Annotated in this window: 49 protein-coding genes, 4 tRNA genes, 2 pseudogenes and 1 other annotated feature; of the genes and pseudogenes, 9 read left to right on the plus strand and 46 right to left on the minus strand. The window is 52.4% G+C overall.

Translation table 11 applies throughout. From position 1 onward, the window contains the following. The 6 genes and pseudogenes from ACTUHY_RS05990 to gatC form a co-directional block, all read right to left on the minus strand. Positions 1-565 (minus strand): annotated as a pseudogene (locus ACTUHY_RS05990) (hypothetical protein); the annotation flags it as partial. 81 nt (positions 566-646) lie between these two features. After that, positions 647-2,011, minus strand: coding sequence for a sodium/glutamate symporter (locus ACTUHY_RS05995; protein ID WP_442826992.1), 1,365 nt, complete (start codon positions 2,009-2,011; stop codon positions 647-649). A gap of 232 nt (positions 2,012-2,243) precedes the next feature. Further along, entirely contained in the window at positions 2,244-3,407 is a 1,164-nt protein-coding gene (locus ACTUHY_RS06000; RefSeq protein ID WP_442826993.1) for an alanine dehydrogenase, read from the minus strand. A 270-nt stretch (positions 3,408-3,677) separates the two neighbouring features. Beyond that, entirely contained in the window at positions 3,678-5,126 is a 1,449-nt protein-coding gene (gene gatB / locus ACTUHY_RS06005; RefSeq protein ID WP_442826994.1) for an Asp-tRNA(Asn)/Glu-tRNA(Gln) amidotransferase subunit GatB, read from the minus strand. After that, positions 5,126-6,592, minus strand: a complete 1,467-nt coding sequence (gatA, locus tag ACTUHY_RS06010; protein ID WP_442826995.1) for an Asp-tRNA(Asn)/Glu-tRNA(Gln) amidotransferase subunit GatA — start codon at positions 6,590-6,592, stop codon at positions 5,126-5,128. The genes gatB and gatA overlap by 1 nt, the downstream gene beginning before the upstream one ends. Positions 6,593-6,606: 14 nt before the next feature. Then, positions 6,607-6,894 (minus strand): Asp-tRNA(Asn)/Glu-tRNA(Gln) amidotransferase subunit GatC, encoded by a 288-nt coding sequence (gatC, locus tag ACTUHY_RS06015; protein WP_075579648.1) that lies wholly within the window; start codon positions 6,892-6,894, stop codon positions 6,607-6,609. A gap of 232 nt (positions 6,895-7,126) precedes the next feature. Here gatC and ACTUHY_RS06020 point away from each other — a divergent pair, with 232 nt between their 5' ends. Continuing rightward, positions 7,127-8,266 (plus strand): trans-sulfuration enzyme family protein, encoded by a 1,140-nt coding sequence (locus tag ACTUHY_RS06020; protein ID WP_442826996.1) that lies wholly within the window; start codon positions 7,127-7,129, stop codon positions 8,264-8,266. A 40-nt stretch (positions 8,267-8,306) separates the two neighbouring features. On the opposite strand, the gene ACTUHY_RS06025 is transcribed toward ACTUHY_RS06020, so the two are convergent. Beyond that, complete coding sequence (locus ACTUHY_RS06025) at positions 8,307-9,377, minus strand: tartrate dehydrogenase (protein ID WP_442826997.1); 1,071 nt, start codon at positions 9,375-9,377, stop codon at positions 8,307-8,309. Positions 9,378-9,535: 158 nt separating this feature from the next. On the opposite strand from ACTUHY_RS06025, the gene ACTUHY_RS06030 reads away from it, so the two are divergent. Continuing rightward, entirely contained in the window at positions 9,536-10,462 is a 927-nt protein-coding gene (locus ACTUHY_RS06030) for a LysR family transcriptional regulator (RefSeq protein ID WP_442826998.1), read from the plus strand. Positions 10,463-10,520: 58 nt separating this feature from the next. On the opposite strand, the gene ACTUHY_RS06035 is transcribed toward ACTUHY_RS06030, so the two are convergent. From ACTUHY_RS06035 to ACTUHY_RS06100, 14 genes are all read right to left on the minus strand, one after another. Beyond that, positions 10,521-12,839 carry a YadA C-terminal domain-containing protein gene (locus ACTUHY_RS06035; RefSeq protein ID WP_442826999.1) on the minus strand — a complete coding sequence of 773 codons (2,319 nt, stop codon included), beginning with the start codon at positions 12,837-12,839 and terminating at the stop codon, positions 10,521-10,523. A gap of 401 nt (positions 12,840-13,240) precedes the next feature. Beyond that, positions 13,241-15,301, minus strand: a complete 2,061-nt coding sequence (gene glyS / locus ACTUHY_RS06040) for a glycine--tRNA ligase subunit beta (RefSeq protein WP_442827000.1) — start codon at positions 15,299-15,301, stop codon at positions 13,241-13,243. Positions 15,302-15,306: 5 nt separating this feature from the next. Then, positions 15,307-16,179 carry a glycine--tRNA ligase subunit alpha gene (gene glyQ / locus ACTUHY_RS06045; protein ID WP_022487639.1) on the minus strand — a complete coding sequence of 291 codons (873 nt, stop codon included), beginning with the start codon at positions 16,177-16,179 and terminating at the stop codon, positions 15,307-15,309. Between the two features lie 230 nt (positions 16,180-16,409). Then, positions 16,410-16,484, minus strand: a tRNA-Ile gene (locus ACTUHY_RS06050). A gap of 39 nt (positions 16,485-16,523) precedes the next feature. After that, positions 16,524-18,299 (minus strand): RNA polymerase sigma factor RpoD, encoded by a 1,776-nt coding sequence (gene rpoD, locus ACTUHY_RS06055; protein WP_442827001.1) that lies wholly within the window; start codon positions 18,297-18,299, stop codon positions 16,524-16,526. 51 nt (positions 18,300-18,350) lie between these two features. Beyond that, the gene (gene dnaG / locus ACTUHY_RS06060) at positions 18,351-20,150 is read right to left on the minus strand and encodes a DNA primase (protein WP_442827002.1); all 1,800 of its coding nucleotides are present in this window, start codon (positions 20,148-20,150) and stop codon (positions 18,351-18,353) included. Positions 20,151-20,256: 106 nt separating this feature from the next. Continuing rightward, entirely contained in the window at positions 20,257-21,078 is an 822-nt protein-coding gene (locus ACTUHY_RS06065; protein WP_075579638.1) for a pyruvate, phosphate dikinase/phosphoenolpyruvate synthase regulator, read from the minus strand. After that, positions 21,071-21,736 (minus strand): transcriptional regulator CcpN, encoded by a 666-nt coding sequence (locus tag ACTUHY_RS06070; RefSeq protein ID WP_075579637.1) that lies wholly within the window; start codon positions 21,734-21,736, stop codon positions 21,071-21,073. Before ACTUHY_RS06070 ends, ACTUHY_RS06065 begins: the two co-directional genes overlap by 8 nt. A 111-nt stretch (positions 21,737-21,847) precedes the next feature. Then, entirely contained in the window at positions 21,848-24,235 is a 2,388-nt protein-coding gene (ppsA, locus tag ACTUHY_RS06075) for a phosphoenolpyruvate synthase (protein ID WP_442827003.1), read from the minus strand. 159 nt (positions 24,236-24,394) lie between these two features. Next, positions 24,395-24,961 (minus strand): flavin reductase family protein, encoded by a 567-nt coding sequence (locus ACTUHY_RS06080; RefSeq protein ID WP_442827004.1) that lies wholly within the window; start codon positions 24,959-24,961, stop codon positions 24,395-24,397. 38 nt (positions 24,962-24,999) lie between these two features. After that, complete coding sequence (locus ACTUHY_RS06085) at positions 25,000-25,971, minus strand: FecCD family ABC transporter permease (RefSeq protein WP_349687945.1); 972 nt, start codon at positions 25,969-25,971, stop codon at positions 25,000-25,002. A gap of 127 nt (positions 25,972-26,098) precedes the next feature. After that, positions 26,099-26,173: transfer RNA gene (locus ACTUHY_RS06090), tRNA-Glu, on the minus strand. A 12-nt stretch (positions 26,174-26,185) separates the two neighbouring features. After that, positions 26,186-26,259: transfer RNA gene (locus ACTUHY_RS06095), tRNA-Gln, on the minus strand. Between the two features lie 112 nt (positions 26,260-26,371). Next, positions 26,372-26,445 (minus strand) — tRNA-Gln (locus ACTUHY_RS06100). A 162-nt stretch (positions 26,446-26,607) separates the two neighbouring features. Between ACTUHY_RS06100 and ACTUHY_RS06105 the strand changes: the two genes are divergently transcribed. Then, positions 26,608-27,579: a LysR family transcriptional regulator gene (locus ACTUHY_RS06105; RefSeq protein ID WP_442827005.1), complete on the plus strand. Its 972-nt coding sequence runs from the start codon at positions 26,608-26,610 to the stop codon at positions 27,577-27,579. Between the two features lie 89 nt (positions 27,580-27,668). On the opposite strand, the gene ACTUHY_RS06110 is transcribed toward ACTUHY_RS06105, so the two are convergent. The 10 genes and pseudogenes from ACTUHY_RS06110 to ACTUHY_RS06155 all read right to left on the minus strand — a co-directional run bounded on the left by ACTUHY_RS06110 (position 27,669) and on the right by ACTUHY_RS06155 (position 37,606). After that, complete coding sequence (locus ACTUHY_RS06110) at positions 27,669-28,976, minus strand: CitMHS family transporter (protein WP_442827006.1); 1,308 nt, start codon at positions 28,974-28,976, stop codon at positions 27,669-27,671. Between the two features lie 115 nt (positions 28,977-29,091). Beyond that, a pseudogene (locus ACTUHY_RS06115) lies at positions 29,092-30,045 on the minus strand (hydroxymethylglutaryl-CoA lyase). A gap of 23 nt (positions 30,046-30,068) precedes the next feature. After that, positions 30,069-31,262 (minus strand): CaiB/BaiF CoA transferase family protein, encoded by a 1,194-nt coding sequence (locus tag ACTUHY_RS06120; RefSeq protein WP_442827007.1) that lies wholly within the window; start codon positions 31,260-31,262, stop codon positions 30,069-30,071. Between the two features lie 246 nt (positions 31,263-31,508). Then, positions 31,509-32,255 carry a metallophosphoesterase gene (locus ACTUHY_RS06125; RefSeq protein WP_442827008.1) on the minus strand — a complete coding sequence of 249 codons (747 nt, stop codon included), beginning with the start codon at positions 32,253-32,255 and terminating at the stop codon, positions 31,509-31,511. A gap of 60 nt (positions 32,256-32,315) precedes the next feature. Continuing rightward, the gene (locus ACTUHY_RS06130) at positions 32,316-33,443 is read right to left on the minus strand and encodes a DUF362 domain-containing protein (RefSeq protein ID WP_442827009.1); all 1,128 of its coding nucleotides are present in this window, start codon (positions 33,441-33,443) and stop codon (positions 32,316-32,318) included. Positions 33,444-33,681: 238 nt separating this feature from the next. Next, positions 33,682-34,164 (minus strand): 23S rRNA (pseudouridine(1915)-N(3))-methyltransferase RlmH, encoded by a 483-nt coding sequence (rlmH, locus tag ACTUHY_RS06135; RefSeq protein ID WP_442827010.1) that lies wholly within the window; start codon positions 34,162-34,164, stop codon positions 33,682-33,684. Then, the gene (locus ACTUHY_RS06140; RefSeq protein ID WP_442827011.1) at positions 34,161-35,294 is read right to left on the minus strand and encodes a S1C family serine protease; all 1,134 of its coding nucleotides are present in this window, start codon (positions 35,292-35,294) and stop codon (positions 34,161-34,163) included. Before ACTUHY_RS06140 ends, rlmH begins: the two co-directional genes overlap by 4 nt. Positions 35,295-35,308: 14 nt before the next feature. Then, on the minus strand, positions 35,309-36,094 hold the full coding sequence (locus ACTUHY_RS06145) for an MBL fold metallo-hydrolase (protein WP_278674302.1): 786 nt from the start codon (positions 36,092-36,094) through the stop codon (positions 35,309-35,311). Positions 36,095-36,232: 138 nt separating this feature from the next. Then, positions 36,233-36,676 (minus strand): transcriptional regulator PerR, encoded by a 444-nt coding sequence (gene perR / locus ACTUHY_RS06150; protein WP_278674304.1) that lies wholly within the window; start codon positions 36,674-36,676, stop codon positions 36,233-36,235. A 189-nt stretch (positions 36,677-36,865) separates the two neighbouring features. Continuing rightward, positions 36,866-37,606 (minus strand): L,D-transpeptidase, encoded by a 741-nt coding sequence (locus tag ACTUHY_RS06155; RefSeq protein ID WP_442827012.1) that lies wholly within the window; start codon positions 37,604-37,606, stop codon positions 36,866-36,868. A 138-nt stretch (positions 37,607-37,744) separates the two neighbouring features. Further along, positions 37,745-37,963: a binding site (T-box leader), on the plus strand. Positions 37,964-38,006: 43 nt separating this feature from the next. Here ACTUHY_RS06155 and cysE point away from each other — a divergent pair. Next, on the plus strand, positions 38,007-38,705 hold the full coding sequence (cysE, locus tag ACTUHY_RS06160; protein ID WP_442827013.1) for a serine O-acetyltransferase: 699 nt from the start codon (positions 38,007-38,009) through the stop codon (positions 38,703-38,705). Positions 38,706-38,906: 201 nt separating this feature from the next. Next, positions 38,907-39,848 (plus strand): cysteine synthase A, encoded by a 942-nt coding sequence (gene cysK, locus ACTUHY_RS06165; protein ID WP_442827014.1) that lies wholly within the window; start codon positions 38,907-38,909, stop codon positions 39,846-39,848. A 47-nt stretch (positions 39,849-39,895) separates the two neighbouring features. Here the strand turns inward: cysK and ACTUHY_RS06170 are convergent, their stop codons facing one another. Together ACTUHY_RS06170 and ACTUHY_RS06175 are read right to left on the minus strand one after the other, a co-directional pair. Beyond that, positions 39,896-40,804: a protein-tyrosine phosphatase family protein gene (locus ACTUHY_RS06170; RefSeq protein ID WP_442827015.1), complete on the minus strand. Its 909-nt coding sequence runs from the start codon at positions 40,802-40,804 to the stop codon at positions 39,896-39,898. A 35-nt stretch (positions 40,805-40,839) separates the two neighbouring features. Then, complete coding sequence (locus ACTUHY_RS06175; RefSeq protein WP_442827016.1) at positions 40,840-41,607, minus strand: HAD family hydrolase; 768 nt, start codon at positions 41,605-41,607, stop codon at positions 40,840-40,842. A gap of 219 nt (positions 41,608-41,826) precedes the next feature. Between ACTUHY_RS06175 and ACTUHY_RS06180 the strand changes: the two genes are divergently transcribed. The 3 genes from ACTUHY_RS06180 (at position 41,827) to ACTUHY_RS06190 (ending at position 45,415) form a co-directional block, all read left to right on the plus strand. Then, the gene (locus ACTUHY_RS06180; RefSeq protein WP_442827017.1) at positions 41,827-42,216 is read left to right on the plus strand and encodes a hypothetical protein; all 390 of its coding nucleotides are present in this window, start codon (positions 41,827-41,829) and stop codon (positions 42,214-42,216) included. A gap of 97 nt (positions 42,217-42,313) precedes the next feature. Next, positions 42,314-43,789: a sodium-dependent transporter gene (locus ACTUHY_RS06185; protein WP_442827018.1), complete on the plus strand. Its 1,476-nt coding sequence runs from the start codon at positions 42,314-42,316 to the stop codon at positions 43,787-43,789. A 129-nt stretch (positions 43,790-43,918) separates the two neighbouring features. Further along, the gene (locus ACTUHY_RS06190) at positions 43,919-45,415 is read left to right on the plus strand and encodes a sodium-dependent transporter (RefSeq protein ID WP_442827019.1); all 1,497 of its coding nucleotides are present in this window, start codon (positions 43,919-43,921) and stop codon (positions 45,413-45,415) included. A gap of 104 nt (positions 45,416-45,519) precedes the next feature. Here ACTUHY_RS06190 and ACTUHY_RS06195 read toward each other — a convergent pair whose 3' ends face one another. From ACTUHY_RS06195 to ACTUHY_RS06220, 6 genes are all read right to left on the minus strand, one after another. Beyond that, entirely contained in the window at positions 45,520-46,821 is a 1,302-nt protein-coding gene (locus ACTUHY_RS06195) for an ATP-binding protein (RefSeq protein WP_442827020.1), read from the minus strand. Positions 46,822-46,969: 148 nt separating this feature from the next. Beyond that, on the minus strand, positions 46,970-47,215 hold the full coding sequence (locus ACTUHY_RS06200) for a hypothetical protein (protein WP_442827021.1): 246 nt from the start codon (positions 47,213-47,215) through the stop codon (positions 46,970-46,972). A 14-nt stretch (positions 47,216-47,229) separates the two neighbouring features. Further along, the gene (locus ACTUHY_RS06205) at positions 47,230-47,586 is read right to left on the minus strand and encodes a hypothetical protein (protein WP_442827049.1); all 357 of its coding nucleotides are present in this window, start codon (positions 47,584-47,586) and stop codon (positions 47,230-47,232) included. A gap of 18 nt (positions 47,587-47,604) precedes the next feature. Next, on the minus strand, positions 47,605-48,585 hold the full coding sequence (locus tag ACTUHY_RS06210) for a TRAP transporter large permease subunit (RefSeq protein ID WP_442827022.1): 981 nt from the start codon (positions 48,583-48,585) through the stop codon (positions 47,605-47,607). Next, the gene (locus ACTUHY_RS06215; RefSeq protein ID WP_442827023.1) at positions 48,582-49,340 is read right to left on the minus strand and encodes an HpcH/HpaI aldolase family protein; all 759 of its coding nucleotides are present in this window, start codon (positions 49,338-49,340) and stop codon (positions 48,582-48,584) included. Before ACTUHY_RS06215 ends, ACTUHY_RS06210 begins: the two co-directional genes overlap by 4 nt. Before the next feature lie 17 nt (positions 49,341-49,357). Next, positions 49,358-50,044, minus strand: coding sequence for an RraA family protein (locus tag ACTUHY_RS06220; protein WP_442827024.1), 687 nt, complete (start codon positions 50,042-50,044; stop codon positions 49,358-49,360). Between the two features lie 127 nt (positions 50,045-50,171). On the opposite strand from ACTUHY_RS06220, the gene ACTUHY_RS06225 reads away from it, so the two are divergent. After that, a complete protein-coding gene (locus ACTUHY_RS06225; RefSeq protein ID WP_442827025.1) occupies positions 50,172-51,209 on the plus strand; it encodes a LysR family transcriptional regulator in 1,038 nt (345 codons plus the stop codon). Here ACTUHY_RS06225 and ACTUHY_RS06230 read toward each other — a convergent pair. The 7 genes from ACTUHY_RS06230 to nrdD form a co-directional block, all read right to left on the minus strand. Continuing rightward, positions 51,130-51,882, minus strand: a complete 753-nt coding sequence (locus tag ACTUHY_RS06230; RefSeq protein ID WP_442827026.1) for an EFR1 family ferrodoxin — start codon at positions 51,880-51,882, stop codon at positions 51,130-51,132. The two genes, ACTUHY_RS06225 and ACTUHY_RS06230, sit on opposite strands and share 80 nt — an antisense overlap. 37 nt (positions 51,883-51,919) lie before the next feature. Continuing rightward, entirely contained in the window at positions 51,920-52,306 is a 387-nt protein-coding gene (locus tag ACTUHY_RS06235) for an acyl-CoA thioesterase (protein WP_270420922.1), read from the minus strand. Next, the gene (locus tag ACTUHY_RS06240) at positions 52,303-52,896 is read right to left on the minus strand and encodes a GDSL-type esterase/lipase family protein (RefSeq protein WP_442827027.1); all 594 of its coding nucleotides are present in this window, start codon (positions 52,894-52,896) and stop codon (positions 52,303-52,305) included. Before ACTUHY_RS06240 ends, ACTUHY_RS06235 begins: the two co-directional genes overlap by 4 nt. A gap of 12 nt (positions 52,897-52,908) precedes the next feature. Next, positions 52,909-54,117, minus strand: a complete 1,209-nt coding sequence (locus ACTUHY_RS06245; RefSeq protein WP_442827028.1) for a M20 metallopeptidase family protein — start codon at positions 54,115-54,117, stop codon at positions 52,909-52,911. A 144-nt stretch (positions 54,118-54,261) separates the two neighbouring features. Next, a complete protein-coding gene (locus ACTUHY_RS06250; protein ID WP_442827029.1) occupies positions 54,262-54,702 on the minus strand; it encodes a hypothetical protein in 441 nt (146 codons plus the stop codon). Between the two features lie 178 nt (positions 54,703-54,880). Continuing rightward, positions 54,881-55,414 carry an anaerobic ribonucleoside-triphosphate reductase activating protein gene (nrdG, locus tag ACTUHY_RS06255; protein WP_442827030.1) on the minus strand — a complete coding sequence of 178 codons (534 nt, stop codon included), beginning with the start codon at positions 55,412-55,414 and terminating at the stop codon, positions 54,881-54,883. Positions 55,415-55,426: 12 nt separating this feature from the next. Next, the gene (gene nrdD / locus ACTUHY_RS06260; RefSeq protein ID WP_442827031.1) at positions 55,427-57,553 is read right to left on the minus strand and encodes an anaerobic ribonucleoside-triphosphate reductase; all 2,127 of its coding nucleotides are present in this window, start codon (positions 57,551-57,553) and stop codon (positions 55,427-55,429) included. Positions 57,554-57,671: the final 118 nt, after the last annotated feature.

Below are 57,671 nucleotides of genomic sequence, written 5' to 3' on the forward strand. Positions count from 1 at the left end.
TTCCGTTCTCGGATTTTACTGCTTTCGATGGTGAAATTAAAATAAAAACAGACATGAGCAAAAATCGCTCACGTCCGTGTGTGGTAGATGAATTGGAGCTTACCCCAACATTTGACAAAGAACCAGAACTATCCACATGCAGTTTCGAGTTTCCACAGACAGGAAGGACTGCTGTTTTCAAATCCACCCGTTCAGATTCCTCAGCTGTTCCTTCTCTTTCCCCTTCCTGTGTTGATAAATCGATAGCCCCAACTATCCGATTTCCGTTCATAATGGGAATCGAAAGAGACGTGATATAGATTGTTTTCTGATTTCTCGCCTTTAAAGCCTGATGCTCTACATATACCGGCATCCCCAGTTCCATGGCCTTTATCGTTGTACTGGTCTCTGCCGACATATCTTCATAGATTTCATAAAAATTCTTTCCCACAAGATCATAATCAGATTCTGCTCCCGAGAGTTTTTTGTTCAATTTTGCAGAAAATAAGATTTCGCCATCCGAATTTATGATGGTTATCCCATCAACGTATCCTTTTCCCTTAAAAATTTGGCTCAAAATTTTCATGGCTTGTTCTCCTTATCGACTTTATCCCTATGAGTAAAAGTAACAGATATCTTCAGGAAAAACAAGCCATAGGAAAAGTCATCATTCATCACTGACTGCCGGTCTGTCCAGCGGTTCGTCTATCCACCACCAATGGAAGAGCCGGTTTACAATGACACATCCTGCTGTAATAAGCAAATAGATCCCGATGAAAGTCCAATGCTGTCCATTTAGCAGCATAATAGGGCCGGCTGACCAGGCAAATAATTCAAAAGGCGTCGTGAGAGGTCCTGCCAAAGCCGTATCATTTAAAGTCTTTGACAGATTTTCCGGATCGACAATCCGCAAAAGGATAAATCCGATAGCAAATACGCCTGTCGAGTAGCCAAATACAAAAATCGAACGTTCAAACCAGCTCCCTTTGTTCATGCCAGCGCCAAAATACATCAGCGTTGCAATAACAATCAGTTCCCCGAAAACCAACAGCATAAACAATGGTACTGCATATTTGACGATAATCGAGATTTTAATGGATGCAATGCCAAAGAACACCAGATAATCAGTTGCTGTCCCAGACAAGCGGCTCATGATGTTGTTATCGACATAATTGCTGACACCTGTCTTCTTGAAGAGAATAAAAAGCAGGAAGGAAAAAATAAAAGCCAGCAAATAAGAAGGCAATTCAATGTGGAAATTGGTCTCAATCAGCTTATTCAATACGATTCCAACCCCAGATGCAGTTAAAAGGATGGCCAAATGAAAGGCAATTGGATCAAGGACCATAGAAGAGATGGTTTCTTTTCCAATAGAATTCCGATGCGATTCTTCAATCAAACCGGTTTTCAAATCACCAGAAATAAAAGAGAAATTTTTAATATACTTTGTCCAACCCTTTTTAGTCCCTATATTGATAAAAGCCAAGCCACCAAAGATGCCAGAGAGGATTCCAACTGTTGCACACGTCATCGCAATATCAGTTCCGTCTACAAAGCCTAATTTAGCAAAAACCGACCCTACCGCAGCCGCAGTCCCGTGTCCGCCAGAAAAGCCCGCTGCCAGGCAGAGACCAAATCCATAACTGATTTCTGGAAAAAGTTTAGAAATCACCATAATAGAAAATAAAGGCCCCAAACAGAACTGGATTGCCTGTGCCAGCACTTTATAAGAAAAATAGGATCCCACTCGGTCGATTTCAGCTTTAAACCCTTTTTTCGAAAAGCTAAAACCGCTTATCCCCACAGATGCAAACACAATAATTATCAAAAGTCCTGAATAAGACCCAATAGACTTTGAAAAAGGCAATATGTCTAAGCCTTGGGACCCAAGTGCCAAAGCCAGGAAACCAGCAATCATACTTGCCGGGACAAAATATCTCTGGACAAATTTTACTTTGGAACGGATAAGCTGTCCTATCAAGATAAATACAGAAGCTATTGCAAAATCCATTAAAACGGCTGTCGTGTTCATCTTTTCACCTCTGTTCTTAGAACGTACCAATTTAAAACAGTGCTGAAATATACGATTATTCGTATTTAAGATTTAACAAACAGTGGCTGTTATCAAAAAGGCCAGGATAGATTCCTGTCCTGCTACCATAACAGAAGCAAGCAGGAATCTATACGCTCCACTAAATATATAGGTGGTTTTATGCTCTCCAAAAATAAAAGGAGCAAAGCCACTGTCTCTCAAGAAAGAATCATCAAAGTTTAATATAATTTTGGGAAACTGTTTTCGTAGCGTTTGGCGCTGGATCAAGTTTTCTGTCCGAAATCCCTAAAATTTCTTCCGGCCGGATCCAGGGAATATTTTGAAGAGCACTGGTTTCTTCATGTGTCAGATATCCTTTGTAAGTCGTCAAACTTCTTCTCAGATAGCCATCTCGGGCACAGGCTTCAGCCAGACCATTCTTAGCGATGTTCCTAAAATGCGGAAGAACGGATGCGGCATAGGCAATCGACGTGGATTGCGCAATCGCACCAGGGATATTGCTGACACAATAATGGACTACACCCTCTTCAATATAGCGGGGATTGGCATGGGTTGTCTCGTGGAACGTTTCAATACAGCCATAGTCATTGCTGATATCAACGATGACTGAACCTTTTTCCATAGAACGCACCATTTCCCGCGTAATCATAAAGTTTTTGGCATCTTTAGGCCATCTGACACAATTGTAGACTACATCAGTGTGAGGCAGGATTTTCGTTAAATTATATCGATTTGAGATCATCGTATCAATTTCTTCATTAAATTGTTTTCCCAAATCCCGTAAACATCCTATATTGATGTCCATGACAGTCACTTTTGCCCCCAGAGCATGAAGGACTCCAGCACAAGCTCGGCCTACCGTTCCCCCTCCCACAACAAGCGCCGTAACGCCGGGGGCACCTCCAAGGCCATTTACGAATTTGCCTTTTCCACCATTGATGGAAAGCAAAGATTCCAAGCCGAACAGTGCTCCCTGTTTCCCGGCTGCTTCACAGTTCGGAGAGCCATAGCGGTGAGAATCTTCTGCCGTAATGGAGATGCATTTACTTTTAAGCAAGGCTTGGACTTCTTCAGGATGAGCAGCCGGATGTATACAGGTAAACACCATTTGATTTTCTCGAAGTAAATCAAATTCACAAGGCTCCAATTCTTTGACTTTTGTCACAAAATCACACTTGGCATAAATTTCTTCTTTTGTATCATAGAATTTAGCTCCTTCTTGCGCATAAGCCTGATCCGGAAAGCCGGCTTTTTCACCTGCTCCACGTTGTACATACACTTCGTTCCCATCCTGGATCAGCATACTTACTTCAGCAGGAGTCGCAATGACACGAAATTCTCCATCTTTGATGTCCTTTAAAATACCAAATTTCATTTTCTTCGCCTCCAAAAATATGTAGTATCGCAACAGTTACTTACATACGTGCAAATAATATGCCAAATTGTTATATTCCTAAAAACGTGATTTTTCCTATGATTTTGAATAATATTCGGAAATTCATCGGACATAAAAAAGACCAAAAATGAGCATAATGCTCATTTTTGGTCTTTTTAAATGCCCATTTTTGGTCATATCAATAGGTATGACGGTAAAATGAAGAGGTCCTGGCATGTGTATGATTTTCACACATGCTGCAGCTCTTTGTTATTCTCCCTTGATGGTCTTGATGATCAGCTTGTTCACCATGCCCGGATTGGCTTTGCCCCGGGATTTCTTCATGATCTGACCCACCAGGAAGCCGATGGCTTTATCCTTGCCGGCCTTGTAGTCGGCTACGGATTGGGGATTGGCGGCGATGACTTCGTCCACCATGGCCTGGATGGCCCCTTCGTCGCTGACCTGTTCCAGTCCCAGCTTCTTCACCAGGTCTGCCGGTGCTTCGTCCTTCTTCAGCATTTCTGCAAAGACTTTCTTGGCCAGTTTGCTGGACAGCACGCCCTTTTTGATCAGAGCCACCATCTGTCCCAAGTGAGCCGGAGATACGGGGAAATCCCCGATGCCGCAGTTGTTGCTGTTCAGGTAAGCGGACACATCTCCCAGGATCCAGTTGGCCACCCCTTTGGCATCTTCCGTTTCCGCAGCAGCTGCATCGAAGTACTCAGCCATCTTCTTGTCGGCCACGATCAGTTCAGCGGAGTAGTCGTCCAGGCCCTTTTCGTCCATGAGACGGGCCTTCCGGGCATCCGGCAGTTCCGGCAGTTCGCTCTTGGCCTTTTCCACCCATTCTTTTTCGATGATGATGGGCGCCAGGTCCGGTTCCGGGAAATACCGGTAATCGTGGGCTTCTTCCTTGGACCGCATGGAGAAGGTCATGCCCTGGGCATCATCCCAGGTACGGGTTTCCTGGACCACATGGCCCCCGTCTTCCAGGATTTCCTTCTGCCGTTCCACTTCGTATTCAATGGCTCTTTCCAGGGCCTTGAAGGAGTTCAGGTTCTTGATTTCTGCACGGGTGCCGAATTCCTTGGCCCCTACGGGCATAATGGAAATGTTGGCATCGCAGCGCATGGAGCCTTCCTGCATCTTGCCGTCGCAGACCCCGGTGTACTGGAGGTAAGCCCGGAGTTTTTCCATATAGGCACGGGCTTCCGCCGCAGACCGCATATCCGGTTCGGATACGATTTCGATCAGAGGCACCCCGGCCCGGTTGTAGTCCACTGCAGAGAAATCAGAGGTGCTGATAGAAGCACCGGAATGGACCAATTTCCCGGCATCTTCTTCCATATGGATCCGGGTGATGCCGATCCGTTTGGTTTCCCCGTCCACATTCACGTCCAGGTGCCCGTTCAGGGCGATGGGCTGATAGAACTGAGAAATCTGGTAGGCTTTAGCCAGATCCGGATAATAGTAGTTTTTCCGGTCGAATTTGCTGTAGCGCTGGATTTCGCAGTTCACGGCCAGAGCAAAGCGCAGGGCAAATTCCACCATTTGTTTGTTGATGACGGGCAGAGCCCCGGGCATACCCAGGCAGACCGGGCAGACATGGGTATTGGGGGCACCGCCGAATTCCGTGGAGCAGGAGCAAAAAGCCTTGGTCTTGGTTTTCAGTTCCGCATGGACTTCCAGACCGATTACGGTAGTATATTCTGTCATTATTTCAAACCTCCCAGAGGTGCCACGGCTTTATGGAAATCCGTAGCCTGTTCAAAGGTATACGCTGCCCGCAGCAGGGTCTCTTCGCCCAGGGCCTTGCCGATGAGCTGGGCTCCAACCGGCATGTTGTCCACGAAGCCGCAGGGGATGGAAATACCCGGCAGCCCTGCCATGTTCACGGGGATGGTGGTCACGTCCAGCATATAGACAGTCAGAGGATCCATCTTAGCATCCAGAGGATAAGCCACCACCGGGGAGGTGGGAGTCAGCAGAAGGTCACATTTTTCAAAGGCATTGGCGAAGTCCTGACGGATCAGGGTCCGGACCTGCATGGCCTTGTTATAGTAGGCATCGTAGTACCCGGAACTGAGTACGTAGGTTCCCAGCATGATCCGGCGGCGGACTTCCTTGCCGAATCCTTCCGTACGGGTCTTGCGCATCATTTCCGGAGCGCTTTCTGCAGCCATTTCCCGGAAACCATACCGGACACCGTCAAAACGACCCAGGTTGGCAGAAGCTTCTGCCGGAGCGATGATGTAATAGGTGATCACGGCGTATTCCGTATGGGGCAAGGAGACTTCGATCACATGGGCTCCCAGTTCTTCAAATTTCTTGGCAGCCAGTTTGATCTGGGCGGCCACTTTGGGATCCGTACCTTCTCCGAAGTATTCCTTAGGCAGACCGATGGTCAGGTCTTTCACATCCTGGCGCAGGGCTTTGGTGTAATCCGGCACCGGAGCGTCGTAGGAGGTGGAATCATGGGCGTCCAGGCCGCTGATGGTATTCAGCACCAGGGCGGCGTCGGTCACGTCACGGGCAATGGGCCCGATCTGATCCAGGGAGGAAGCAAAGGCCACACAGCCGTACCGGGAAACCCGGCCGTAAGTGGGTTTCAGCCCTACACAGCCGTTGAAGAAAGCCGGCTGCCGGATGGAACCGCCGGTATCAGAGCCCAGGGACCAGATGGCTTCCCCGGCTGCAATGCTGGCTGCGCTGCCGCCGGAAGAACCGCCCGGTACACGGGACAAATCCCAGGGGTTATGGGTGATCTGGAAATGAGAGGTTTCTGTGGTGGACCCCATGGCGAATTCATCCATGTTGGTCTTGCCCAAGAAAACGGTCTCGTCTTTCCGCAGGTTTTCGATGACATGGGCATCGTACACCGGCACGAAGTTTTCCAGGATCTTGGAGGCGCAGGTCATCCGTACACCCTTCACGCTGATGTTGTCTTTGATGGCGCCGGGGATCCCGGCCAGGGGTTTGATGGATTCGCCGTCGGCGATCATCTTATCCACTTTAGCGGCCTGGGCCAGGGCATTTTCCTTGTCCAGGGTAATATAGGCCTTGACCTGGTCTTCCACTTCGTCGATCCGGTCATAGACCGCTTTCGTCAGTTCCACGGAGCTGATTTCTTTTTTCACCAGCTTTTCATGGAGCTCATGTGCAGTTTCTCTGTATAAAGCCACTGTTCTGCCTCCTCTTATTCGATCACCCGGGGAACTTTGAAGCCGCCTTCATATTCCTCCGGAGCATTCTTCATGGCGTCCTCATGGGACAGGCTCACAACAGGAACATCTTCCCGCAGCACATTGCTGATGGGAAGCACATAGGGAGAAGGTTCGATCCCCTGGGTATCCACTTTCTTTAAGATTTCAGCATAATTCAAAATCTGGTTGAACTGCTCAACGAACTTGTCCATTTCATCGTCCGGAACATTTAACCGGCACAGATTTGCGATATGCTTTACATCATTGACTGTAACGCTCATTTTTTCACCGCCTATCGAAAATCTATTCCTGGCAGGGTGTCAGAGCCTGCCGGAACCAGTTTTACCAAATGATTATATCACAGGTCCTGCATTTAGAAAACCATTTTACCCCGCTTTCCCTGTCTGGATGCCGTTTTCAGGCACTTGACAAATTCCCCTGGAACAAGTAATGTATTCCTATAAAAATACTATGTGTTCATGGCATGATCGTGCCTGCAAGGAGGAAAAAATCATGAAATTCACTACGGCCTGTATCCACGGAGGCGGCCCCAACGATGCTACGGGGGCTGTTTCTCCGGCTCTGTATCTCACGTCCACTTTTGCCCATCCCGGCTTGGGACAGTCCACCGGCTGGGCCTATACCCGGGAATCCAACCCCACTCACGCCAGGCTGGAAAAAGTCCTGTCCACCCTGGAAGGGGGCACCGATGCCCTGTGCTTTTCCTCCGGCATGGCAGCCATCGATGCGGTGATGCGGCTTTTTGCCCCTGGGGATCACATCATCACTGGTTTCGACCTGTATGGCGGATCCTTCCGGCTGTTCCAGACCACCTATGAACCTCTGGGGCTGTCTTTTACCGCCGTCCACACCAGCAATCTGAAAGCAGTGGAAGCAACCATCACCCCGGCCACCCGGGCCATCTACCTGGAAAGCCCCACCAATCCTACCATGGAGATCACCGACCTGGAGGCCCTCAGTGAGCTGGCCCATCAGCATCATCTGCTGGTGATCGTAGACAATACCTTCCTGTCCCCTTATTTCCAGCAGCCCCTGACCCTGGGAGCGGATATCGTGCTCCACAGCGGCACCAAGTATCTGGCCGGTCACAACGACCTGTTGGCCGGCTTTGTGATCAGCCGGGAAGCGGACGTGGCCGCCCGCCTGCGTACCATCTACAAGACCACCGGGGCCCTGCTCAGCGTCTTCGATGCCTGGCTCATGCTCCGGAGCCTGAAGACCCTGCCAGTGCGGATGAAACAGCATCAGGAAAATGCCCTGTATCTGGCCCAGTGGCTGGAACAGCAGCCCCTGGTGGAAAAGGTGCTGTACCCCGGCCTGCCGAACCATCCAGGCTATGCCATCCAGAAGAAACAGGCAAAGGGCTTCGGAGGGATGATTTCCTTCTACGTAAAATCTCCGGAAGCCGCCAAGACCATCCTGGAAAAGATCCAGCTGATCCAGTTCGCCGAAAGCTTGGGGGGCACCGAAAGCCTACTCACCTATCCCATCACCCAGACCCATGCGGACCTGACCCCGGAAGAGGCGGAAGAAAAGGGCATCACCCACACCCTGCTCCGCTTCTCCGTAGGTCTGGAAGACAAAGAAGACTTGCGGAACGACCTGGCCCAGGCCTTCGCACAGTGTGAATAAAAAATTGGGAGCTGTTGCATGAGCAACAGCTCCCAATTTTTTATTTCTCCAACAGCCGTACGGCTTCGTCCCCCACTTCTTTGGTGGTGGCGGTGCCGCCCATATCCGGGGTCAGGACTTTCTTTTCCACCATCATGGTCTCGATAATGTCGATGAGCTTCTTGCCCCAGTCCTTATGCCCGAAGAAGTCCAGCATCTGGCTGGCGGACCAGATGGATGCCAAAGGATTGGCCTTGCCCTGGCCGGCGATATCCGGTGCGCTGCCATGGATCGGTTCGAACATGGAAGGATACTTCCGTTCCGGGTTCAGGTTGGCCCCGGCCGCCAGGCCCATGCCGCCGGAAATGGCCGCCCCCAGGTCCGTCAAGATATCCCCGAACAGATTGGAGCAGACAATGATCCCGTACCGTTTAGGATCCTTCACCATGAACATGCTGGCCGCATCTACCAGGTAGGAATGGGTCTCCACATCGGGATATTCCTTCCCCACTTCTTTGAAGATCTCATCCCAGAATACCATGGAATAATTCAGGGCATTCCCTTTGGAGATGCTGGTAAGGGATTTGTGTTCTTTCCGGGCCAGGTCGTAGGCATACCGGATGATCCGTTCCGTACCGAACCGAGAGAACACGCTGTCCTGGATCACCACTTCCCGAGGGGTATCCTTATATAGCCAGGCACCGGCACCGGCATATTCCCCTTCGCTGTTTTCCCGGACGAACACCATATCGATATCTTCCCGTTTCACTCCGGCCAGCGGGCAGGGAGCCCCTTTCAGCAACTTCACCGGCCGCAGGTTCACATACTGGTCGAAGCTCTTACGGATCTTGATCAAGAGGCCCCGGAGAGAAATGTGGTCAGGGACACCAGGATAGCCTACGGCCCCCAAGTAAATGGCATCGAAATGGGACAATTGTTCGATACCGTCTTCCGGCATCATTTCCCCGTTCTTCAGATAATATTCACAACCCCAGGGGAAATAGGTGAAATCGAAGGCAAAAGATCCATCCAGTTCCGCTGTCCGGTTCAGCACTTTAATGCCTTCCGCCAGCACTTCCGGCCCGATTCCATCCCCAGCGATCACCGCAATCTTGTAGATTTTCTTTTCCATATCCTGCCCCTTCTTTCCAAAGACTTTCAAAATAAACATGGACGTGATTTCTCTTTCATGCTATTACTATAATACAGAAATGATTTTTTGTGAACGTTCTGTCTCTTAGTTAGACAAACTTAAAGTTAGGCAAATACCAAAAGATAAGGAGGTCATCCATGGCTATCACTCCGGAACAGATCCGGTATTTCATCACCGCCTGCCGGTACCAGAATTTCACCAAAGCCGCTGAAGAGCTGCATCTCACCCAGCCCGGCCTCAGCAAGGCCATCCGGGAACTGGAAGCACAATGCGGCGCTCCCCTCTGGGAACGGAGGCACAATGCTCTGACACTTACGGCTGCAGGAAAGTTTTTCTTAGAACAGGCCCAAAAATTCCAGGAACAGTACGAACAGCTGGAATACACCGCCCGTTCCCTGGGCTCCGGAGAAGCCCTGTTGCGGATCGGTCTGGTCCCCATGTGCGGAAACACGATTTTCCCCGCTCTCCACCGTGCCCTCCAGGAAGCCTGGCCCCAGCTGCGCATCATGACCACGGAAGCCACCGGTCCCATCCTCTATTCCCTCCTGGACCAAAAAGAGATCGACTTGGCTCTGTGCGTCACCAATCATCTGCCGGGGAATCCCTACTCCTGCTACGTGCTGAAAGACAGCCGGCTCATGCTTTTTGTCCACAAAGGCCACCCTCTGGCCTGCTGTTCTGAAGTGGACCTGAAAGACCTGGACGATGAGCCTCTGGTGCTGTTCACCGATCAGTTCGGCCAGACCCAGTACCTGCGCCGTCTCTTTGCGGCCTGCCAGATCCATCCCCGTATCCTCCATCAGACCACCCAGGTATTCACCATTCTGGAATACATCCGGCACCAGGCAGCAGTGGGCTTCCTGTCTGAAGAATTCGCCCAGGACGAAAAGAATCTGGTAGCCATTCCCGTAAAGCAGATTGCCACCGGTCACGTGAATTTTGTCTGGAACCGGGATCCGGAGCAGTTCCCGGCGCTGAAGCAGTTTTTGGCATTTGTGAAAAAGAAGTGGCCCCGGCAGGGGCAGCAGGACCAATCACTGCTCTCCAGTCGTGAGGCTCTATAGCTAGGAGAGAGTGCTGTACAAAACGTGCAGCACCCTCTCTCTTTCATCCTATATTCTCTTACTTCGCCATCAGCTGTGCTACCAATTGCTCCAGCTTGGCGATCCGCTGGTTCTGTGCCTCCAGTTCCCGATCCTGGCTGGCCAGACGATGGATCATGGCCTGCCGGTCCATACTCGCATAGGGACTGGATTTCCCCAATTTGAAGCTCAGTCCGGCATTGATCATATTTTCCCCATTGCCGAAGTTTCCGGCCACACTGAGCATGGTCCGGACATCTGGGCGGTAGAAGGCCCCTACAGCCATGGCACTGGCATCCCGATAGTTGCCGAAGCCTACGGCGAAATCCCATTTGTCATCGGGATTGAAATCCTGGGGATGGAGTGCCGCTAAAGCTGCAGCCCCGGCCCCCACTTTGTTCAGACGGCTGTCCAGGTTGGAGATCCGGCCGTTGACCTGGTTGATGTTCCGGGTATTTTCTTCCACCCGGTTTTCCACGCCTTTCAGCTGCCCATAGTTCACTCCATCCGTCTCTTCTGTTCCCGCTGCCACGTTGGTGATTTTTTTACTGCCGGCATCCAGCCCATCCTTTGTCATAGAAGGACCGCCGGCAATGGTTACCCCATCAGAGGAAAGTTTCGTTCCCCCTGCGGTTACGCTGTCCACGGCAAGGTCTTTTTTCAGATTTACAGAAAGGGTATTCCCTTCCACTTTGGTTGACAGGTTGTTCCCATCTCCAATGATGTTCAGGGTTTCCGAAGGTTTGACCGCTGCAGACCCCTCATCGGCGGCAAAATTGGTGGCCTTGGTTTCTGCCAAGATTTCCAAGGGTTTCCCGTTCCCCGGGACTGTTTCCTGGGAATCGCCGGATCCAGAGCCCGTGCCTTCTGTCTTGGGTTCCACTTTTGTGCTGTCGGTCGCCGTTTCTCCCCCAGTCAGATTGGCACTGATGGTATAGCGCTTGCCTGCAGAATCTTTTTCGATTTTGATGCCGTCCCCTGCCAGCAGTTCCAATTTGGGAGCTGCATTTTCCATGGCAGCTTTCAGCTGTGCCACGTTCACCGCATCCGTATCCGCAGAACCTGCCGCCACTCGGGTGATCTGCCGGGTATGGGTGCTGTCCCCCACGGATACAGCTGCCCAGGAGGATTTCCATACAGGAGAATCCAGGGTGCTTGCCTGCTGTGTCCCAGGGTCCCAGCCAAAGATTCCTGCCTTCGTGTCGGCAAGAGAACCGGCACCAAGAGCCACACTGCCGTCAAAAGAGGCATTGGCCTTGAACCCCAGGATGACCGTTTCTTTATTAGAAGTCGTCAGCGGCGACTTTTCTTTCCCATTGCCTACAATCACGTTATTGGTCTGGCCTTCTGCCACAGTACGATAATCGCCGATCACCGTATTGGAATCGGCTCCTTTATTGATCGTGACACTCTGTCCCAGCACCTTCACATGGCTGGCATCGGTAATGGAACTGTTGAACCCATCCAGATAGTTATACTGGATTTTCTCAGAAGTGGTAGATTTCATGGAGTTCCCTACGCCCATGATTTGTGAATTCTGGGTCTTTTCAGCGCTGTTGGCACCGCCGATGACCAAGGTGGCACCGCCTGCGCTTTTAGCAACACCATCCATCAAAGCTTTCTGCATATCTGAAACAGAAGCAAAGTGCGTACTATAAGGAGAGGCATCAATATAGCTGCTTGATTCTTTTACACTATTTCCGGCCCCCATGACAATGGCGCCATTGCTGTTTGTCACTTTATTGGCAGTCCCCGCGATCATATTCGCGACGCCACTGCTGCTGCTTCCGGTCATGGATTCATTGGAATTGAAGGTCCCGACAACCGTTGCAAATGCATTTTTTGTCGCATTGCCCAAGGTATCCCAGCGATCTTTTGCTTCATACGGACTGCTCTGCACATTATAGCTGCCAAGAGTGGTCGCAAAGCCTCCCCCTGCATAAGAATTGGTTCCCAGCGTGGTAGACGCTACGCCAAACTGCCGCAATTGGTCAGCCGTGGTATCACCGATAGCAATCTTGTTTACTTCCAGGGTATGGGCACCGATTTCAATAGATCCTGTGCGGGCATAGGAATTCGTCCCTACGGCAATGGCTTCAGGCAGATTCTGCTTGGCATGATTGTTATCATGGATGTGCATGCTAAAGAAACCTTGATGGACTTTTTCTCCGAAGGAAAGCATGGACTCCTGGGTCCCTCCGCCGATAAAGACCTTGGCGTTCTTGCCGATGGCGATATTGGTCCCGTCGTTGGCCGGGCTGATATCGTAAGCAATGGGATGGGCGCCTTTCTCCACAATATCTTTTTCTGCCGCCATGGCCGTGCCGGCCATACCCGTCGCCAGGACAGCTGCCGCCAAGACAATCCTTTCTCCTTTTAACGTCCCCCCCCCGTGGACAAATTACGATGGGTCAGCTCCCGCAGGATTTCCCATTTCAAGTTTTTCCCCATAGATTTCTCCTCCTTCGATTTTCTTCATACTTTGCATAATTCCGCGCTATTGCTATGCTTAAGATTCTATCATCATTCTATTTTACTGTAAAGTGCATATGCTGTTTATTTGTTTTTTTAGGAATCGACTTATTTTATGTCTTTTTCAAAAGGACATTTTATCTTTATAAGGCGAGGAATCCGCATTTGCGAAAATAAACTACAAGGTAAAGAACAAGGCTGTGAAAGTCTTTCGCCAAATCATGGCTTTTCACTTTCACAGCCTTGTTCATTTCCATCCAAAGTCAGACGTGCCCCTGGACAGCTCTGTTATTTCATCACCAGCTGGCTCAGGTCAGCCACCTGGTTCACCTGTTTCTTCACCTGGTTCAGCAGAGCCAGACGGTTGTTCTTTACTTTTTCGTCCTTGTCCATGACCATCACCGCGTCGAAGAAGGCGTTGACAGGTGCGGCCAGTTCATCGTTGGCAGACAGCAGTTCTGTGTACTTCCGGTCGGCAGCCAGAGGAGCCGTTTCCCCGGCCACTTTTTCCACGTATTCATACAGGGCATTTTCTGCGGCATCCTGGAACAGGGCGGCATCCACAGGGACTTCTACCACATTGTTCTTGCTGATGTTTTCCACCCGGGTGAAGGCCTGGATGCTGTCAGCGGCTTTTTCCGTTTCCAGATAGGCAGCCAGGGCATCGGCCCGGACGAAGATGTCCGCCAGGTCGTCCAGTCCCGGAGCGGCCAGTACTGCATCCACCACGTCATACCGGATTCCTTTGTCCAGCAGCATGTTCTTAGCCCGCTGGGCGAAGAAGTCGGCCACTTCATCCAGCAGCTTGGCTTCGTTTTCCACTTCCACCGGCAGGTTCTTCAGGGTTTCCGCCAGCACCGCCCGGAGCGGGAAGTGCACTCCGCCGTCGGCCACGATGTTCAGGATACCCAGAGCCTGACGGCGCAGGGCGTAGGGATCCTGGGAGCCGGTAGGTGCCATGCCCCGGCTGAAGGTGGCCACAATGTTGTCTAATTTGTCCGCCACAGCCAGGATCCGGCCTTCGTTGCTCTGGGGCAGTTCATCTCCGGCAAACCGGGGCATGTACTGTTCCCCGATAGCCTGGGCCACTTTCTCCCCTTCCTTGTCCAGGAGGGCATATTCCTTGCCCATGGTGCCCTGGAGTTCGGTGAATTCCGTCACCATGCCGGTGACCAGATCAGCCTTGGACAGGAGGGCGGCCCGTTCCACGGCCTTGGCGTCCGTTTCCAGACCGGTGGCTTTCACCAGTTCGTCGCACAGCTTCTGGAGCCGTTCCGTCTTGTCATACATGTTCCCCAATCCGTGCTGGAAAGCCACCTCGTGGAGCCCTTCCCGGTGCTGGGCCAGGGATTTCTTCCGGTCATTGTCGAAGAAGAACACTGCATCGTCCAGGCGGGCCCGGAGCACCCGTTCATTCCCGTGGGTCACGATGTCCAGATGTTCCTTGCCGCCATTCCGGACGGTGATGAATTTGGGCATCAGTTTCCCGTCTTTGTCAAACATAGGGAAGTACCGCTGATGGTCCCGCATGGGGGTGATGATGGCGCAGTCCGGCAGACGCAGGTACTTGTCATCGATATGGCCGCACAGAGCCGTAGGATATTCCACCAGGAAGGTGACTTCTTCCAGCAGATCCGGAGAAATGGCAGCTCTGCCCCCTTCGGCCACAGCCAGGTCTTCGATCTGTTTCCGGATGGTTTCCCGGCGTTTGTCCACATCCACCATGACGAAGTTGTCTTCCATGGTCTTTTCATAAGCAACCGCATCCGGGATAGTGATCAGATGGTTGCTCAGGAACCGGTGGCCCCGGGCTTCTCTGCCGCTCTTCACATCGTTGGCTTCCACCGGGATCACCTGGTCATCCAGGAGCGCCACCATCCAGCGGAAAGGACGGACGAACCCGAAATCATAATCCGCCCACCGCATGGTCTTGGGGAAGTTCAGGGAATGGAGGATATCATCCAGGATGGCCGGCAGCAGGTCGATGGTCTTTTTGCCTTCCAGATGCTTCACAGCGTATACATAGCCGTCTTTCTGGACCAGATCCTTCACATCCACCCCCTGGCCTCGGGCAAATCCCTGGGCGGCACGAGTGGCATTGCCGTCCTTGTCAAATGCGATCTTCAAGGACGGCCCTTTGCTTTCCACATTGGAATCTTCCTGTTTTTCCGCCACACCTTCCGCCAGGAAAGCCATCCGGCGGGGAGTCCCATACACTTTCACCGTGCTGAAGGGGATCCGGGCTTCAGCCAGTTTCTTTCCGGCCAGTTCCTGGTATTCCTTCAGGATGCCGGGCATATATTGGGCCGGCATTTCTTCCGTTCCGATTTCATATAATAAATTTGCCATATCCATTACCCTCTCTTCAGCATGGGGAATCCCAGTTTTTCCCGTTGTTCCACATAGGCCGCCGCACACAGCCGGGCCAGTGCCCGCACCCGGGAGATGTAGTTGGTCCGTTCGCTGACGCTGATGGCACCCCGGGCATCCAGCAGGTTGAAGGTGTGGGAGCATTTCAGCACATAGTCATAGGCCGGACGGATGTTGCCGGTGAGGATGACCCGTTTGGCTTCCTTTTCGTACTTGTCGAACAGGTCGAACAGCAGGTCGATGTCGGCGATGTCGAAGCTGTACCGGGATTGTTCCACTTCATTGGTATGGAACACATCCCCGTAGGTCACATCCCCCACCCACTGGAGATCATAGACGTTTTCCACGCCTTGGATGTACATGGCCAGCCGTTCCAGGCCATACGTGATTTCCACAGCCACCGGTTTGATGTCGATGGAGCCCACCTGCTGGAAATAGGTGAACTGGGTGATTTCCATCCCGTCCAGCCACACTTCCCAGCCCATGCCCCAGGCGCCCAGGGTAGGAGATTCCCAATTGTCTTCCACGAACCGGATATCGTGTTCTTCCGGATGGATGCCCAGTTCCCGCAGGCTTTCCAGGTACAGTTCCTGGATGTTGCTGGGGGACGGCTGCATGATCACCTGGAACTGGTGATGCTGGTACAGACGGTTGGGGTTATCCCCGTACCGGCCGTCAGCAGGACGGCGGGAAGGTTCCACATAGCACACGTTCCAGGGTTCCGGCCCCAGTACCCGCAGGAAGGTGGACGGGTTCATGGTCCCGGCACCCTTTTCCACGTCATAGGGCTGGGCCATGATGCAGCCCTGGTTGGCCCAGTACTTCTGCAGGTTCAAAATGATGGTCTGAAAATCCATTTTCTCTCCTCCTATACAAAAACTCCCGTCTCTGTAATATAGACAGGATACTCTACATTACAGGGACGGGAGGTTGTTCCGCGGTTCCACCCTGTTTGCCGCCCGAAAGCGGCCTCTCTTGTGAAGCGAACGCTCAGGGATGCCAACCCCCTCATTGCGTGATTACAGAGGAACTATAACAAATCAGGCGGAACTTGTCAAGTTCTCAAGTTCCACCTGTGTTTTTCAGTTGGTGGGCCCACAAGGATTCGAACCTTGGACCAACCGGTTATGAGCCGGGGGCTCTACCGCTGAGCTATAGGCCCAATGCTAAAATTATAAACCAGAAAAGGAAATTCTGTCAATTATTCCAGGAATTCCTTCAGAGGCTTGCTCCGCTTGGGGCTCCGGAGTTTTCGCAGGGCCTTGGCTTCGATCTGCCGGATCCGTTCCCGGGTCACGCCGAAGTACTGCCCAACTTCCTCCAGGGTACGGGTACGGCCGTCCATCAGACCGAACCGCAGTTCCAGCACCCGCCGTTCCCGGGCGCTGAGATGCTCCTGGAGCACTTTGCCCAATTGTTCCTGGAGCAGGGTGTAGGAAGCCGCATCTGCCGGAGAAGGAGCCTCCTGGTCTTCGATGAAATCTCCCAGATGGGAATCTTCTTCTTCTCCGATAGGAGTTTCCAGGGAAACCGGTTCCTGGGCGATTTTCTGGATTTCCCGGACCCGTTCCACAGGCACATCCATCTCCTTAGCGATTTCTTCCGGTGTCGGTTCCCGTCCCAGTTCCTGGAGCAGCTGCCGGGACACCCGGACCAGTTTGTTGATGGTTTCCACCATATGCACCGGGATCCGGATGGTCCGGGCCTGGTCGGCGATGGCCCGGGTAATGGCCTGCCGGATCCACCAGGTAGCGTAGGTACTGAACTTGAAGCCCTTATTGTAATCGAACTTTTCAACGGCCTTGATCAGTCCCAGGTTCCCTTCCTGGATCAGATCCAGGAACAGCATGCCACGGCCTACATACCGTTTGGCAATGCTGACCACCAGCCGGAGGTTGGCTTCGGACAGACATTTCTTGGCGTTGTCCCCGCAGAATTCCATCCGATGGAGCAGCCGGTTGAAGCGTTTTTTGCTATCCTCGATCTGCTGGCGGGTCTCTTCGTCCACTTTCTGGTGGATGGCTTTCTCATCGATCACCGCAAAGAGTTCCTGCAGCGTCCCCAGGCAGCTGTTCTCTGCTTCTTCTCCGGTAGGATCCGGAGCATTTTTCTGCACATGGGCGATTTTGTACTTATTTTCCTGAAGCAGCCGATGGAGGCGCTTCTTTTCATCCATGGTAAAAGCATCGATCAGCCTCTGATACTGGTCGAACTCCAGCACATGGCCCTCTCCCGCCAGCTCCTGGGCTTTCCGATAAGTCAAGGAGACGCTCCGGTTGTCCACCCAGATGCTTTCCTTGGTCAGCAGTTCATTGGCCTCTTCCAGCAGTTTCCCGATGGAAAGCCGTTTGTTCACCGGCTCGAATTCTCCCTCCGGTTTTTCCCCCTTCAGGATGGCCTTGGCCTGGTTGCCTTTGTCGGCCCGTTTGGCCAGCTTGATTTCATCGTCCCCGGCCAAAAGAGGCACCCGGCCGATTTCCTTCAGATACATGCGGACCGGGTCATCCACGATGACCCCTTCCGGAACGGACAGGTTGGCCAGTTCCGTTTCATCCACCTTCAGCTCTTCTTCATCGATGGTCTCCGGTTCTTCATCTTCGGACCCGTCATCGATCACTTCAATGTTCTTCTCTGCCAGTTTGGAATAGATAGCATCCATCTCATCCACAGAGACAGCATCTTCGTTCTGCAGCCGGTCCTGAATCTCCTTATAGGTGAGAACGCCATGATTCTTTTTGGCCAGCGCTTCGAATTCCGCTAAGTACTCCGCCGCGGTTTTGGGCTTATCTTTCTTGCCTGCCTTACTCTTGCTTTTCGTTCCTGAACCCGCCTTTCCCGTGGTTTTTGCCGCCTTCTTCTTTTTGGGAGCAGCCTTGGCTTTCTCCACTGCCGTGGGCTGGGCCTCACTCTGTCCTTTCTTTGCTGCTGCCGTGGCAGTCAGCTGCGGCTCCAATTCTTTCTTTTCTTTTTCAGTCATTGGGGCGTTCCCTCCTTTCCTGCAAATGAGGAAAATCCTCCTGTTCCGGATTTATACCGGAGCTGTTAATTTTCCTATCTCCAATTTTATTCGCCGGCATTCCTCTAATTCCTGCAAAAATTTTTCATTTCCCTCTTTTTCATACTTTTCCGCCAGTTGGCTGTGTTTTTCATACTCCCGGTCCAGGGCCGCAATCTGCAGACGGTTGAGGCAGTCCGTCAGGATGGAAGGCAGCGTGCTCTCCTGGACATTCAGGCTCAGGATCCCTGTCAATTCTGCCGCTCCCGGTCCGTCCAAGCGGGAAAAGAGATCCCGGGGATCCTGGAAAGTCCCGTTCTGGACCATCTGCAGGAATACCGTGAAGATTTCCTGCCGGGCCGGCGTGGTAAAGGAATCCACATGGGCGATCCCCTCCTGTCCCGGCTGGGGCGGTATCCCCTGGAGGAACGCACGGAGCACCAGCCGTTCTGCCTGTTCCGTAGGACTGGACACTTTCACGGTCCGCTGGGTCAGCCATTCTGGGTTGTACTTTTTCCCCGTTTCCTGATGGGTCAGTTTCCGGTATTCACTCTGGATCAGCCCCTCCTCGATGGACAGGCGGCGGGAAAGATCCCGGATCCGTTCCCCCACTTCTACATCGCTCTGGCAGTCCAGGAAGAAGGGCAGCACCCGGTCCACGGCCTCCACTTTGCCTCCCAGGGTTTCTGTGTCACATTCCCCCAGCACCGTATCCACCTGGTAATCCATCCCCGGACGGGCGTTCCGCATCAGCTCTTCAAAAGCTTCCCGGCCTTCCTTCCGGATGAATTCATCCGGATCCTTCCCGTCCGTCACATGCATCACCCGGCATTTGAGCCCGGCCCGAAGGGCTAGGGGGATGGCCCGCATGGCAGCCGCCCGGCCGGCCCGGTCACTGTCGAAGCAGAAGATCACTTCCGGTGCCAGCCGTTTCAAAAGAGCCGCCTGGTGTTCTGTAAAGGCCGTCCCCATGGAAGCCACCGCCCAGTCGATCCCTGCAGCATGGAGGCTGATGGCATCCATATGGCCTTCTACGATCAGGGCCTGCTGCCGTTTCCGGATGGCGGCAGAAGCCCGGTCCAGGCCAAAGAGCAGATTCCCCTTGTGGAACCAGGCTGTTTCTCCCGTATTCATGTATTTGGCCGGAGATGCATCCTTATCCAGGATCCGTCCAGTGAAGCCCACCACCTTGCCCCGAGGATTCCGGATGGGGATCATCACCCTAGCCCGGAATTTATCATAAATGCCATTTCCCCGCTGCCGCTGGCTTACCAGCCCAGCCTTGAGCAGCACGGCTTCCGAGACGCCTCTTTTTTCCAGGGCCTGAGATAAGGTATGGAAATCCGGAGGCGCCATCCCCAGATCAAAGGAATCGATGATGTCCCTTCCGATTCCCCGGCCGGCCAGATACTTGAGTCCTTTTTCCCCGTACCGGGTATTCACCAGGCAGGAATGGAAGAAACGGGAAGCCAGATCGTTGGCTGCCATGACTTCTTTCGTTTCCTTTTCCCGGGCGATTTCCTGGGCCGATTTGGCCCGTTCCGGGACCGGGATCCCGTACTTTTCCGCCAATTGTTTCATTGCATCGAAAAAGGACAGGTTGTCCCGTTTCATCACATAGGAAAACACATCTCCCCCTGCGCCGCAGCCGAAACAGTGGTACAGCCCTCGGGCCGGATCCACCGTAAAGGAAGGTGTCTTTTCTCCGTGAAAGGGACAGCAGCCCCAGTACCGGCTGCCCTTCCGCTTCAGGTTCACGGTTTCCGAGACGATGCTTACGATGTCCGCCGCCTGGCGCACCTGCTCTTTGAAATTGGCAAATTTCTCTTTCATATCATCCATGGAACTCATCCTTATTCTTTCCTGCAATACTGTATCTATTCGACAAAAAAGAAGGAATTCCTGCTTTTACAGGAATTCCCCTTGACAGATTCAATTTTCAGGATTCATAGTCAAAGCGTTTCCGCAGATATTCCAGGATCAGGCTGGCGGTTTCTTCGATGGCCCGGTTGGACACATTGATGATCATGCAGTGGAGCTGCTGCATGATGGCCCGGGCGTATTCCAGTTCTTCCTGGATCCGGTGAATGTCCGCATAGTTGGCTCCATCGGTGAGCCCCATGGCCTTCAAGCGGGCACAGCGGATCTCATTGAGCTTGTAGGGATCGATCAGAAGGCCGATGATCCGGCTGGAAGGCACCTTGAACAGTTCCTCCGGCGGGGGGATCTCCGGCACTAGGGGGACATTGGCCACTTTCAGCTGTTTATTGGCCAGGTACATGGAAAGCGGCGTCTTGGACGTCCGGGAAACGCCGATGATGACCAGATCCGCTTTGGCCAGGCCCCAGGGATTCTTGCCGTCATCATATTTAATGGCGAATTCCACTGCCGCCACCCGTTTGAAATACTCATGGTCCAGGGCATGGATCAGACCGGGCTGGTTCTTGGGCAGCAGGCCGGAAGTCTTTTCGATGGCCTTCAGCACGGGCCCCAGGATGTCCACCACTTCCACGTCCAGTTCTATGGCTTTCTGGGCCACCGCTTCCCGCATTTCCGGAGAAACGATGGTGTAGCAGACAATGGCATTCTGTTCCTTGGCTTCGGTAAGGATCTTGTCAATCTGTTCCACACTCTTCACATAGGGAACTCGGATGATATCGAATTTTTCCTGGACAAACTGGCTGGTGGTGGCTTTCACCACCGATTCCGAAGTTTCTCCGATGGAATCTGAAATGGCATAGATGATCGGTGCTTTAGCTATGATAACTCCCTCCTTTTCCTTCCGCCAATTCTACCAGGAGCCGGGTAAAATTGGTCTTGGTCACCCGGCCCACCAGCTGGAGCCGCCTATGTTCCTCATCCAGAGGCCGCACCACCGGCAGGCAGTCGATTTCGTGATCCACCAGCCGCCGGGCAGCTGAAGCAGCCGGTTCTTCCGGGCTGGCCGTGACGATTTTGCTCAGCGGCGTCATCACCATGGCAATGGGCAGTTTGTGGAGATCGGACCCGGGATTGAGGGCCGCTTTCAGCAGGTCCTTCCGGGAAACGATCCCGTGGAGCAGCCCTTCCGGCCCTTCCACCACAAATACCGTCCCCACATCTTCCAGGAACATGGTGATGGCTGCATCATAAGCGCTTTTGTCACTGCCCACTACAATGGGCACGGACTTGATGTCTTCCACGGTAATGGAGGACAGTTCTTCCTGCAAAAGCCCCAGGGTATTTTTCCCCGTGTAATAATACCCAACCCGGGGACGGGCATCCAGGATCCCGCTCATGGTCAGGATGGCCAGGTCCGAACGCAGGGCAGCCCGGCTGAGCCCCAGTTCCCGGGCAATGGCTTCCCCTGCCACAGGCCCCGCCTGTCGGACGATTTCCGCAATCTTTTTTTGTCTCTCGCTGAGAGGAATGGGACTCATCTCCCTTCCAATGGATTCATGGCTTCATTATAGAAGAAAAAACGTTCGGGTGCAAGAAGGGGTGCCGCACATGCAGCACCCCTGTCATCAGCCATAGAGCAAAGGATCCTTTTACCAGGCCAATTCTTCCTCGTGGAGGTTCCGGCCCCGTCCGGTGAGTTTGTCCAAGATCAGACGCTGTTCCACCTGGGCCACCATCTTCCGGGTGAATTTCACCGCATCCGGGTTCACGGACATGCTGTCGATGCCGCTCTGGACCAAGAAGGCAGCGAACTCTGGATACACGCTGGCAGCCTGTCCGCAGAGAGATACCGTCTTGCCATCTTTATGGGCCACTTCGATCAGATGGCGGATGGCCCGTTTCACGGCCAGGTTCCGTTCATCGAACAGATGGGAGATCACGTCATTGTCCCGGTCGCAGCCCAGGGTCAGCATGGTCAGATCATTGGATCCGATGGAATAGCCGTCCACGAACTGGTTGAACTGGTCCGCCAAGATGATGTTGGCAGGGATCTCCGCCATGAGCCATACCTTGAAATCCGGTCCTCTGTGGAGTCCTTCCTCCGCCATGATCTCCACCACTTTCCGGGCTTCGTCCACCGTGCGGCAGAAGGGGATCATCACGTTCAGGTTCTTCAGCCCGTATTCTTCCCGTACTTTCCGGACCGCAGCGATTTCCAGCCGGAAAGCGGCGGTGTACTTGGGATCATAATACCGGGAAGCCCCTCTCCAGCCCAGGAGAGCACTGGGTTCATGGGGTTCGAATTCTTCTCCGCCCTTCAGATCCCGGTATTCACTAGATTTGAAATCGCTGAACCGGAGGGTCACCGGCCGGGGAGCCATGGCGGCACAGACTTTCCGGAAGCCGTCTGCCAGGGCATCCACCACCTTTTCTGGATGGCCGGATTTGATCAGGTACAGCGGATGTTCATGGATGTAGGTGGTCCAGATGAATTCTTCCCGCATCAGGCCGATACCATCGCAGGGCAGGCTGCTGTATTTTTCCGCCAGGGCCGGATCGCCCAAGTTCATGTAGATCTTGGTGCCGGTGACCGGGAAGGTTTCCTGGGCCACGATTTGGGTCTGAGGTGCAGCAGCTGCAGCTTTCTTCACCTGCAAATTGCCGGCGAACACCACTCCGTTGGAAGCATCCACGGTGATTTCATCTCCAGTATGGAGCAGGCTGGTAGCTGCCGTACCCCGGCTCTTGGTCCCGACGATGCAGGGGATGCCCAATTCCCGGGAAACGATGGAGGCATGGCAGGTCATACCGCCGCTGTCCGTAACGATGGCCTGGGCTTTTTTCATGGCCGGCACCCAGTCCGGAGCGGTCATTTCCGTGACCAGGATCTCCCCATCCTTGAATTCATCGATATCGGAAGGATCCTTGATCACATGGACTTTGCCATAGCCCATGCCCGGGCTGGCTGGCAGTCCTTTGACCAGTACCTTTGCACTCTTTGCATCCTGTTCTTCCATCTTTTCCTCCGCCTTCTTTTCCTTGTTTCTCCGAGACCATACGGTTTCCGGCCGAGCCTGGAGGATCCAGATCTTCCCGTCCCGTTCATCGATGCCCCATTCCATATCCATATAGCAGCCGTAATGGGCTTCGATTTTCTTGGCATATCCGGCCAGTTCCAAGATCTGCTGGTTGGTCAGGGTCTGGCGCTTCCGGTCCGCTTCCGGCACCGGCATTTCTTCCGTATCCCCGCCCTTCTTCCGGACCAGCATCACATCCTGTTCATTGACGGTGGCGGAGAGGATCTTCATGTCTTCTTTGGAAACGATGTAGGTATCCGGGGTGACGATGCCGCCCACTACATATTCGCCCAAGCCCCAGGCCCCTTCAATCATGATGTTCTTATCGTCCCCGTTGGCCACGTTCACGGTGAACATGACCCCGGCGGCCTTGGAGAACACCATCATCTGGACCACGGCAGAAAGAGCCAGAGACAGATGGTCATAGCCCTGCTTTTCCCGGTAATACACGGCCCGGTCCGTAAAGCAGGAAGCATAGCATTCCTTCACCTTGGCGATTACGCTGTCGGCTCCCTGGACGTTCAGATAGGTATCCTGCTGTCCGGCAAAGCTGGCATCGGGCAGATCTTCCGCCGTAGCGCTGGAGCGGACGGCCACATAAGGCTGAGCTTCACCCACCTTGGCAGCCAGTTCCCCGTAGGCTTTCCGGATGGCATCCTGGAGATCCTGGGGCATTTCCTGTTCCATGATGGCAGCCCGCAGCTGGTCGCACACCGTACTCAGCTGTTCATTGTCCTCCACATCGGTAAGGCTAGCCAGCAGGCTGCGCATTTTTTCTTCCAGCCCGGTGGCTTTGATGAAATAGCGGTACGCGTAAGCCGTGGTGGCAAAGCCATAGGGAACCGGCACATCGGTCTTGGAAGTCATTTCTCCCAAAGAAGAAGATTTCCCTCCCACAATATCCACGTCTTTCCGTTCCAGCTGTTCGAACCACAACAAATATGCTTTGGGCTTATCCATGGTATACGCTCCTTTGCTCTACGCTATTGGCGGATATTTCTTTAATATAGTGTATACTATATCACTATGATGTAGCATAATCAAGAGAAAATTTGGGGGGTGTGAAAAGATTCACACCCCCGGTCGCGAGTCACGGGTCGCGAGCCGTGACCGAAAAAATTATTTTATTTCTCCCGGCGCTTTCGTGTGGGCAAAGGCCTTTCCTACCACTTTTTCCGCCACCAGATAGGTGTGGTTCACTGGATCAAATACCAGGGGACGGAGTTTGGCCGGGTCGATTTTCCCATCCGTCAGGATGCTTTCGTCGGCACTCACGTTAAGGATCTCGCCCACCAGCCGTTCGCTTTCCTCATCGTAGCTCTTGACCCGGCATTCCAGCACCATGGGCAGTTCGGCGATCACCGGTGCGTTTACCCGGCTGGATTTTTCCACATGGAAGCCAGCCCGGGCCACTTTATCCAGCACCTTGTTCCCGGAAACCAGCCCCAGGTAATCACAGGCCGCCAGCTGATCCGCCGTAGCCATACTCACAGTAAAGGCTCCTGTTTTCTTCAGGTTGGCCACAGTTTTGTGGGACCGGGCCAGGCAGAAGGAAATCTCCGTGTCGTTGCTGATGCCGCCCCAGGCCGCATTCATCACATCCGGGACCCCGTTTTCGTCATAGGTCCCGATCATATACACCGGCTGAGGATACGTCAATGGTTTTGCGCCAAAATCTTTCCGCATGGAAATCACACTCCTTTGGTTCCATTATACCACAACTGTCACTTTTTTCGGCACAGCAGCCAAAGAAAGTAAGGAGCCCCGAAAAGAGCCGTAATGATCCCCACCCGGATTTCTCCTCCCGGCAGGACCATTTTACCCAGGGCATCGCAGAATACCAGGAACACCGCGCCCCCCAGGGCACTGAGCGGCAGCAGGGTCCGATGATCCGGGCCGGTCAGGAGCCGCAGGCTGTGGGGCACCAATAGTCCCACGAAGCCGATATTCCCTCCTGCACAGACAGCCAGTCCCATCAAGAGAGAAATCCATCCCAGGAACAATTTCCGCCAGAAAGGCGCATCCATCCCCAGGGACAGAGCCTGTTCCTCTCCCAGGCTCAGGACATTCAGCTGCCTCCCCCAAAGGCACAGGACGGCCATCACACCGGCCAGCAGCGGCAGGATTCCTTTTACCTGGAGCCAGGTCCCTACTCCTAGGTTGCCCAAGGTCCAAAAAAAGTACTGGCGCATCACCGCATCCGGGGCAAAGCTCAGGAGTCCTGCCGTCAAGGCTCCGCAGAATAGGCTGACGGCCACACCGGCCAAAAGCAGCTTCACTCGGTCCGTCCCGCCACGGACACTGCCCAGGATGCCTACCACAAGAGAAGCCAGCCCTGCCCCGGCAAAGGCACCCAAGGGCAGGAACCAATAGGCCTTTTGGGGAAGACCAGTCAGCAGCAGGATCACCGCCCCCAAAGAAGCCCCGCCGGAAACCCCCAGGATGCCGGGATCTGCCAGCGGATTCCCGAAAATCCCCTGGAGGGCTGTGCCGGAAGCCCCCAGAGCCGCTCCCGTCCCCAACCCCAAAAGCAGCCGGGGGAGGCGGAGATTCCACAGGACATTCTGTTCCAAAAGGCTCCACCCTCCATGGAACGGTCCCCAAGGAGAAACTGGGACCTGCCCGCTGAACAGGGATAAGAAACAGACTGGCACCAGCAGCAGCCAGAGCACGATCCAACAGCGCTTGAACTTCATGGAGTACCCCCTTTGGCAAAGAAACAAACAAAAAAGACGTTCCCCGCCGGGAGCGTCTTTGCTTTTTATATGATGCAGTTCCATCCTCACGAGTGCATGGCCCATAGGGGATTCCTACGTATTGACCTGGTAGCGCCAACGAGAATCGAACTCGTGATTTCGCCTTGAGAGGGCGACGTCTTAGCCGCTTGACCATGGCGCCAAGATAAAAAAATGGCTCCGGGACTAGGGCTCGAACCCAGACTAGAAGATCCAGAATCTCCTGTGCTACCATTACACCATCCCGGAAGAAAGCTTACTCGATTATTATAGCATGTCTGAAAGAAAATGCAAGAAGTTTTTTGCTTTGGGAAAAAGAAAACCACCGCTTCCGCAGTGGTTCCAGTTTCAAGATAAAAAATGGCTCCGGGACTAGGGCTCGAACCCAGACTAGAAGATCCAGAATCTCCTGTGCTACCATTACACCATCCCGGAGTAAATACTCTTGCTCTCTCAAAGAGTACTTTTATAGTATACGGCGGAACCCTGGAAAATGCAAGGACTTTTTTTATTGGGTTGAGATTTTCTTGGTGGATGGTAAAATGGAATCAGCAATATGGCAGTAACCCCTTATCTTTCCCTATAAGGAGAATCTCTATGTTTGAAAACTATCCCTACTTTCTCTTGCTGGCCGAAGAAAACAACGTGACCCGGGCAGCCGAAAAGCTCCATATCACCCATCAGGCACTGAGCCGTTATTTATCCAAACTGGAACAGGAATGCGGGGTAGCCCTCTTCCACCGGAAGCCGCAGTTTTCCCTGACTCCGGAAGGCCGGGAATTCCTTGATACCATACGCCAGGTGGAAGCCCTGGAAAACAGTCTTACCCAAGCTTTTGCAGAAAGCAAAAAGGAAAATGCAGGAATCATCCGTCTGGGAACCACGGAGGGCCGCTTCCGGATCCTGATGCCCAATCTGATTGAAGAATACAGTCAGCTTTTTCCCAAAGTACAGCTGCGGGTAGCCAGTGCCAATTCCTCGCAGCTGAAGGAAATGCTTCTGAACAACCAGCTGGACATCATTATTTTGGGTGCGCCAAAAAAGCAGTCCCATTTCATCCAAAGCAAACTGCTCATGCGGGAAGTCCTTTATCTGGTCCTCAGTGACGGCATGCTGAAAAAATACTTCCCGGATACGTATCCAGCCTGTATCGATGAATTCCGCAAAGGAGCGGATCTGCGGAAATTCACCCATATTCCCTTTGCCTTCAACCTCCCCCAATACAACTCTTCCCAGATGCTGAATCGGCTCCTGCAGAAACTCCAGATTTCCCTGAACTGCGTCCACACCTCCAGCCATCCGGATCTCCATCATATGCTCACCACAGAAAACTACGCAGCCAGCTTCTGTCTTTCCATGTACCTTCCCAATCTGGCAAGGATCAACAGCCAGACGGATAACAAGCTCCATGCCTTCCCCATCAAAGATTTGGACGAGACGAATCCGGTCATGCTGGAATTCCGGAAAGAACGGCACTTTCCCCTTTACGGAGAAACACTGCTCCGCCTGATCCGAAAACAGTGCACCTTTTATGTGGATTTCAATCCGGAGAACATCCTTCCTCACTGAGAATAAAAAAGAGCTGTGGATGAGTACCATTCCCCGTATCGACGGTACCTTCCACAGCTCTTTGTTTTATATATACCTCATCAAAGGAATCAGTAAATCTTCATATATCCCATAACCATTGCTATAGCACACATAATCAGGGACAGCACCCAAGTACGTGGGAAATTGGCTTTCAAATGGTCTTTCATTTCCACGCCAGCCAGCCCCAGTGCGAGGTATGTAGTAGGCTGCAGCGGACTGCAAATCATGGCCACATTTTTGCCAATCAGCATCGCTATACCAATGTCCATAGCCGGTACACCATAGGCTTCGCCCGCTTTTGCCAGCAGAGGGAAAAGGCCATAGTAGAACGTATCTGCCCCCAACATACAGCCAACAGGCACAGAGATGATACCCGCAATGATATTCATATATTTTCCCATCCAAGCCGGCATGACCCACAGCATAGCATTGACCATGGCATCCAGCATGCCAGATTTGTTCATGACACCGATGAATACAGCTGCAGCCAGCAGGGTAGCCGAAGTATCCAGTGCATCTCCCGCATGACGGCGGAACAGTTTCCGCTGCAGTTTGGCATCGGGATAGTTGACAATCAGGGCGATTGCCAGTGCAATCAGGAACAGGTTATGAGGCTTCATGATTCCTAGCAACAAGCCGACCAAAAGGATTGCCGTCAGCAAGACATTGAACCACAGCAGCTTCGGTCGTTTCAATGCTTCCGCTTCTTCATCCTTCGCAGTATCCGTTTCCGCTACATCCGTGCTTTCGATATTTTTTCCTGCCCCATTTTTGATTTCACTCATCCCGACAAGGACAGCGACCACAAAAGTAAGTACCAGACAAACCCCCTGGAAGGGAAGGATATAATGCCACAATTCTCCTACATCCCGGCCAAGAACAGCAGCGACTCGTACGACAGGACCTCCCCAAGGGACAAGATTCATCACGCCCATGGCCGTCCCTAAGATGAACAGAAGACCGGTAGGCCGCATGTGGAGCCGTTTCCACAAAGGAAGCATGGCAGGAATCGTTACCAAAGCAGTAGTTTCCGTTGCTCCGTCAAGATGCCCGATGACAGCCACAATTGCCGTTGCTACTGATACGATGATGACATTATTCCCGGTATGAGCCGTCAATTTTTTGACGACCGCATCAAACATACCTGTATCTGACATCAAGCCAAAATACTCTACTGAAAAAATGAATAGGACGGCGGTTTTCCATACCGTATTCAGGCCACTGGTGATCCATTTTTCCAAAAGAGCAGGTCCTGCTCCTAAAAGGATTGCCCCTATCACCGGAATTGTCCCAAAAACTGTTACCGGGGACATTTTTCCCCGCAGCAGACAGGCAACGAGAACGATCAGTGTCGCCCAACCTATCAACGCTTGCATATTCTCATCTCCCTCACCAAATTATAGTAAATTGCCCTTTTCTTTCCATGACATAGATAAATCAGAAATGAGCTTATATTTTCCACTTCTAAATTTATTGGTTTCTGCCAATATTTTATTTACTTTGGGTATGATTCTTTCCCTGCCGGGTGGGCACATCCAGGATCAAATCGCTGGCTTTCCCAGCTCGGAGCAGATAACTGTCCGTGAAATGGCCCAAAAACTCAGCCACATGATGGCTGATCTCCATCAGCTGATCCAGGTCAATGCCCGTGGCGATCCCCATTTCTTCGCACATATGGACCACATCTTCACTGGATACATTTCCGGCTGCTCCCGGCACAAAGGGGCATCCCCCCGTCCCGGCAAAACTGGTATCGAACTGGGTGAACCCTTCGCTGAGTCCGGCCAGGATATTGGCGATTCCCAATCCCCGTGTATTGTGGAAATGGAGTCACCAGGCACAATCCGGATATTTTTCCTTCACGGTCCGGCAAATATCGGCCACCTGGGAGGGATAGGCCATGCCGGAAGCATCGGACAGACTGATTTCCCGGATGCCCACTTCCCGATAGGCTTCGATGATCTTGCACACCACACTGACTGGGATTTCCTTGTCCCAGGGAGATCCAAAGGCCATGGAAATGGATCCAGAAATTGCGATCCCGGCATCTTTTGCCCGTTCCACACAGGCAGCGAAGCGGGCGACGCTTTCAGCGGGGGTGCAATTCAAGTTGGCCAGATTATGGGCAACGGAGGCAGAAACATTGAGCTTCACCTTTTTGCAGCCACAGGCGATGGCCCGCTCCACCCCTTTCAAGTTGGCAATCAGGGCCCGGTATTCCACCCCTGGTTTTTGATTGATTCCCTGGAACACTGCATCCGTATCTGCCACCTGGGGCACAGCTTTAGGGCTGACGAAGCTCCCCACCTCGATGACCGGGAAGCCAGCAGCCGTCAGCCCATTCACATAGCTGATCTTTTGTTCCGTGGTCATCATTTTTTTTTCATTTTGGAGCCCATCCCGGAGCCCCACTTCACACAGGCGGATTTGTTTTGGATATGTCAGAGTCATAGCTACACCTTCTTTTTTCAAATAATCTTCTTGTCCTTCAGTTCCTGCAGTTTTTCTTCACTGAGCCCCAGCAGTTTCCCGTATACTTCCTCATTGGCCGAACCCAGTTTCTGTCCTGGCCACCGGATGCTGCCCGGCGTTTCGCTCAGCACGGGTACGATGCCCGGCATCTTCACATGGCCGAATTCCTCGCAGGGAACGTCTACGATATCGTGACGGGCCTGATACTGAGGATCTTCGAAGCAGTCCTTGATGTTGTAAATGGTGGAAATCGGGACACCGGCTTTGCTGCATTTCTCTTTCAGTTCATCAAAGGTATGGTCCTTGACCCAGGCGGTTACCGCATCCATAATGGGTTTGGGATCTGCCAGGCGATCTTTGGCCAGGGCATATTTGGGCAGCCATTCCTCTCGTTTTTCCATGGCATCGCAGAGATGCTCGAATACCGGGTTGGTGCTGCAGACGATGATGACATATTTGTTGTCCCCTGTTTCAAAGGTACCGATGGGGCAGGAGGCTCCGCTGGGCATGGGACTGCGCTGTCTGATTTTTCCCAGCAGATCATATTCGGCAATCATGGCTTCTTCCATGCGGAAAATCCCTTCATACAGGCTCACATCGATTTCCTGGGCTTTTCCTTTCAGGACATCCCGATGATACAGGGCCATCATGGTCCCGAAAGCCGCATACAGGCCAGCCACATAATCCGCCAGCGCAAAGGGAGGACTTACAGGGGGGCGGTCCGGATATCCCTGCATATAGGTGTAACCGGAAAATGCCTGCAGCGGGGTTCCCAACCCGGCCAATTTTCTGTAGGGTCCGGTCTGGCCGTAGCCCGTTACATGGGTCACGATGATATCCGGGTTGACTTCCCGCATTTTCTCTACACCGACCCCCCATTTTTCAAGGGTCCCTGTCTTGAAATTTTCAATGACCACGTCGCTTTTTTTGACCAGATCCAGGAAAAGCTGTTTCCCTTCTTCGTAGTGGAAATCCAAGGTCACGCTTTTTTTATTTCTTCCCATACTGGGCCAGCGGATGCTCTTCCCATCCTTCAAAGGCCCCATGGCCCGGAACGCATCTCCCCGTCCCGTCATTTCCACTTTAATGACTTCTGCCCCAAAATCTGCCAAAAGCCCTGCTGCCCAGGGAGCAGCAATGACCGTGGCAATATCCAGTACCCGCACACCTTCCAGTGCCTGTTTCTGCATATGTCCTCCTCCTTGTTTCATTACCAGATTCCTTATTGTATTCAGTAAAATTTGCTGCGCGCTCCGCAAATTTTATCTTTTTGTTTACAATCCTACTATATCCAAATTTACGGCAACTGAAAAGCAATAGTAAATTTAATATTGCAAATTATTTTTGCCATTAGAGGTATAAAAAACGGGGATGTGAAAAAATGATCCTTCATATTTTCACATCCCCATTTTTTGTTTTCCTCTTAAAAACAGTTTTCAATCCAAGATTTTTTCCGGCCGGAAGTCCAAGTAGTCTCCAGAGACCAGCCGATACCGGATTCCATTGTGGAAACCCAGGATACTGTCCTGGAACTGATTCTTCCCATGGCAGTGGGCATAGATCACCTGCTCCGCCCCATATTTTTCTGCCATCCGGGTAAAGATACTATCCTCTTCCAAGATATTGGTAGGAGGATAATGGAGAAATACCAGGAACTTCCGGTATCCGGCTTCCCGGGCTTTCCGGAAGGAATCCTCCAGACGGATGGCTTCCCGGCGGACCAGTTTTTGGGCGTGTTTCTCCGCCTCCTGGTCCCAGCTGAGCACTTCCCCCGTATACCGGTTGATCAGGAAGGGGCCTTCAAAGGTGAACCCTTTGGTCCCCACCAGGGCGTAATCCTGATAGACGGTAAAGTTGTTCTGGAGGAAGAACAGCTTCCCCCGGTATGCCTCATTCAGGGCCTCGGTTTTCTGGGCTTCCCAGAACATGTCATGGTTTCCTCGGATGAGGATCTTCTGGCCCGGGAGGCGGGCGATGAAGTCCAGGTCTTCCCGGCACTGGGCCAGTTTCCGTCCCCAGGAATGGTCCCCCAGGAGTACCAAGGTGTCTTCCGGTTTCATCAGTTCCTGGCAGTTCTTCCAGATTTTTTCCTCGTGGCGGACCCAGACGGGCCCCATGGCGTCCATGGATTTCTCTGGCCGCTGGAAGGCCAGATGGAGATCTCCCAACGCATAAAGTGCCATCTGTTCCACCCCCCTTGGTGCTATCGTCCAGTGACCAGGCTGCTGCTCCTCCGTTATCCGTTATTTCAAGGTAGCCAATTCATACGCTCTAGTCCCCAGCCCGATCTTTTCCCCGTGTTCCAAAGTTGTGGCCCAATCCACCCGGGGATTGCTGTCCAGGAAATGATCGTGATGGCATTTCCAGTCTTTTTCCGCCAGATGATCCGCCAGCTGGCTGTTGGGCAGAGGCTGTGCCTTTTGGCAGGCATCGGCACAGGCCTGATCCAATGCGATGGGATCGAAAGAAGCGAACATACCGATATTGGGCAGGATGGGCGCATCATTTTCTCCATGGCAGTCGCAGTTGGGAGAAATGTCCATCACCATGTTGATGTAGAAGCAGGGACGACCATGGACCACTGCCAGGGCGTATTCCGCCATTTTCCGGTCCAGCAGCTCATTGGCATCCCATTGGACAGTCTCGATGGCGTCGAAGCCGCAGGCCCCGATACAGCGGCCGCAGCCGGCACATTTTTCCTCGTCGATGTGGGCCTTGTGGTTTTCTCCGTACGTAATGGCATCGCTGCCGCATTCTTTGGCACAGTGACCGCAGCCCCGGCATTTTTCTTCATCCACTTTGGGTTTTCCGGAAGAATGCTGTTCCATCTTCCCGGCCCGGCTGCCGCAGCCCATACCGATATTCTTCACCGCTCCCCCGAAGCCCGTGGATTCGTGGCCTTTGAAATGGGCCAGGCTGATGAACACATCTGCATCCATGACGGCACGGCCGATTTTGGCCTTCTGGATGTATTCTCCGCCGGGAACCGGCACTTCCACTTCGTCGGTACCCCGGAGCCCATCCCCGATGATTACCTGGCACCCGGTAGTAATAGTGTTATAGCCGTTGAGAGCCGCACAATCCAGATGGTCCAAAGCATTCTTCCGGCTCCCTGGATATAGGGTGTTGCAGTCGGTGAGGAAGGGTTTGCCGCCCCATTCCTTCACCAGGTCCGCTACCGCTTTTACATACTGGGGCCGGATGGTGGCCAGGTTCCCCAATTCCCCGAAATGCATCTTGATAGCCGTGAATTTCCCTTGGAAGTCGATATCTCCCATATGGGCCGCCTTACACAGCCGCTGGAGCTTATCCAGGGCACTGGTGCCTACCGGACAGCGAAAATCCGTAAAATATACCTTTGCCTTTTCCATGTTTCCACTCCCCTTAATTCGTCATAAGTCAGACGTCATACGCTTTTGGAAATCAATTTATACCAATTGATTTTGAATTTGCAGCCCTGGTACGACATGGTCTGCTTTTCTTTCAATCAAAGCCAGCCGTGCTGGCTTCCATCGGCGTATGACCTATGACCTATGACATCTTTTCCCAAAAAACCGGGCTGGTCCCTCTCGGGTTCCGCACAGCCTGCAGGTCCCAGTCCGGTCTGTTTCAATGATGGTATTTCTCTTTCCGCAGGATCTTGAAGGCCCGGTAGATCTGTTCCAAAAGCAGGATCCGGATCATCTGGTGGGTAAAGGTCAGGGGGGAGAAACTCCACCGGAAATCCGCCCGTTTCCGCAGGGCGTCCGTATACCCGAAAGGTCCTCCGATCACAAAGGTCAGATGGCTGACCCCTCCCACCATCCACTGTCCCATTTTTTCCGCCAGCTGGGGGGAAGAGATTTCCTTCCCCCGCAGATCCAAAAGGACCACAAAGCTGTGTTCCGGGATCAGTTTCAGGATCCGGTCCGTTTCTTTTTCCAGTACCTGTTCCTTCACCGCCGGTGAGGGATCATCCGGCATCTTCTCCTCCGGGATGCAGCGGATTTCTAGCTGGCAGTAAGCCCCCAGCCGTTTGGTGAACTCCTGTTCCGCCTCTCGGAGATAATTTTCTTTTAGTTTGCCTGCGCAGGCCAGGGTGATCCGGATCATTGCTGGCTGCTCTTCTGGGGCATTTCTGTCAGGGTCACGATCTTATTGACCTCTTCATCTCCCCGGAGGATGGTCACCGGCACCTGCTGCCCTACCTGGCATTTGCCCAGCGCTTCCCGGAGGGCAGCTACAGAATCCACCTTAGTACCATTGAACTTAACGATAATATCATTTGGACGGATGCCTCCACGATATGCAGGACCGTCTTGAAACATCTTTACGACGAACAGCCCTCCTCTCAGGTCCAGATCAAATCCCAGACGCTGTGCCAAGGTTTGATCCAACAGGCTGACCCCCAGATAGGGACGGACCACCCGTCCTTTTTCCGCCAATTCCTTCAGAATGGGTTTGGCTTCATTGATAGGGATGGCAAAACCGATGCCTTCCACCCCGGATGCCGCGATTTTGGCGCTGTTGATGCCGATCACCTGTCCGTCCGCATTCACCAGGGCTCCCCCGGAATTCCCCGGGTTGATGGCCGCGTCGGTCTGGATCAGCCGGAACCGCCGTTCTCCCATGTCCAGAGAACGGTTCAGGGCACTGATCACCCCCGCGGTGACGCTGCCCCGGAATTCCATGCCCAGAGGGTTCCCGATGGCAATGGCCGGTTCTCCCACCATCAGGGAATCAGAGTCTCCGAATTCTGCCACAGGCAGATCCCCTTCTGCATCGATTTTCACTACAGCCAGATCCGTAGAAGGATCCGTTCCCAGCACCTTGCCGGTATAAGTCTTGCCATCCGGCAGGCTCACTACGATTTCCTGGGCGCCAGCCACCACATGGTTATTGGTGGCGATGAGTCCGTCTTTGCTGTAAATGACCCCGGAACCACTGCCCTGTTCCACCATCTGGGTCCGGTTGAAATAATCCCGGACCAATGCCTTATTGGTAATGCCGACTACAGCCGGCCCTACTTTCTTAGCCGCTTTGACAATGGGGGTATTCCGGGCCGCACTCATGCTGGCTTCCGCCTTCTTGGTCTGCTGTTCCTGGGTAGTCACAGCTGGTTTGGTTTCTGCTTTGCCAGCCGTCTTATTGCTGGCCAGACCGCAGCCTGCGGTCAGAAAGCTGGCACTGAGGGAAAGCGCCACCAGCGCGCTCAAAGTTTTCTTCGTAATGGTATGTCTCATAATCTCACTCCTTGTCAGCGGACATTGCTGACCATTTCCTGCTGTTGGGCCACATACAGCTGGATGCCTCGGGTCCGCGGGCACTCTTGCAGCACCGCCCGTACCGTCTTGTAGGCAACATCCGGTGTATTGTTTTTTTCACTGAGATGGGCTAGGAACACTTCGGTCGGCGGTTCTGCCAAGGATGTCAGGAACTGGCCCGCCGTCCGGTTGGACAGATGGCCTTCCTTCCCCAGGATCCGCTTCTGCAGGGCTGGAGGATATGGTCCATGGCGCAGCATATCCTCATCATGGTTGGCCTCCAGGACCATGACCGATGCCCCTTCTGCCGCCAATTCCACCGTTTTTGTGATGATGCCGCAGTCCGTCAGGTAAGTGCATTTTTCGTCCCCATGGAAGATTTCATACCCCACGGGATCAGCTGCATCATGGGGGATCCGGAACGGTTCGATCCGCAGGTTCCCCATACTGCAGCTCCGGGGGATCACCCGCACCTGGGGCCGAGGCAGCATCCGTCTTACAGAAAGCTGGGCCCAGGTCCTTTCATTGGCGAAGATCGGGACCGTGCTGTAATGCCGGGCAAACACATCCAGACCGGCAATATGGTCCCGATGTTCATGGGTCAGGAAGACCCCGCTCAGGTCTTCTGGTTCAAGCCCGCAGTGCCTCAGTCCCTGGACGATCCGCCGGCAGGAAATCCCTGCATCGATCAAGATTGCCGTCTGACCGGCCCGGATCAGGGTAGAATTTCCCTTGCTTCCGCTGGCCAGTACATCTACTTCAAAATCAGTCATCGTCATGATAACACCATTCTATACAAAAATGTCGGGGTGTCCTTCCCATACCCCGCTATTATACTTACTATTATAGCAAAATCCCTGAAAGAAATGTAAAAAAACACCGAACTCTCAAGAGTCCGGCATTTTCCCTTCGGTGGTTCAATTTTCTTTAGGCTGGCAGTCTCCACACAACCCATAGAAATAGAATTGATGACCCTGGACCGTAAAACCCGTTTCCTTTGCCACCTTGTCTTCAATGGCTTTGGCATCCAGATGAGGTACATCGCAGACCTTGCCGCATTTCATGCAGCGGATATGCGGATGTTCCATCACATTGGCATCATACCGGAAACTGTCCTCCCCGGTATTCAGCACCTGGATGATATGCAGCTTGCTGAAGATTTCCACGGATTTATAGACCGTTGCAAAGCTCATAGTAGGATATTTTTCCTTCACTTTGTTATAGATCATCTCAGCCGTGGGATGTTCCGTTGTATGGGCCAGCATATCATAGACAGCCAGTCTCTGAGGCGTAACTTTGCAGCCGTTGTCCCGAAGCAATTTCGCCAATTCTGCAGCCGTTAACGTAATCAACACCTCCATTCTTACCATTTTACAGTTTACCTTTTAGATAATGATTACTATAATTAATATATCCGTTTGAGCAATTTTTGTCAACTCTTTTTTAGATTTCAAAGTGCCGAATACAGCAATGGTTTGAAGGGTTTCGGTGTTTTTTAAGATTTATTATTAATTTTTCCGTTTCTCTATGAAGGACAAATGGATCTGATTCTAATCCTGGATAGTCACCGACATCCCAATATAAGCCACTTTTTCTAATTCCTGTAAATTGTGGTTCTCCAATCGCACACAGCCTTCGGAAGCATCCGTACCGATGGAGCTGGGAGCATGGGTCCCGTGGATCCCGATGCCATCCCAGTTTCCCTGGCTCAGGTCTTCTGTATCCAGGCTCAGGAACCAAGGCCCATAAGCTCCTCGGATTTCTCCGTTCCCATCTCCGAAGTCATGGGTCCATCCAGAAGCATCATCGATTTCGTCGATCAGGAAGGTCCCGACGGGCGTCATATTATCTCCCCGCCGTTCTTTTTGCCCCAGGCCGCCTTTCCCGATGGCACAGCCCCAGGCCCGGACCACTTGTTCTCCCTCCTTCAGATACAGTTTATGCTCACTTTTGTCCACCAGCACGGAATACTTTTTCCCTGGAACCAGCGGCTGTTCCGCTGCCGGCTGGGTTTCCGGCTGTTTGGTCTCCCCTGGTTTCTTCTGGAGGCTTTCCACTGGCGTTTCTTTCTGCTCCGGCAGAGCAGGCGCCTCTTTTTTTACGGTCTTGGGCTTCTGGGCTTCCGTTTTTTTCACCGGTACAGTGGGCGCCGGCGCTCCTCCCCCTTTATACCCAAGGGCGAAACAGCCTGTGAGCAGCACTCCTAAAAAGATCAGGGTACAGACTCCCAGCATGATTCCTTTTTTTCTGCGATTCCGGGACCTTTCCGTCCCTTTTTGCTTTCCGTCCATAAAACATCCTTCTTTCTCCACGTAAGCACTATGATACCATCCACTGGTTTTCCCTGCAATCCCCGGTCTTGAAACTTTTTTAAAATTTCTCTTGACAAGTGTATCGAAGAAGATTACAATACAGGCAACATTGAAAATCAAAAAGCGATGACCAAAACAAGTACACTTCAAAGAGTGGCACAGAGAGCGCGAATCACCGGCTGAAAGTTTGCGCCGAAGCTTGAGAGGATGGAATGCCTTTGGGAGCTGAAGACCTGAACAGAAAGTAGGGCCTTCCGGGCAGCCGCCGTTATCGGTATGAGTGGCAGTCGAAGTCTGGCTGCAATCAGAGTGGAACCGCGAGAGATCGCCTCTGTCAGGAGGCGGTCTTTTTTGTGTCCAAAAAGGGAGGAATGAGTTTATGTTTGCATCCATGCGCAACGATATCCGAGTCATCAAACAGCGGGATCCGGCGGTCAAGAATACCCTGGAAGTCATCCTTTGTTACTCGGGTCTCCATGCTATCTGGGCGTACCGGATTTCCCATTTTTTCTATGAAAGATCCTGGTTCGTCACCGCCCGGCTCATCTCCACCCTGGCCCGGCTCCTGACCGGCATCGAGATCCATCCCGGTGCCCAGATCGGAGAAGGGCTCTTCATCGATCACGGGTCCGGCATCGTCATCGGAGAAACCACCATCATCGGCAACAACGTATCCCTGTACCAGGGAGTGACCCTGGGCGGCACCGGCAAAGAAAAAGGCAAACGGCATCCTACCATCGGAGACTATGTGGTGGTGGCCTGCGGAGCCAAGGTGCTGGGTTCCTTCACCGTAGGAGAAGGGGCCAAGATCGGAGCCGGCAGCGTAGTGCTGAAGGAAGTCCCTCCCTATGCCACGGTGGTGGGCATCCCTGGCCATGTGGTAGCCCGGAAAGGGGTACGGGTAGCACCGGCCCATTCCGAACGGGATGTGGACCTGAACCATAACCGGCTGCCTGACCCCATCGAAGACCAGATCGCCGCCCTGGAAAAACAGGTGGCCTTGCTGAAACGGCAGGTCATGGACCTGCGGGCCCAGCAGGAAGGCCCAGCTCTGAAGCAGGTGGTCAACTTCCGCTGATCTTTCAGCAACTTCCGAAAAAAGTACTCCGGTACTTTTTTCGAAACGGATACCCTAGTGTTTTACTTGGAAAAGGAGGTTTTCCCCTTGCAGCAAAATTGGTGGAACAAGCCCCTGGGACCCCGATGTTGAAGCCCAGGAAAGCAGGCAGTTCATCGTTCATTCAAAAGAAATTTCCATGAAAATAAAGGAGAGATTGTTATGTCTAAAATTTATACAAGCGTACTGGATCTGATCGGCCATACCCCTCTGCTGGAACCGGTGAAATTCGCAGCGGACAAGGACCTACAGGCCCGACTGCTGGTGAAGCTGGAAAGCTTCAACCCGGCGGGTTCTGCCAAGGACCGGATCGCCAAGGTCATGATCGAAGATGCGGAAAAACGGGGCGTGCTGAAAAAAGGCGGCGTCATCATCGAGCCCACCAGCGGCAACACGGGCATTGGCCTGGCAGCTGTAGCAGCCATGAAAGGCTACCGGGCCATCATGGTGATGCCGGAAACCATGTCCATCGAACGGCGGAACATGATTGCCGCCTATGGGGCCGAAGTGGTACTGACGGAAGCCAAGAAAGGCATCGCTGGTTCCGTGGAAAAGGCCAAGGAACTGGCCGCCTCCATCCCCGGCAGCTTCATTCCGGAACAGTTCGACAACCCGGCCAACCCGGCGGCCCACAAAGCTACCACGGGTCCGGAAATCTATGAAGACACCGATGGCGCTGTGGACATTTTCGTGGCCGGGGTGGGCACCGGCGGTACCCTTACCGGTGTGGGCGAATATTTGAAGGAAAAGAAACCTTCCGTAAAAGTGGTAGCTGTGGAACCGGCGGATTCTCCCCTCCTAAGCCAGGGCAAACCCGGTCCTCACAAGATCCAGGGCATCGGCACCAACTTCCTGCCCAAGACCCTGAATACCAAGATCTACGATGAGATCCTCACCGCCTCTACGGACCAGGCCTACGAAACCGCCCGGGACTTCATCCATCATGAAGGGTTCCTGATCGGGATTTCCGGCGGGGCTGCCCTGTATGCTGCCGTAGAAGTGGCCAAACGGCCGGAAAACAAAGGCAAGACCCTGGTGGTGCTGCTGCCGGACAACGGAGACCGGTATCTGACCACTCCTGGGTTCCTGAAGAAAGAAAACTAAAGAACCATAAAAAAGAAGGGGCTGTTGCGCAAGCAGTCCCTTCTTTTTTATGGATTCTGTTTCAGATAATCCGTCCAGCTTTGGGTGATTTTTCCCTGTTGGAGTTCTTTTACATAAGTATAGAACTGCTTCAGCCGGTAGATTTTGTGGTCGTCGATGGTCTGGCGCCACCCTTCCTTATGGGTCATGTTGAGCACATCCTGTCCCCCCAGGGCATGCTGCCGGGAACAGATGGTTTCCAGGCTGTCCTGCTGCCCATTGAGCCAGATGTCCCGCATGATCATATAGGCGGTGGTCCGGCCCTTTCCGGCCTGACAGTGGAAATGGAGCCAGGTATCCGCCGGCAGGGCTTTCTGCCACTGGAGGAAGGCGTCCACTTCTTCCGGTTCCGGCCAGATATGGTCCGTGCTAGCGAACCGGGCATAGCCCAGGCCGAACAGAGCCGCCGCCTGCTGTTCCGTCAGGGCCGTCTGGACTTTTTCCGTTCCCTTATAATGGGGCTTTTTCTTTTTGTCCAGATGGTAATAGGGAGTTTCCCTGTTTTTCTCCTTTTCCAGCCGCCGGGCTTCCTCCCGCCGGATGGCGGCATCGGATTTCCCCACATTGGCCCAATTGTTGTCCCCGTACCAGCTTACCGCCGTGCCGTTCAGGTATCCATGGTCCTCCTGGCGCAGGTCCACCAGGATCACCTGTTTGGGCTGGATGCCCTGTTTCTGCAGTTCCTGGGTCAGCGCCGCCAGATTCAGGATGGAAGGCTGGCCGCTGCCGCTCATGCGATTGGCGGCATCCACCCGCCAGGACCGGGGCAGCCGGAGTTTGTTGGCCGCATCCAGACGCCACACATAGCCCTTGGAAGGTTTGACTATGTTATCAAGAGACGGTGCTGCCGCCAGGACCATCCCCAGAGAAATCTGGCTGAACACCAGCACCCCCGTCACGATTTTCCAAATCTTCATCTTACTCCTCTCCCCTCTTTCCTTTGCACTCTGCACTAATCTCTTATCCACCCGAACTTCCGGCAGGCATTGAGGATGCCTCCCTTGTCGTTGTCATCGGTGATATAGTCCGCCCGTTCTTTGATTACCGGCCGGGCGTTCCCCATGGCCACCCCGAAAAAAGGCTTCCGGAACATGGTGATGTCGTTGAGCCCGTCTCCGAACACCACTGCATCCTTTGGATCCTCTCCCATAAGGCCCATGAGCTTTTCGATGCCGGCTCCCTTGTCCACCGGTTCCACCAGCCAGGTGTTGTCGATGAAGGGCAGATGGGGCAGCTGCCGCCGGTCCGCCGGTTCCGTACCCGGCTGTTCCCGGACGTACATGATTTTGTACACCTGGTCCAGGCTGCCGATGTCCACCGGCTGGACTTTGGTGTTCATGTAATTCCCCGGATCTTCCCGGGGATAGTCCGCATAAGGGGTATACCGGTCCAGGGTGTTGTCCAGCACCACGGACCAGGGCTGGTTCCGTTCCGTCAGTTCCCGGAGCAGGGCCTTGGCCGGTGCCAGGGGCAGTCCTTCCATCTCCAGGATCTTCCCGTCCACGGTGAGGCTGTTGCCTCCGTCGGCCACCATGGAATGGATGCCGTGTTTTTCCGCAAAGGCCGCCGCGTCACACTGGAGCCGTCCGGTAGCCAGGGCCACAAAATGCCCCTGCTGCTGGAGCTCATCCACACAGTACTGGGTGTCCGCCGGCACCTGGCCAGTGATCCCCAGCCCCAGGGTCCGATCGATGTCAAAGAAAAAATATTTTTTATCCATGGCTTCCTTCCTTTGTCAATGATAGTTACGCAATGATTTCCTATTATAACACAAAGTGAAGAGTGCAGAGAAAAGAGTGCAGAGGAAAGGCCAAATATAAGTCGGCAGCTCCGTTGTATTTTTCCTCTCGAAACGGTACAATATCCTTTGCCGGACAGACTGATCAGTCTGGCTCCATTTTTCACCAAGGAAAGGATTTTTGCCATGCTACGCAGAATCATGAAATGGCTGACCGGCTTTCCAGAGGGAAAGAGCCCTGCTGCAGCCTCTTCGCCAAAGGAAAGATCCCGTTTCTCCCCCCAGCGTTTCCTGTCCCTTATCCTGATTGTTGTCCTGGCTGTGGGGATTTTCTTCTGGCACAACCAGTCCGCCAAAAAGGCGGAAGAAAAAGCCATCCAGGACCGGAACCGGATCATGGACCAGCAGAAAACTGGCACCAGAACGACGGCTCCCCGGAAACCCGCTCCCCAGGCCGGACAGAAGCCTCCGGCCGTGAACAAACAGCCCGCCGCTCCCCGGCCCCAACCGACCCAGCCCCAGGGCCCTGTGCCCACCGGGCCTAAAGTAAAGGCCCAGACCCCGCCCATGATCCAGCCGAAGGCAAGATAGGGGGCGGTTGCGGGCCCCACAATTTTCTTGCAACTTTCCCTAGTCTATAATACAATAGAAATCACTGAATTGTCACATTTTGAAATGAGGTGTTTTTTTGTCTGAGAAAGGTGTTTCTCCGGAATCTTTCAGTTCCCGACTGGGCTTCATCCTGGTCAGCGCCGGCTGTGCCATCGGCATCGGGAATGTGTGGAAATTTCCCTACCTGTGCGGCCAGTTCGGCGGGGCTGCCTTCATCTTGATCTATCTGGTATTCCTCCTGATCATGGGCATCCCGGTGATGGTCTGCGAATTCGCCATCGGCCGAGGCAGCCGCTGCAGCGCCGCCAAAAGCTTCGAGGCCCTGGAGCCTCCCGGCACCTGCTGGCATCGGTTGAAAGCCATCAGCATCGTGGGCTGTTACATGCTGATGATGTACTACACCACCGTCACCGGCTGGATGCTGTACTATTGCTGGCTCCACATCAAAGGGACTTTTGTGGGGGCTTCCACCCAGTTCATCACCGCCACCTTCGGAGCCATGCTCCAAGATCCGGCTAACCTGCTGTTCTGGATGGTGCTCACCTGCCTCCTGGGCTTTGCCGTATGCTATCTGGGGATCCAAAACGGCGTGGAACGGATCACCAAATGGATGATGAGCGCCCTGCTGCTCCTGATGATTGTCCTGGCTGCCCATTCCCTGTTCCTGGAAGGAGCGGGAAAAGGGATCGAGTTCTATCTGGTGCCCAATTTCGCCGCCCTGGAAAAACTGGGCTGGGGGAATGTGATTTACGCCGCCATGAGCCAGGCTTTCTTCACCCTGTCCATCGGAATCGGGGCCATGCTGATCTTCGGAGCCTACCTGCCCCATGGGCGGAGCTTATTCGGAGAAGCGTCCACCATCACCGCCCTGGATACCTTTGTGGCTCTCATGGCCGGGTTCATCATCATCCCCGCCTGCTTCGCCTTCGGGATCCAGCCGGATGCCGGTCCGTCCCTGATTTTCCTCACCATCCCCAACCTGTTCGTCCAGATGCCGGGGGGCCGGTTCTGGGGCATGCTGTTCTTCATCTTCTTGTCCTTCGCCGCCCTGTCCACCGTCATCGCCGTGTTCGAAAACATCCTGGCCTTCGGTATGAACCTGTACGGCTGGAGCCGAAAAAAGAGCGTGGCCGTCAATGGGCTGGCCATCGTCCTCCTGAGCATCCCCTGCGTCCTGGGCTTCAACCTGTGGAGCGGCTTCCAGCCCCTGGGCCCCGGTTCTTCCATCCTGGACCTGGAAGATTTCATCGTCTCCAACAACCTGCTGCCTCTGGGGAGCCTGGCCTTTGTGCTGTTCTGCACCAAAAAGAACGGCTGGGGCTGGCAACACTTCCTGGCAGAAGCCAACGACGGGGAAGGCCGGAACCTGCCGGCTTCACTCCACAGTTATCTGCTGTATATCTTGCCCCTGCTGATCATCACCATCTACTTGAAGGGGTACTACGATATGTTCAGCAAACAAGGACCGGTGGTGCTGGCCAAATGGCTGGTCCTGGCCTTTCTATTCCTGGGCTTCATCTTCTATACCACCAGCAGGAAAAAAGCACAGTAAGATACAGCTGTGGACACAGACGGTTTTTTCAGCCATCCAGTCGTCCACAGCATTTTTTGCATTCTTTGGGTTTTTAGTGTAATATTGTAACATATTAATCATTCGTAGCATAGAAGTGAGGTAGAACTTATGTCAGACCAGCAAAGCACCCGTGATTCCTTCCAATCCCGTCTGGGGTTCATCCTAGTCAGCGCCGGCTGTGCCATCGGCATCGGCAATGTATGGAAGTTCCCCTATCTGTGCGGCCAGTACGGAGGGGCCGCCTTCATCCTCCTGTATCTGCTCTTCCTGCTGCTCCTAGGAATCCCAGTGCTCCTGTGCGAATTTGCTCTGGGCAGGAGCAGCCGCCAGAGTGTGGCCCGCTGCTTTGACAGGCTGGCTCCTGCCGGCAGCCGCTGGTCTCATTTAAAATACATCGGCATTGCCGGGGTCATCCTGTTGCTGCTCTATTACACCACTGTCACCGGGTGGATGCTGAACTATTGCTGGCTCCACCTGAAAGGGACCTTTGTGGAACAGTCCCCGTCCTTCATCCAGGCCACTTTCCAAGATATGCTGGCTCAGCCCCTTTCCATGGGTTCCTGGACCTTCCTTTCCTGTCTCCTGGGGTTCCTGGTCTGCTATATGGGCCTGGAAAAGGGCATCGAACGGATCACCAAGGTGATGATGAGCGCTCTGCTGCTCCTGATGATCATCCTAGCCGTCCATTCCATTTTCCTGCCGGGAGCGGAAAAAGGCATTGCCTTCTACCTGATTCCTGATTTTGCTTCCCTGGAAAAATTAGGCTGGGGAAATGTGATCTACGCCGCCATGAGCCAGGCTTTCTTCACTCTCAGTGCCGGCAACGGGGCCATGATGATCTTTGCTTCCTATATGGACAAAAAACGGAGCCTGCCGGGAGAAGCCCTGACCATCACCGCCCTGGATACCTTTGTGGCGCTCATGAGCGGCTTCATCATCATCCCCGCCTGCTTTGCCTATGGGATCCAGCCGGATGCCGGACCCTCCCTGATTTTCCTGACCATTCCCAACCTGTTCACCCTGATGCCAGGAGGACGGATCTGGGGCAGCCTGTTCTTTGTGTTCCTCTCCTTTGCCGCCCTTTCCACAGTCATTGCAGTGATGGAAAGCATCATCGCCTGTTTCCGAGAGCTGCTGGGCTGGGACCGGCCCAAAGCTGCCTGGTTCGTGTTCGCCCTCATCGCCCTGGGGAGCATCCCCTGTGTCCTGGGCTTTAACCTGTGGAGCGGCTTCCAGCCCTTGGGTCCAGGAACTGGTGTCCTCGATCTGGAAGACTTCATCGTTTCCAACAACCTGCTGCCCCTGGGAGGCCTGACCTTCGTGCTTTTCTGCACCCGGAAGAACGGCTGGGGCTGGGAAAACTTCCTAGGAGAAGTGAACCAGGGAGCCGGCCGGAGCTTGTCTGCCGGTTGGAAGTTCTATTATACCTATGGTCTGCCCCTGGTGATCCTGGCCGTCTACCTGAAAGGCTACGACGATCTGTTCGCCAAGCAGGGCGGGGACGTACTCACCAAATGGCTGGCCTTGGCATTTCTGTTTTTGGTATGGATCTTCTGGTGTACCGCCAGAAAGGGCAGAAAAAACATGGCAAGCCGAGCAAAATGATAGTATCAAATAGGAAAAGCACCCAGGAAAAAATCCTGTGGTGCTTTTTATAATATAGTGCCAAACTTCCAGCAGCTTATCTTTTTCACCGCGCTCTTCTGTGCTTACAGTCCTTCTGGCAAACAAAACGCAGCATACAACGGAATGGACAAAATGCCGTTTTCAAAGCCAAAATTCTTCAAGGAAAACCGCATTACACCGGTCGGATTTTCCTGTTGCCGGAATACACCCAAGCTCCGGGAACGGATATGTTCTCCTTTTTTCACTTCTACGCCATAGGTTTTAGCACCCACAGGGAACACAAAGTCCAATTCTGCAGTACTTTTACTTTCCCAATAGTAAAGAGGCAACCCCAATGAGACAAACTGCTGGGCCACATAATTCTCCGTCATCGCTCCCATAAACAGATTGCCTGTCCCGGACAAAATGGTTTCCTGGGACATTCCAGACTGCATGGCAAGCAACCCGACATCACTGCTATATAGCTTGAAGGCGGATAGATCCACATAAGCAGCCAGCGGTTCTGCAGCATGCTGCAGTCTCCGGCAACGCAGGACAATGCCTGCCTGGCTGAGCCATTCAATGGGAGCTCCGAAAATAGCAGCGGTTCCCCCCCGCTGTACAACCTTATATTGAAATTTCTTGTTTTCTTTTGCCAGCTGTACAGGCAGAGACTGATAGCAAGCCCGGATTTTTACGGTTTCCGAGGGGAAAGCATATTTGACCATGTCCGCTGTGTAATTGTCCAAGATCTCCTGCTGTACCTGGGGAATATCCAAAAAAGAATGGTTTGCTAAAAATGCATTGATGACACTGGGCATCCCCCCAATTACCAAATATTCTCGGTACAGACGTATGGCTTCTTCATGCAGTGCAGTTGGAAGAGGTTCCCTGTCTTCGTACGCCTTTCGGATAGCAGCTGCCAACAGTTCTTTTCCCCTGGCCCAAAGAAATTCTTCAAAGTTCAGGGGAAACATCTGGAGGGTTTCCACCTTTCCCACCGGGAAAGAAAATTTTTTCCGGTTGAGCGCCACTCCTAGCAGGCTGCCGGCTGCTGCCACATGGAATTCCGGAGCTTCCTCTGCAAAATATTTCAAGGAGGTTAGAGCCCGTTCCGTGGATTGGATTTCATCCAGGATCAGCAGGGTTTTTCCCGGAATGACTTTTTGTCCGGTCACTGCTTCCAGATAGGGTAGCAGCATCCGAGGCGAAATATTCTCTGAAAAGCAGTCCGCTGCCCGCCGATTGGTTTCCAGATTGATATATACTACGGACGGATAACAGGCAGACGCAAATTCCCGAAGGATATAAGTCTTTCCCACCTGCCGCGCCCCGCTGATCAACAGTGGCAGACGATGCGGATTTTCCTTCCATTTTTTCAAAGCATCAAATATTATTCTCCGCATAGATATACCCCCCTTTTTATAGAGAAGCATATCAACTTTTGATTTTTAAGTCAAGAAAAGTTGTATTTTAGCTGATTTTTTGGGACTTAAATATCAAAAGTTCAGTATTAAAGCCAAACTACAATTGACTCACTTCATAGCTAAATGTTTATCTCTTCTCTTTCTTTTTGCCGCTCATCCATCCACGGAGATAGCCCATCACCAAAGTAGTGACGGATACACCCGCCCCCAGACGAGCATTTAAAACAATTAATTTTTTACACCATATAGCCAGTTCTGCATTCATAGTCATTACAGCAACTGCCTGGCCCAATACTATAAATGCGGCACACCCAAATGTCAAAGTAAAGAAAACATAAAAACAAATATCTAACAATGAATTGATTTTTTGCATAACTGCCTCTTTTCTTATGCCAAAACTGGTAAAATTCCTAAAGCAATCAAGACTGCAATACAAGCAATGGGAATGGCATAATGGAATAGTAACGTGGAAAAAGTTTCCGTTACATCACTGCCAGAGATTCCGCATGAAATATAAATGGCAGAAGAACTGGGTGGAATGGCACCTTGATTGGATACCAGCATCAAAAACACAGCAACTGCCACCGCAGGAGGTACACCTACATTTTTCAAGCACAAAAAACATACTGGCCCCAATGCCATAGTTGCTGCTGATGCATTTAACGGACCTACCACACATTCTACGAGAACTGCGACCAACACTATCGTCAGGACCCGTGATAACCCCAATTCCCCCATGAAAATAGATACATCTCTGCCAAATCAAATAGAACTCAAGGCTTCAGATCCGCACATTGCAAACATAATAATTGGGGCAACATTAAAAAATTTTTTGGACAGAGTTCCACAAAATTTTATCCATCCCTGTTTACTTTTCGGTAAATACTTTCTGCCTTCAAATAAAACCCCCAGGATGATCAATACCGGTACCCAAATAATAATATCAATGGCTTTAACGCCTCTCGCACCAAAAGCACTCTTTCTTAAAAAAACAGCTACAGGACCGGTAGTCAAGAACAACGGAATCATCACACCTACAAAAATAATCAAGGAACTCCATTTTTCCTGTATGGTTTTTCGAAACGAAGGAACCTGCTCCTCTGCCAGCGCTTCAATATGATATTTTCGAATATAGAAATGCGTAACCAACAGCCGGTACAATATTCCATAACAGCCTGTTGTAAGAACGGTCAAATAGACTTCCCCCGTTGTTACGTAAGCCGCTACATCAGCAAATCCCAGCATCAGGAACATAGACGTACTGGGAGGCAAGGAAACACCCAATCCAGCACTTCCAGAATTCATGATTGCTGCCTGATCCTTACCCCACCCGGTTTCCATCATCCATGGAATGGTGATGCTGCCTACGGTGGCTGCATTGGCTGCCGTAGAACCGGAAATCAATCCCATCAATGCACTGGCTAAAACGGAAATATAGGCAGGACCGCCTTTCAATCTTCCCAAAAGAGAATTCAAGATATCTATCAGCCTTCCAATGATCTGCGTTTCTTCCATCAGCGCAGCCATCCCAACAAATAAAATGGGAGACAGACAGGAGGAGGTGCGTGTGCCTGCCAGGAATGATTTCCAAAGGGCATCAGGAGCAGCAAATCCATGGAATAAGCAAACGATTAGCCAGGCAAACATCATCGCTTCTGCAAGTTTTCGTTTAATGATCAAGTTCCAAAATAAAATAAATCCAATATAAGCCAAAAATGCCCAAATCCCGATTCCAATAGTCATTTTAAGCTCTCCTTCATCATATCCAACTGTTTTTCTGCTGCTTTTTTCAACAAAAGGTCGTCTCTCTCAAGAGTGAAACACCGTACTCCTTTGTCATAAAGTTCTTGAAACCGTTTTTTACTTTTACAGAGGATGGTAGGGATTTTTCCATATTCCAGAGTCTTGCGGATGATGAAATTTTCCGTCTCCAGTACAGATGGATCGTTCTTTTTTCCAGGGATCCCCAATGATTGAGAAAGATCATTGCGCCCAGTAGCCACCATATCCAACCCAGGCTGTTGCAGGATTTCTTCAATATTTTCTATGCCTTTTCTGCTCTCGATCTGGACAATCAAAGCTGTTTTTTTATTGGCTTCTTTCTGATAAACTGCCACATTCTGACGGCCATATCCCAGGACACGGGCAGCACCAGTAAGTCCCCGTTCCCCTTCCGGTGGATATTTCACTGCCTTTTCTGCATTCCATACTTCCTCTCTGCTCTCAATGTGAGGTACCATGATGCCCTGTGCTCCATTATCCAATAATGCTGCAACCCCTGTTATATCCGGCACTCTTACCTGCACATCCAAATCCAACAGTTGACCGATCCGAAGCATTTCAGATACGATTCTGTTCTCAAACAATATATGTTCACAATCCAGGCGAACAAAATCATACCCGGCGGCCTTAGCAATTTCCAACAGCACTGGGTCCATAATCGATAGATTAAGACCAAAGCTGCACAACCCGGCCCGCGTCCGTTCCAATACACCCATGATTTACGTCCTTTCTTTCATAAAATTTTTTTTGCATGGAGGACTTTGTTGATTTCAGCTTTAAGCAAAAATCCATTTTCTATCTGCTGCAAAGCTTTTCTTTCTCTCCTGACTTTTGCCTCAGCACCTTGAATGATTTCTTCTGCATCTTCTGGCGGAAAACAAATGATTCCGTTCATATCGGCTATCGCCAAATATCCGGGAAGCACTGCAATGCCACCGCAAGCAATGGGAAAGTTGATTTGTCCTGGCCCGCTTTTCCCTGCCCCAACAGGCACCAATCCACGTGCATACACTGGCAATCCCACATTTTCTAACTCAGCAAGATCACGCACACATCCATCTACAATGATTCCTTGGATGCCCAATGCTTTCATTCTTCGCAGCATCAATCCGCCACAGACAGAAAATTCTCGGCTTCCCCGTATCTGTACCATCAGAATGTCCCCTGGATGGGCTAGCGCCATAGCTTTATGAAGCATGAGATTATCACCAGCATTTACCTCCACGGTAATTACTGGACCTGCAATTTTCTGTGGTACACCAAAAGGTTTTATTCCAGAGTCCAAGACGTAAGCACCAAGAGAACCATCTGCCAAATTACAGGTACTATATTTTCGGAGTTCTTTGAGCAAAGACTGATCCGGCCTATGGATATCTTGGCAAAAGCGAAATCCTACTTTTCCAATCCACTTTTTTTCCATTTTTCTTCTCCTTTTTTCTCATTTTTCTGTCTCTTGTTGTCTTCAGCATATCATTTTATAATAACAACGTAAAACAGTTATAACTTGTCATTTTCGACAGGGAAAATACTTTGGATAGGAGATTATCATGAATTTACGGAACCTGCGCTATTTTCTTATGGTAGTAGAAGAAAAGAACATAACAAAAGCTGCCAGGAAACTTTTTATTTCTCAACAAACTCTTAGCGGTGTCATCCGCCGTTTAGAGGAAGAATACCGTACCCGTTTATTTGAACGAGAACCCTGTATGCATCTCACAGAAGCTGGTTTTTATATGGAAAAATTTGCTCGTCAAGTGCTAAAGATGGAAACAACGCTGACAAATCAGTTGGATGATATTTCTCATGAACTCAGGGGGCACCTGACCATAGGTATCACACCTACACGAGCCAGATTGTTACTGCCTGTCTTTCTGCCGGTTTTCCGTTGCCATTATCCTCAGATTGAACTTTCTTTTTCTGTAGACGGATATACTTCTTTATTAAAACAACTCCAGGATGATAATCTGGATGCCATGATTGCTACTGCACGTCCCAAAGATCCTGGGTTGCATGATTGGTTTCTTTATACCGATCCTTTCAGTCTTGTAGTCCCTCGTCCTTTGGCGGTTCAGTACCTCCCTTCTTTAATGCCTTCCCATAGCAGTCATCCGGCCAATTTGAAAATGCCATTCCACCAGCTTCCCATGGAAGAACGCCGTCAGTTCCTGATTTCTGTACCCATGATCCAAATGGTCCGTTCTACCATTCAAAAAAATAGTGAAAGCATTTATCATGAACTGGGATTGACTCCCTATATTCTCTATTCTTTTCACGACTTAGAAACTGTATTGGAGCTGAGCCTCTCCTCTCTGGGGTGCTGTTTTTCTTTTGCGCAATATGCTGAAAAAAAAGCTCAACAGCATTTCCAAAATCAATGGGATTTATGGCCTTATTTATTGCTGTTCCCTGAGAAAAGCAGTCAAGTTGTCATTACAACAAAAAAAGGCGCCCGAAGGCGCCATTCTCTGCAAATCTTCATCGAAGAGATGCAGCATATCGACTTTTTTACCGCTCCAGCTCCTTCACCGTTACGCCAGGATGACGGTACTGATCTTCTTTCAGCACCACCCTTCCCCGGACGGTGATGGCCTGATGAGGGCAGCCGTGGAGGCAGGCCAGGCAGTGGAGGCAATGGTTTCCCATCACCGCTGATTTTTCCCCTAGCTGGATGTTTTCCACCGGGCACAGCCTTACACATTCTCCGCAGCGGACGCACCGGTCTGGAGCCACCTGTACCCCCAGATACCATTCTCCCAGCTTCCGGCCCAGCCAGGTATCAAAAAGCCCAGCCATCAGAGAATCCTGTTCCTGGGAATGATCTTCCCGGCGTTTTTCCACGGCCTCCGCCACTTCCTGGACCACCAGATCTTCCTTCTCCAGTTTTTTCGGGTCATATCCGATATGGGACCGGGAGCAGATGGTACTGTTGGCAATCAGCGGCACCGCCCGGCTCCAGGAAAGCCTGCAGCCCTGCGCCAGCAGCAGGTTCTGCAGGGTCCGGAAACTGCGGCCCCAGGTAGTACCACAGGTGGCCAGGGCATACACATAAGCGTCCTCTGGGAAAGCGTGGCTGCGGACAAACTCCTGCACATTGGAAGGCACATCCCCGTAGTACACTGGGAACACCAGGCCAACAGCCGGTCCTTCCAGGTTCTTTTCCTTTATCCGGGTGACAGAACAGCCCCCGTCCCCCAGGGTGGTGGCCAGTTTCTGGGCCAGGGCCAGGGAATTGCCAGTAGTGGAAAAATAATAGATCATGGTTTGCTTCCTTTCCTGATACAGAAAATCCAGCGTCTCAAAGAGAGCGCTGGATTTTTTTCGGTTTCCGGTTTTCGTCCAGGGATACGTACACAAACAGTGCATCCGCCGCCCGGACGGGCTCCTGCTCTTCCTGTTCCGGTTCCAGCCAGGCCACCACTTCCACCTCCATGGAGGTGTTCCCCACCCGCGTCACCCGGCCTTCCAGCTGAAGGACCGTGCCGTAGGGAATAGGCACGTAAAAGTTCATGCCTTTTACAGCAGCCGTAGTCACCCGGGTCCATGCGAACCGGTGGGCGGTGATCCCGCTCACTTCGTCCATCCAGCCCATGAGGGTGCCGCCGAAAAGGTGCCCTGCGGAATTGGCCATGGAAAGCATCACCGACCGGGTCATGATCACCGGCTGGTTGTGCTCCAATTTCATGCCTGCTCCTGAAGGGCACGCCCCAGCACAGCTTCAAAGGCTTCGGCCACCGCCTGATACCCTTCCTTGTTGGGATGGAGGCCGTCCTGGAACATACTCCGCCCAGTCTTTTCTTCCGCTTCACTGAGGACTTTTTCATAGTCCAGCACCGGCAGGTTCCGGCGTTCCGCTTCCTCCCGGAGCCACTGGCGGTATTCCCGGAGGGCCGCATTGTGCTTTTCAAATTCACTGGGCAGTTGCCAGCCCTTTTCCGTGCTTTCGATCCGGGTGAGAGGTGGGATTCCCAGGATCACAATGGGCAGCCCTGCATCCCGAGCCTTGTCCAGTGTGCCGGAAATATTTTCTTCGATGGAGCTCATGGGTTCATCCAGCAGGATGTCGTTCATGCCGCAGCACAGGAAGACTCCATCGGCCTTTTCATCCACCACATCCATTTTGAACATGCCCCACATCACCAGGGTCAGTTTGCCCCCCGCAGCATTGTTCACCACTTCAAAGCCCATTTTCTTTGACGCAATATCATACCAGGTATTGGCCAATGTCTCATTGGTGCAGCTTACCAAGCTGTCACCGATAAATGCCATTTTCATAACTTATCTCCTTCAGTCTTTCTTGCTGAAATCTACTCCCTGCCCAAGGGCAGCCAGAGCATCGATCACCACCTGGCTCATGAGTTTGGAACCAACCACCAGGGCATTCTCATTGGGACACATCCGGGCATCATGGAGTCCATGGATGGGTTCCCCTTCTGTGCCGCAGCCCAGCCACAGGAAGGCCCCAGGGATTTCCTGCAGGTAAAAGCCAAAATCTTCGGCAGTCAGATCCGGGACCACCTGGGAAACCAGCCCTGCCTCTCCCAGGACTTTCCGGGCCGTATCTTTCACCAACTGTGCAGGTACGGGCCAGTTGTCCAGGACAGGGTATCCATAATAGTAATTGAATTCGCAGTCCACACCGGCAGATTTTTTCAGGCCATCCAAGATGTCCTGGATGAATTCTGGGATCCTTTTCCGGTTTTCTTCGTCCAGAGTCCGGATGGTCCCTTCCAGGATCACTTCATCGGGTACTACATTGTACCGGGATCCGCCCTGGATGGTACCGATGTTGATGGTGGCCGTAGCCAAAGGGCTGACCCTGCGACTGACGATGTGGCTGATTTGCTGGAGGAAATCAGCTGCCGCCATAATGGCATCGATACCTTCCTGGGGATGGCCTGCATGGGCTGTCTTCCCTTTGATCACCACTTTGATCCGGTCGGAACCGGCCATCATGGCACCTGCCTTGACGCCGATTTTCCCACAGACGAAGCTGGGCCACACATGGAGCCCGAAAATGGCCTTCACATCTTTTAGGAACCCATCTTTCATCATATACCGGGCACCGCCGGTAGGAGACAGTTCTTCCGAAGGCTGGAACAGGATCCGCACACTGCCCTGGATTTCGTCCTTCCGACGGAGCAGCCGCAGGATAGTTTCCATCAGAGTGGTGATATGGATATCGTGGCCGCAGGCGTGCATGACCCCAGGATTCTGCGAAGCGTAGGGAAGCCCGGTGGCTTCTTTCACGGAAAGAGCATCGATGTCGGCCCGGAGAGCCACCACAGGCCCCGGTTTTCCGCCTTTGAGGGTAGCAGCCACACCATAATGGTCTGTGCCTCGTACCGGATCCAGTCCCAAATCTTTCAGGATCGTGAAGATCTTCTCTGAAGTCTTCTTTTCTTCCGTGCTGACTTCCGGGTGTTCATGGAACCACCGGCGCCATTCCACACATTTTGCTTCCAGAGCATCTTCCGTCAGGTTCAATACGTCCATTCAAATCCCCTCCCGCTCCGATGGAATCCATCAGAATGATTTTGTAGTAATGGTTTCATTCTACCATTTTTATAGAGATTTGAAAATGGGATAAGGAAGGGCGTAATTCCACAATAAAAAAGGTTGGAGCAATTGCTGACAGATTTATAAATTCAGCCTGCTTACCAAGTCATTTTTTCCTATAATGATAATCCAGCGGGTAGGTTTTGTTGTAGCTTCCGCCGTCAGCACATATTCCCCCTTGCTTCCCTTTATTTTTCCGTTCCGCTGATCGATTTCCTCCACTTCCCAGCCGTTTTCCAACAGGCTGTTTTGGATTTTTTCCTGGGCTGTTTCTTTGGACCCAGCAATGACCAGCGTCACCGCAAATTTTTGAGAAAGGATTCCTTTGGTATGGAGCGGATAAGGAGGTTCCGACCCATACTGGCTGCAGACAGGCACGGCCATTACCGCCTGTTCCATCATTTTTGAATCCTGACGGAATCTCTCGGCAAAAAACAGCCGTCCGATCCCGGCTGCAACCAGCCAGAGCAGAAAGGCAGCAAGGACCATATTCCCGATTGCTCTGCCAGCCTTTTTTCCCACAGGATCCACCCCCTCTGCCCTCGCTCTTTCTTTTGCCCAGTATACCCCGATACAATGATTCTGACAATATGGCCATTACAGGCATTCTTTCCAGGGAAAACGCTTCCGCGGTTTCCCTCCACCGTCCAGTGACAAAAAAATACTGCCTCAGGACCTCCCGAAGCAGTATTTTTATCACTCACGCATATTCTTCTCCGTCCCACAGGACGATGGTGCCGGTCTCCAAAGACTTGGGCACATTGATGATCCGCTGGTTTTCGCTGCCTTTGAAACGCAGGTTCAGATTCTTTTTGCTTTCCACAAATTCCCCGTCCACCAGCACATCCAAATACCCCAGCATTTCCCGGGTAATGGCTGGATCTCCCAGCTTTCCGGCCAGCATATCGTGGTCGAAAAGGTAGCCGCTGTAGCACCAGATGGTCTTTTTCGGATACCGCTCCCGGATGTGCCGCAGCACCCCCACCAGCACTTCCTGGTTGGCCGGTTCAAAAGGTTCCCCGCCCAGCAGGGAGAACCCCCGGATGTACTCTGGTTCCAGGTCCTCCAGGATCTCCTGCAGCTGGGCCTGGGTAAAAGGCTGGCCGAAAGCGAAATCCCAGGTTTCCTGATTGAAACAGCCTTTGCAGTGGTGGGTACAGCCGCTGACGTACAGGGAGACCCGCACGCCGGGGCCGTTGGCCACGTCACATTTTTTGATGGTCGCATAATTCAACGAAAAGCCCCCTTACAGATGCAGTACGCGGGATTTGATTTCTTTGGTCTTCCCCACGTTCCAGAAGTTTTCTCCCAGATAGCCGCAGGTCCGCCGGGTCACGTTCATTTTGGACTGATCCTTATTGTGGCACTGGGGGCATTCCCATTCCAGATTGTCGTTAATCTGGATTTCTCCGTCAAAGCCGCATACCTGGCAGTAGTCGGATTTGGTGTTGAATTCCGCGTACTGGATGTTGTCGTAGATGAACCGGACCACATCTTCGATGGCGGTGGGATTCTTCTTCATGTTGGGAATTTCCACATAGGAAATGCAGCCGCCGGAGGAAATGGGCTGGAACTGGGCTTCGAACTTGAATTTGCTGAAGGCATCGATGGGTTCCCGCACATCCACATGGTAAGAGTTGGTGTAATACCCCTTGTCGGTGATATCCTTGATGGTGCCGAACCGTTCCTTATCGATCCGAGCGAACCGGTAGCAGAGGGATTCTGCCGGAGTCCCGTACAGGGCAAAGCCCAGGCCGGTCTTGGCCTTCCAATCATCGCAGGCCTGGCGCAGCCGCTTCATCACCCGCATGGCGAATTCTTCTCCCTCCGGAGTGGTGTGGCTGCAGCCCTTCATGGCTTTGGTGCATTCGTACAGGCCGATGTACCCCAGGCTCAGGGTGGAATACCCCCCTTCCAGCAGCTTGTCGATGGTTTCCCCTTTCTTCAGACGGGCAATGGCGCCGTTCTGCCAGTGGATGGGGCTTACATCGCTGCGGATGCCTTTCAGGGCATTATGACGGACCATTAAGGCATCATAACACAGATCCAGCCGTTCATCCAGGAGCTTCCAGAACTTTTCCTCATCCCCTTTGGCGATGATCCCGATCTGGGGCAGGTTCAGGGACACCACACCCTGGTTGAACCGGCCTTCGAACTTGTAATTGCCCTTTTCATCCTTCCAGGGAGACAGGAAGGACCGGCAGCCCATAGGAGAGAACACGTTCCCCTGATAGATTTCCCGCATCTTCTTGGCAGAAATGTAGTCCGGATACATCCGTTTGATGGAGCACTGGACCGCCAGCTTGGTCAGGTAGTCGTATTTGCCGCCCTTCAGGCAGTTGAATTCATCCAGCACATAGACCAGTTTGGGGAAGGCCGGGGTCACATAGACGCCCACTTCGTTCTTGATGCCTTCCAGCCGCTGCCGGAGGATTTCTTCGATGATCTGGGCATTTTCTTCGATGTATTCATCCTTGGGGTCCAGATGCAGGAACAGGGTCACGAAAGGAGACTGTCCATTGGTGGTCATCAAGGTATTGATCTGATACTGGATGGTCTGGACGCCGCTGGCCAGTTCGTCCTTCATCCGGCTGTCCAGGATGGCTTCCAATTCTTCTTCCGGCATCTGGCCATGGGTAGTTTCAATCAGGCGCTTGCGGAATTTTTCCCGGCTCCGGCGCAGGTATTTGCCCAGGTGGGACACGTCTACGGACTGGCCCCCGTACTGGGCAGAAGCCACAGAAGCGATGATCTGGGTCATGACGGTGCAGGCCACCTGGAAGCTCTTGGGGCTTTCGATCAGCTTGCCATGCATCACCGTGCCGTTATCCAGCATATCCCCCAGATTCACCAGGCAGCAGTTGAACATGGGCTGGATGAAGTAGTCCGCATCATGGAAGTGGATGACACCCTGGTCATGGGCCCGGGAGATCTTTTCCGGCAGCACTACCCGGCGAGTCAGGTCACGGGAGACTTCCCCCGCGATCAGGTCACGCTGGGTGGAAACCATGACAGCATTCTTATTGGAGTTCTCTTCCATTACGTCCTTATTCTTGTTGCTGATCAGGCTCAGGATGGAATCGTCGGTGGTATTGGCCTTCCGGACCAGGGCCCGGTTGTACCGGTAAATGATATAGGCCTTAGCCAGTTCATAATGGCCCCGGACCATGATCTGCTTCTCCACCATGTCCTGGATATCTTCCACCAGCAGTCTCTTTTTATTTTTATGTTCCACAAAGGAAGCAATCTCTTCGATGTCTTCCTGTGCCAGCCGTTCCTTTTCTTCTACGGCCTTGTTGGCTTTAGATATGGCTGTGACGATTTTATTCCGATCGAAGGCGACCGTCGAGCCGTCCCGTTTGATAACCTTCATGGCTGTTCCTCCCCTTAGAATTCCACACTTATTATCTTCTAAGAATTACTATTGATATTATACGACAAAAGAAGTAACTGTACAAATGATTTTTTCAGTTCTCTCTCTTCGCTGATAG

This window comes from Acidaminococcus nyctereutis (assembly GCF_052216985.1).
Lineage (GTDB): Bacteria > Bacillota > Negativicutes > Acidaminococcales > Acidaminococcaceae > Acidaminococcus > Acidaminococcus fermentans_A.

Excerpts from the sequence above, each read along its gene's own strand:
- ACTUHY_RS06105 (WP_442827005.1), top strand. The coding sequence starts at position 26,608 with ATGTTTGAAAACTATCCCTACTTTCTCTTGCTGGCCGAAGAAAACAAC.
- ACTUHY_RS06025 (WP_442826997.1), bottom strand. The coding sequence starts at position 9,377 with ATGGAAAAGAAAATCTACAAGATTGCGGTGATCGCTGGGGATGGAATC.
- ACTUHY_RS06140 (WP_442827011.1), bottom strand. The coding sequence starts at position 35,294 with ATGAGACATACCATTACGAAGAAAACTTTGAGCGCGCTGGTGGCGCTT.
- ACTUHY_RS06070 (WP_075579637.1), bottom strand. The coding sequence starts at position 21,736 with ATGAGTCCCATTCCTCTCAGCGAGAGACAAAAAAAGATTGCGGAAATC.
- ACTUHY_RS06000 (WP_442826993.1), bottom strand. The coding sequence starts at position 3,407 with ATGAAATTTGGTATTTTAAAGGACATCAAAGATGGAGAATTTCGTGTC.
- perR (WP_278674304.1), bottom strand. The coding sequence starts at position 36,676 with ATGGAGGTGTTGATTACGTTAACGGCTGCAGAATTGGCGAAATTGCTT.
- ACTUHY_RS05995 (WP_442826992.1), bottom strand. The coding sequence starts at position 2,011 with ATGAACACGACAGCCGTTTTAATGGATTTTGCAATAGCTTCTGTATTT.
- nrdD (WP_442827031.1), bottom strand. The coding sequence starts at position 57,553 with ATGAAGGTTATCAAACGGGACGGCTCGACGGTCGCCTTCGATCGGAAT.
- ACTUHY_RS06085 (WP_349687945.1), bottom strand. The coding sequence starts at position 25,971 with ATGAAGTTCAAGCGCTGTTGGATCGTGCTCTGGCTGCTGCTGGTGCCA.
- ACTUHY_RS06030 (WP_442826998.1), top strand. The coding sequence starts at position 9,536 with ATGGCTATCACTCCGGAACAGATCCGGTATTTCATCACCGCCTGCCGG.
- ACTUHY_RS06210 (WP_442827022.1), bottom strand. The coding sequence starts at position 48,585 with ATGACTATTGGAATCGGGATTTGGGCATTTTTGGCTTATATTGGATTT.
- ACTUHY_RS06020 (WP_442826996.1), top strand. The coding sequence starts at position 7,127 with ATGAAATTCACTACGGCCTGTATCCACGGAGGCGGCCCCAACGATGCT.
- ACTUHY_RS06195 (WP_442827020.1), bottom strand. The coding sequence starts at position 46,821 with ATGCGGAGAATAATATTTGATGCTTTGAAAAAATGGAAGGAAAATCCG.
- ACTUHY_RS06245 (WP_442827028.1), bottom strand. The coding sequence starts at position 54,117 with ATGGACGTATTGAACCTGACGGAAGATGCTCTGGAAGCAAAATGTGTG.
- gatB (WP_442826994.1), bottom strand. The coding sequence starts at position 5,126 with ATGACAGAATATACTACCGTAATCGGTCTGGAAGTCCATGCGGAACTG.
- cysK (WP_442827014.1), top strand. The coding sequence starts at position 38,907 with ATGTCTAAAATTTATACAAGCGTACTGGATCTGATCGGCCATACCCCT.
- ACTUHY_RS06180 (WP_442827017.1), top strand. The coding sequence starts at position 41,827 with ATGAAATGGCTGACCGGCTTTCCAGAGGGAAAGAGCCCTGCTGCAGCC.
- ACTUHY_RS06125 (WP_442827008.1), bottom strand. The coding sequence starts at position 32,255 with ATGGCACTTTATGCGTTGGGAGATCTCCATCTGGCCTTCCAGCGGCCA.
- rlmH (WP_442827010.1), bottom strand. The coding sequence starts at position 34,164 with ATGATCCGGATCACCCTGGCCTGCGCAGGCAAACTAAAAGAAAATTAT.
- ACTUHY_RS06170 (WP_442827015.1), bottom strand. The coding sequence starts at position 40,804 with ATGAAGATTTGGAAAATCGTGACGGGGGTGCTGGTGTTCAGCCAGATT.
- cysE (WP_442827013.1), top strand. The coding sequence starts at position 38,007 with ATGTTTGCATCCATGCGCAACGATATCCGAGTCATCAAACAGCGGGAT.
- ACTUHY_RS06145 (WP_278674302.1), bottom strand. The coding sequence starts at position 36,094 with ATGACGATGACTGATTTTGAAGTAGATGTACTGGCCAGCGGAAGCAAG.
- ACTUHY_RS06110 (WP_442827006.1), bottom strand. The coding sequence starts at position 28,976 with ATGCAAGCGTTGATAGGTTGGGCGACACTGATCGTTCTCGTTGCCTGT.
- ppsA (WP_442827003.1), bottom strand. The coding sequence starts at position 24,235 with ATGGATAAGCCCAAAGCATATTTGTTGTGGTTCGAACAGCTGGAACGG.
- ACTUHY_RS06220 (WP_442827024.1), bottom strand. The coding sequence starts at position 50,044 with ATGGAAAAAAAGTGGATTGGAAAAGTAGGATTTCGCTTTTGCCAAGAT.
- dnaG (WP_442827002.1), bottom strand. The coding sequence starts at position 20,150 with ATGAAAGAGAAATTTGCCAATTTCAAAGAGCAGGTGCGCCAGGCGGCG.
- ACTUHY_RS06215 (WP_442827023.1), bottom strand. The coding sequence starts at position 49,340 with ATGGGTGTATTGGAACGGACGCGGGCCGGGTTGTGCAGCTTTGGTCTT.
- ACTUHY_RS06200 (WP_442827021.1), bottom strand. The coding sequence starts at position 47,215 with ATGCAAAAAATCAATTCATTGTTAGATATTTGTTTTTATGTTTTCTTT.
- ACTUHY_RS06120 (WP_442827007.1), bottom strand. The coding sequence starts at position 31,262 with ATGCAGAAACAGGCACTGGAAGGTGTGCGGGTACTGGATATTGCCACG.
- ACTUHY_RS06080 (WP_442827004.1), bottom strand. The coding sequence starts at position 24,961 with ATGCGGAAAGATTTTGGCGCAAAACCATTGACGTATCCTCAGCCGGTG.
- ACTUHY_RS06235 (WP_270420922.1), bottom strand. The coding sequence starts at position 52,306 with ATGAAATTGGAGCACAACCAGCCGGTGATCATGACCCGGTCGGTGATG.
- rpoD (WP_442827001.1), bottom strand. The coding sequence starts at position 18,299 with ATGACTGAAAAAGAAAAGAAAGAATTGGAGCCGCAGCTGACTGCCACG.
- ACTUHY_RS06155 (WP_442827012.1), bottom strand. The coding sequence starts at position 37,606 with ATGGACGGAAAGCAAAAAGGGACGGAAAGGTCCCGGAATCGCAGAAAA.
- ACTUHY_RS06240 (WP_442827027.1), bottom strand. The coding sequence starts at position 52,896 with ATGAAAATGGCATTTATCGGTGACAGCTTGGTAAGCTGCACCAATGAG.
- glyQ (WP_022487639.1), bottom strand. The coding sequence starts at position 16,179 with ATGGATTTTCAGACCATCATTTTGAACCTGCAGAAGTACTGGGCCAAC.
- gatC (WP_075579648.1), bottom strand. The coding sequence starts at position 6,894 with ATGAGCGTTACAGTCAATGATGTAAAGCATATCGCAAATCTGTGCCGG.
- ACTUHY_RS06230 (WP_442827026.1), bottom strand. The coding sequence starts at position 51,882 with ATGATCTATTATTTTTCCACTACTGGCAATTCCCTGGCCCTGGCCCAG.
- ACTUHY_RS06130 (WP_442827009.1), bottom strand. The coding sequence starts at position 33,443 with ATGGAAAAGGCAAAGGTATATTTTACGGATTTTCGCTGTCCGGTAGGC.
- ACTUHY_RS06225 (WP_442827025.1), top strand. The coding sequence starts at position 50,172 with ATGAATTTACGGAACCTGCGCTATTTTCTTATGGTAGTAGAAGAAAAG.
- ACTUHY_RS06190 (WP_442827019.1), top strand. The coding sequence starts at position 43,919 with ATGTCAGACCAGCAAAGCACCCGTGATTCCTTCCAATCCCGTCTGGGG.
- glyS (WP_442827000.1), bottom strand. The coding sequence starts at position 15,301 with ATGGCAAATTTATTATATGAAATCGGAACGGAAGAAATGCCGGCCCAA.
- ACTUHY_RS06175 (WP_442827016.1), bottom strand. The coding sequence starts at position 41,607 with ATGGATAAAAAATATTTTTTCTTTGACATCGATCGGACCCTGGGGCTG.